Annotated in this window: 41 protein-coding genes and 1 other RNA gene; 25 read left to right on the plus strand and 17 right to left on the minus strand. The window is 44.4% G+C overall.

Annotated elements, in window-relative coordinates; translation table 11 throughout:
- Positions 1-34: 34 nt before the first annotated feature.
- From mlaD to mlaF, 3 genes are read right to left on the minus strand one after another with little or no spacing between them, the layout of a single operon-like run.
- A complete protein-coding gene (gene mlaD, locus CVP04_RS05165) occupies positions 35-538 on the minus strand; it encodes an outer membrane lipid asymmetry maintenance protein MlaD (protein ID WP_100296457.1) in 504 nt (167 codons plus the stop codon).
- A gap of 42 nt (positions 539-580) precedes the next feature.
- Positions 581-1,366 carry a lipid asymmetry maintenance ABC transporter permease subunit MlaE gene (mlaE, locus tag CVP04_RS05170; protein ID WP_100296458.1) on the minus strand — a complete coding sequence of 262 codons (786 nt, stop codon included), beginning with the start codon at positions 1,364-1,366 and terminating at the stop codon, positions 581-583.
- Positions 1,363-2,157 carry a phospholipid ABC transporter ATP-binding protein MlaF gene (gene mlaF / locus CVP04_RS05175; RefSeq protein ID WP_100296459.1) on the minus strand — a complete coding sequence of 265 codons (795 nt, stop codon included), beginning with the start codon at positions 2,155-2,157 and terminating at the stop codon, positions 1,363-1,365. Before mlaF ends, mlaE begins: the two co-directional genes overlap by 4 nt.
- Before the next feature lie 247 nt (positions 2,158-2,404).
- On the opposite strand from mlaF, the gene lptC reads away from it, so the two are divergent.
- From lptC to rapZ, 5 genes are read left to right on the plus strand one after another with little or no spacing between them, the layout of a single operon-like run.
- Positions 2,405-2,983 carry an LPS export ABC transporter periplasmic protein LptC gene (lptC, locus tag CVP04_RS05180; protein ID WP_100296460.1) on the plus strand — a complete coding sequence of 193 codons (579 nt, stop codon included), beginning with the start codon at positions 2,405-2,407 and terminating at the stop codon, positions 2,981-2,983.
- Complete coding sequence (gene lptA / locus CVP04_RS05185) at positions 2,964-3,485, plus strand: lipopolysaccharide transport periplasmic protein LptA (RefSeq protein WP_100296461.1); 522 nt, start codon at positions 2,964-2,966, stop codon at positions 3,483-3,485. Before lptC ends, lptA begins: the two co-directional genes overlap by 20 nt.
- Before the next feature lie 12 nt (positions 3,486-3,497).
- Positions 3,498-4,223, plus strand: coding sequence for an LPS export ABC transporter ATP-binding protein (gene lptB, locus CVP04_RS05190; RefSeq protein WP_100296462.1), 726 nt, complete (start codon positions 3,498-3,500; stop codon positions 4,221-4,223).
- Between the two features lie 7 nt (positions 4,224-4,230).
- Positions 4,231-4,740 carry a PTS IIA-like nitrogen regulatory protein PtsN gene (gene ptsN, locus CVP04_RS05195; RefSeq protein ID WP_423738290.1) on the plus strand — a complete coding sequence of 170 codons (510 nt, stop codon included), beginning with the start codon at positions 4,231-4,233 and terminating at the stop codon, positions 4,738-4,740.
- Between the two features lie 17 nt (positions 4,741-4,757).
- Positions 4,758-5,618 (plus strand): RNase adapter RapZ, encoded by an 861-nt coding sequence (rapZ, locus tag CVP04_RS05200; RefSeq protein WP_100296463.1) that lies wholly within the window; start codon positions 4,758-4,760, stop codon positions 5,616-5,618.
- A gap of 88 nt (positions 5,619-5,706) precedes the next feature.
- Here rapZ and fabB read toward each other — a convergent pair whose 3' ends face one another.
- Complete coding sequence (gene fabB, locus CVP04_RS05205) at positions 5,707-6,927, minus strand: beta-ketoacyl-ACP synthase I (RefSeq protein ID WP_100296464.1); 1,221 nt, start codon at positions 6,925-6,927, stop codon at positions 5,707-5,709.
- A gap of 160 nt (positions 6,928-7,087) precedes the next feature.
- Between fabB and mnmC the strand changes: the two genes are divergently transcribed.
- Positions 7,088-9,100 carry a bifunctional tRNA (5-methylaminomethyl-2-thiouridine)(34)-methyltransferase MnmC2/FAD-dependent 5-carboxymethylaminomethyl-2-thiouridine(34) oxidoreductase MnmC1 gene (gene mnmC, locus CVP04_RS05210; RefSeq protein WP_100296465.1) on the plus strand — a complete coding sequence of 671 codons (2,013 nt, stop codon included), beginning with the start codon at positions 7,088-7,090 and terminating at the stop codon, positions 9,098-9,100.
- Positions 9,101-9,154: 54 nt separating this feature from the next.
- Here the strand turns inward: mnmC and metG are convergent, their stop codons facing one another.
- On the minus strand, positions 9,155-11,212 hold the full coding sequence (gene metG / locus CVP04_RS05215; protein ID WP_100296466.1) for a methionine--tRNA ligase: 2,058 nt from the start codon (positions 11,210-11,212) through the stop codon (positions 9,155-9,157).
- 163 nt (positions 11,213-11,375) lie between these two features.
- On the opposite strand from metG, the gene apbC reads away from it, so the two are divergent.
- Positions 11,376-12,500 carry an iron-sulfur cluster carrier protein ApbC gene (apbC, locus tag CVP04_RS05220; RefSeq protein WP_100296467.1) on the plus strand — a complete coding sequence of 375 codons (1,125 nt, stop codon included), beginning with the start codon at positions 11,376-11,378 and terminating at the stop codon, positions 12,498-12,500.
- A gap of 99 nt (positions 12,501-12,599) precedes the next feature.
- Here apbC and CVP04_RS05225 read toward each other — a convergent pair whose 3' ends face one another.
- Positions 12,600-13,214 (minus strand): hypothetical protein, encoded by a 615-nt coding sequence (locus CVP04_RS05225; RefSeq protein WP_100296468.1) that lies wholly within the window; start codon positions 13,212-13,214, stop codon positions 12,600-12,602.
- A 240-nt stretch (positions 13,215-13,454) separates the two neighbouring features.
- On the opposite strand from CVP04_RS05225, the gene tsaE reads away from it, so the two are divergent.
- From tsaE to hflX, 6 genes are all read left to right on the plus strand, one after another.
- Complete coding sequence (gene tsaE, locus CVP04_RS05230) at positions 13,455-13,943, plus strand: tRNA (adenosine(37)-N6)-threonylcarbamoyltransferase complex ATPase subunit type 1 TsaE (RefSeq protein ID WP_100296469.1); 489 nt, start codon at positions 13,455-13,457, stop codon at positions 13,941-13,943.
- A 12-nt stretch (positions 13,944-13,955) separates the two neighbouring features.
- Positions 13,956-15,416 carry an N-acetylmuramoyl-L-alanine amidase gene (locus tag CVP04_RS05235; RefSeq protein ID WP_100296470.1) on the plus strand — a complete coding sequence of 487 codons (1,461 nt, stop codon included), beginning with the start codon at positions 13,956-13,958 and terminating at the stop codon, positions 15,414-15,416.
- Between the two features lie 6 nt (positions 15,417-15,422).
- Positions 15,423-17,351, plus strand: a complete 1,929-nt coding sequence (gene mutL, locus CVP04_RS05240; RefSeq protein WP_100296471.1) for a DNA mismatch repair endonuclease MutL — start codon at positions 15,423-15,425, stop codon at positions 17,349-17,351.
- Positions 17,348-18,280, plus strand: coding sequence for a tRNA (adenosine(37)-N6)-dimethylallyltransferase MiaA (gene miaA / locus CVP04_RS05245; protein ID WP_100296472.1), 933 nt, complete (start codon positions 17,348-17,350; stop codon positions 18,278-18,280). The genes mutL and miaA overlap by 4 nt, the downstream gene beginning before the upstream one ends.
- Positions 18,281-18,396: 116 nt before the next feature.
- Complete coding sequence (hfq, locus tag CVP04_RS05250) at positions 18,397-18,696, plus strand: RNA chaperone Hfq (protein ID WP_100296473.1); 300 nt, start codon at positions 18,397-18,399, stop codon at positions 18,694-18,696.
- Positions 18,697-18,704: 8 nt separating this feature from the next.
- Positions 18,705-20,060: a ribosome rescue GTPase HflX gene (gene hflX, locus CVP04_RS05255; protein WP_207761617.1), complete on the plus strand. Its 1,356-nt coding sequence runs from the start codon at positions 18,705-18,707 to the stop codon at positions 20,058-20,060.
- Here hflX and pdxR read toward each other — a convergent pair.
- Entirely contained in the window at positions 20,057-21,478 is a 1,422-nt protein-coding gene (gene pdxR, locus CVP04_RS05260; protein ID WP_100296495.1) for a MocR-like pyridoxine biosynthesis transcription factor PdxR, read from the minus strand. The two genes, hflX and pdxR, sit on opposite strands and share 4 nt — an antisense overlap.
- Positions 21,479-21,589: 111 nt before the next feature.
- Here pdxR and pdxS point away from each other — a divergent pair, with 111 nt between their 5' ends.
- Both pdxS and pdxT read left to right on the plus strand, forming a co-directional pair.
- Positions 21,590-22,477 (plus strand): pyridoxal 5'-phosphate synthase lyase subunit PdxS, encoded by an 888-nt coding sequence (gene pdxS, locus CVP04_RS05265; RefSeq protein ID WP_100296475.1) that lies wholly within the window; start codon positions 21,590-21,592, stop codon positions 22,475-22,477.
- A 1-nt stretch (position 22,478) separates the two neighbouring features.
- Positions 22,479-23,060: a pyridoxal 5'-phosphate synthase glutaminase subunit PdxT gene (gene pdxT, locus CVP04_RS05270; protein ID WP_100296476.1), complete on the plus strand. Its 582-nt coding sequence runs from the start codon at positions 22,479-22,481 to the stop codon at positions 23,058-23,060.
- A 45-nt stretch (positions 23,061-23,105) separates the two neighbouring features.
- On the opposite strand, the gene CVP04_RS05275 is transcribed toward pdxT, so the two are convergent.
- From CVP04_RS05275 to CVP04_RS05285, 3 genes are all read right to left on the minus strand, one after another.
- Positions 23,106-24,050: a sigma 54-interacting transcriptional regulator gene (locus CVP04_RS05275; RefSeq protein ID WP_165772776.1), complete on the minus strand. Its 945-nt coding sequence runs from the start codon at positions 24,048-24,050 to the stop codon at positions 23,106-23,108.
- A gap of 102 nt (positions 24,051-24,152) precedes the next feature.
- Complete coding sequence (locus tag CVP04_RS05280; RefSeq protein WP_100296477.1) at positions 24,153-25,250, minus strand: YcjF family protein; 1,098 nt, start codon at positions 25,248-25,250, stop codon at positions 24,153-24,155.
- 24 nt (positions 25,251-25,274) lie between these two features.
- Entirely contained in the window at positions 25,275-26,687 is a 1,413-nt protein-coding gene (locus CVP04_RS05285) for a YcjX family GTP-binding protein (RefSeq protein ID WP_100296478.1), read from the minus strand.
- 114 nt (positions 26,688-26,801) lie between these two features.
- On the opposite strand from CVP04_RS05285, the gene CVP04_RS05290 reads away from it, so the two are divergent.
- Genes CVP04_RS05290 through CVP04_RS05310 form a run of 5 tightly spaced genes read left to right on the plus strand, consistent with a single transcriptional unit; the run spans position 26,802 to position 32,164 of the window.
- Positions 26,802-28,454, plus strand: a complete 1,653-nt coding sequence (locus CVP04_RS05290; RefSeq protein ID WP_243385103.1) for an ABC transporter substrate-binding protein — start codon at positions 26,802-26,804, stop codon at positions 28,452-28,454.
- Positions 28,451-29,416 carry an ABC transporter permease gene (locus CVP04_RS05295; protein WP_100296480.1) on the plus strand — a complete coding sequence of 322 codons (966 nt, stop codon included), beginning with the start codon at positions 28,451-28,453 and terminating at the stop codon, positions 29,414-29,416. The genes CVP04_RS05290 and CVP04_RS05295 overlap by 4 nt, the downstream gene beginning before the upstream one ends.
- Positions 29,406-30,293 (plus strand): ABC transporter permease subunit, encoded by an 888-nt coding sequence (locus CVP04_RS05300; protein WP_100296481.1) that lies wholly within the window; start codon positions 29,406-29,408, stop codon positions 30,291-30,293. Before CVP04_RS05295 ends, CVP04_RS05300 begins: the two co-directional genes overlap by 11 nt.
- Positions 30,294-30,302: 9 nt before the next feature.
- Positions 30,303-31,358: a peptide ABC transporter ATP-binding protein gene (locus tag CVP04_RS05305; protein WP_100296482.1), complete on the plus strand. Its 1,056-nt coding sequence runs from the start codon at positions 30,303-30,305 to the stop codon at positions 31,356-31,358.
- A 2-nt stretch (positions 31,359-31,360) separates the two neighbouring features.
- The gene (locus tag CVP04_RS05310) at positions 31,361-32,164 is read left to right on the plus strand and encodes a peptide ABC transporter ATP-binding protein (RefSeq protein ID WP_100296483.1); all 804 of its coding nucleotides are present in this window, start codon (positions 31,361-31,363) and stop codon (positions 32,162-32,164) included.
- Between the two features lie 39 nt (positions 32,165-32,203).
- On the opposite strand, the gene CVP04_RS05315 is transcribed toward CVP04_RS05310, so the two are convergent.
- The 6 genes from CVP04_RS05315 to CVP04_RS05340 form a co-directional block, all read right to left on the minus strand.
- A complete protein-coding gene (locus CVP04_RS05315) occupies positions 32,204-32,959 on the minus strand; it encodes an amino acid ABC transporter ATP-binding protein (protein ID WP_100296484.1) in 756 nt (251 codons plus the stop codon).
- A gap of 15 nt (positions 32,960-32,974) precedes the next feature.
- On the minus strand, positions 32,975-33,658 hold the full coding sequence (locus tag CVP04_RS05320; RefSeq protein ID WP_423738291.1) for an amino acid ABC transporter permease: 684 nt from the start codon (positions 33,656-33,658) through the stop codon (positions 32,975-32,977).
- A gap of 22 nt (positions 33,659-33,680) precedes the next feature.
- Positions 33,681-34,463 carry an amino acid ABC transporter substrate-binding protein gene (locus CVP04_RS05325; protein WP_100296486.1) on the minus strand — a complete coding sequence of 261 codons (783 nt, stop codon included), beginning with the start codon at positions 34,461-34,463 and terminating at the stop codon, positions 33,681-33,683.
- A 122-nt stretch (positions 34,464-34,585) separates the two neighbouring features.
- A complete protein-coding gene (locus tag CVP04_RS05330) occupies positions 34,586-35,161 on the minus strand; it encodes a 5-formyltetrahydrofolate cyclo-ligase (RefSeq protein ID WP_100296487.1) in 576 nt (191 codons plus the stop codon).
- 19 nt (positions 35,162-35,180) lie between these two features.
- A non-coding RNA gene (gene ssrS, locus CVP04_RS05335) (6S RNA) lies at positions 35,181-35,377 on the minus strand.
- Positions 35,378-35,456: 79 nt separating this feature from the next.
- A complete protein-coding gene (locus tag CVP04_RS05340; protein WP_100296488.1) occupies positions 35,457-35,759 on the minus strand; it encodes a cell division protein ZapA in 303 nt (100 codons plus the stop codon).
- Between the two features lie 305 nt (positions 35,760-36,064).
- Between CVP04_RS05340 and CVP04_RS05345 the strand changes: the two genes are divergently transcribed.
- The 5 genes from CVP04_RS05345 (at position 36,065) to CVP04_RS05365 (ending at position 41,314) form a co-directional block, all read left to right on the plus strand.
- A complete protein-coding gene (locus CVP04_RS05345) occupies positions 36,065-36,622 on the plus strand; it encodes a UPF0149 family protein (RefSeq protein WP_100296489.1) in 558 nt (185 codons plus the stop codon).
- Between the two features lie 19 nt (positions 36,623-36,641).
- Entirely contained in the window at positions 36,642-37,961 is a 1,320-nt protein-coding gene (gene pepP, locus CVP04_RS05350; protein WP_100296490.1) for a Xaa-Pro aminopeptidase, read from the plus strand.
- A 9-nt stretch (positions 37,962-37,970) separates the two neighbouring features.
- On the plus strand, positions 37,971-39,182 hold the full coding sequence (gene ubiH, locus CVP04_RS05355) for a 2-octaprenyl-6-methoxyphenyl hydroxylase (protein ID WP_100296491.1): 1,212 nt from the start codon (positions 37,971-37,973) through the stop codon (positions 39,180-39,182).
- The gene (locus CVP04_RS05360) at positions 39,179-40,348 is read left to right on the plus strand and encodes an FAD-dependent monooxygenase (RefSeq protein ID WP_100296492.1); all 1,170 of its coding nucleotides are present in this window, start codon (positions 39,179-39,181) and stop codon (positions 40,346-40,348) included. The genes ubiH and CVP04_RS05360 overlap by 4 nt, the downstream gene beginning before the upstream one ends.
- 135 nt (positions 40,349-40,483) lie before the next feature.
- Positions 40,484-41,314, plus strand: a complete 831-nt coding sequence (locus CVP04_RS05365) for an FkbM family methyltransferase (protein WP_100296497.1) — start codon at positions 40,484-40,486, stop codon at positions 41,312-41,314.
- Between the two features lie 76 nt (positions 41,315-41,390).
- On the opposite strand, the gene CVP04_RS05370 is transcribed toward CVP04_RS05365, so the two are convergent.
- Positions 41,391-42,614 (minus strand): aromatic amino acid transport family protein, encoded by a 1,224-nt coding sequence (locus CVP04_RS05370; RefSeq protein WP_100296493.1) that lies wholly within the window; start codon positions 42,612-42,614, stop codon positions 41,391-41,393.
- Between the last annotated feature and the right edge of the window lie 232 nt (positions 42,615-42,846).

Consider the following 42,846-nt stretch of genomic DNA (forward strand, 5'->3'; position numbering starts at 1 on the left):
GCTAATCTAATACAGCCCCAAAATATTTTGTTAATTATTGTGCCGCGTCCGAAGCCGGTTCGTCCGCCGCTTTATTTTTATCGCCGTATAGGAATTGTCCGACTAAATCTTCCAAGACCATTGCCGATTTCGTATCAATGATTTTGCTGCCTTCCTTCAACATTTCGGTTTCGCCGTCATCAAAGCCGATGCTTAACGAAATATATTGTTCGCCGAGCAAGCCGGAGGTTTTAATGGACAACGAACTGTTTTCGGGAATCTCGTTATATTCTTGATTAATCGCAATTTTCACTACCGGCAAATAGGTTTTCGGATCCAATTCGATGGCAGAAACCCGCCCGATCACCACGCCGCCGACTTTAAGCGGCGCACGCACTTTTAGACCGCCGATATTGTCAAAGGTTGCACTGACTTGGTAAGACTTCGATTCGCTGAATCCCTGTACATTGGCGACTTTCAATCCGAGAAAGACCAACGCTGCAATGCCGAGCAATAAAAATAAGCCGACCCAAAATTCATATTTAATTGTTTGTCGCATAAAAATATCCTAATTTTTTACCGCACTTTTTACTTTACTCAATTAACCCGCGCCGAACATTAACGCCGTCAGCACGAAATCCAGCCCTAACACCACCAAAGAGGCATTAACCACCGTTGATGTAGTCGCTTTACTGATCCCTTCCGAAGTCGGAATACAATCATAACCGTTAAACAAGGCAATCCAAACGACGGCAACGGCAAAAAACAGGCTTTTAATAAAACCGTTGAGCAAATCATATTGCCAACTGACCGAATTTTGCATTACCGACCAAAAACTGCCCGCGTCCACGCCCTTCCAATCCACGCCGACCAAAGAACCGCCCCAAATACCGATTGCGGTAAAAATCACCGCTAAAATCGGCATTGAAATCATCCCCGCCCAAAAACGCGGTGAAATCACCCGTCTTAAAGGATCCACCGCCATCATTTCCAAACTGGATAACTGTTCGGTGGCTTTCATTAACCCGATTTCCGCCGTCAATGCCGAACCCGCTCGACCGGCAAATAAAAGTGCGGTCACAACCGGGCCTAATTCGCGCAATAGAGAAAGCGCAATCAGTTGACCTAAACTGGTTTCCGCCGAAAAATCGACCAACACTACATAGCCTTGCAATCCTAATACCATTCCGATAAACAAGCCGGATAGCATAATAATTAATAACGATTGCACGCCTAATACATATAACTGTTTGACTAATAAAGGAAAATGCTTTCTAACTTGCGGCTTTCCGATAAGCGCGCCCCAAAGCATAAACCCGCTTCGTCCAAGTGCGCGGCAAAACTCAATGGCACGCCGACCAAGTGAAGCAATCATCTCCGTGATCATTCGAATAACTCCCGTTGATAATCTTGCGCCGGATAATGAAAGCGCACCGGCCCGTCCGCCTCACCGTTAATAAATTGCACGACTTGCGGATCTTGACTTTGCAATAAAGCCTCCGCCGTACCTTCCGCGATTACACGCTTATCGGCAATAATATAAGCATAATCCGCGATACTTAATACTTCCTGCACATCGTGCGATACCACGATCGAGGTCAGTTGTAAAGCTTCGTTTAATCGCTTAATCAAACTGATGATAACCCCCATACTAATGGGATCCTGTCCGGTAAAAGGCTCGTCATACATAATTAAATCCGGATCCAAAGCAATGGTTCTCGCCAACGCCGCCCGCCGCGCCATACCGCCCGACAATTCGGAAGGCATTAAACTTGCCGCACCGCGTAAGCCGACGGATTCCAATTTCATTAATACGATTTTGCGAATCAGTTCTTCCGGCAAATGCGTATGCTCACGGATCGGAAACGCCACATTGTCGAAAGTTGACATATCGGTGAATAACGCGCCCGACTGAAACAACATTCCCATACGCTGACGCACGCGATACAGCTCGGCGCGTGACATTTTACAAATGTTTCGTCCGTCGAATAAGATCTCGCCTTGCTCCGGTTGCAGTTGTCCGCCGATTAATTTTAATAACGTAGTTTTTCCGATACCGGAAGGCCCCATAATCGCCGTAATTTTACCTTGCTCGAATTGCAGGTTGAGATTATTGTAAATGGTTCGTTCACCACGACTGAAAGTGAGATTTTTCACTTCAATTAAGGGTTTAGCCATAAACCGTTTCGCCTGTTTTTTATCCTAAAATTTGAGTGGGTGATATTCTATCAATTCCCCACGAATGTCAAACTTAATTACATTTCTTTAATTTACCGTTTACCCTTTGACCGCAATTTGCGCAAAATGTTCCTCAAGAAATTTTTGTTAAACGCACCGCACTTTCAACGTCATTTCTACTTGTTTTAACAAAATTATGGTATGATTACCTATTCGTAGTTTAATTGATTAACGAGTTGGGAACCTTATGAATATTCGTTGGAATATTATTTTGTCCGTTATCGCCTTGGGTTTGCTTGCGTGGTTTTACACCTTGCAACAAAAAACCGACGATGCGCTGGCGGGTTTAATCAAAACGGATGACAGCCCGGAATATGTCGGTCAAAAAATGGAAACCACGGTTTACTCGCCGACAGGAAAAAAACAATATTTAGCTATCGCCAATAAAGTAGAACATTTCAATAACGACGGTCACACGGATTTCCAAAACGCCGTGGTGTATTTATTTGACGTGCAAGACGAAAAACTCGGCTCTCAAAGCTGGAAAATCAGTGCGGATAAAGCCAAATTAACCAAAGATAATATGTTGTATTTGGACGGAAACGTGCTTGCCGAAAGTTTAATTAAAGATTCCCGTTTACAAAAAGTGGAAACTCAAAGCGCCACGGTGAACCTAAAGACACAAGATATCACCTCTGATACAATGGTGATGATAAACGGACAAAACTTTCATACTACCGGTTCTAAACTGACCGGAAATTTACAACAACAAACCGCCACATTAAAAGAACAGGTAAGAACATATTATGAAATTATCAATCAATAAATTATTGTTTTTAAGCGGATTAATGCTCACCTCCGTTTCCGCTTTCGCTTTAAAGGACGATACGAGCAAGCCGATTAATATTGAATCGGACAATCAATCTTTAGATATGGAAAACAGCGTTGTAACCTTCAGCGACAACGTTGTGATTACGCAAGGTTCCATTTTAATTAAAGCCAATAAAGTGGTCATCACTCGTCCGGCGGAAGATTCGGGCAAAAAAGAAACCGTTGACGCATTCGGCAGTCCGGTGACTTTCCACCAATTATTAGACGACGGCAAACCGGTTGACGGCAAAGCCAATAAAGTGCATTACGATTTAGGCACGGAATTTTTAACCCTAACGGGCAATGCCGAGCTTAAACAGTTGGACAGCAAAATTAATGGTGAGCTCATTACTTATGATGTGAAAAAACAACAACTTAAAGCCAACGGTAATGGTAAATCGCGTGTCAAAACCGTGTTGATTCCGGCGCAATTAAACGATCAAAAAAAGAAAAAATAGGATTTTAGTTTTATGTCGATTCTTTATGCGGAAAATTTAGCCAAAAGTTATAAAAGTCGCCAAGTGGTTTCCGACGTCAGCCTGACCGTTCATTCCAATGAAATCGTCGGTTTGCTCGGGCCGAACGGTGCAGGCAAAACCACCACCTTTTATATGGTGGTCGGATTGGTTCGTCACGACGAAGGTAAAATTCGCATTGACGATGAAGACATCAGTTTGTTGCCGATGCACAACCGCGCGCAACGCGGAATCGGCTATTTACCGCAAGAAGCCTCTATTTTTCGCCGATTAAGCGTTTACGATAATTTAATGGCGGTGCTTGAAATTCGTAAAGACTTGAACGGCAGACAACGCAGCGAGCGCGCCGACGAATTAATCGAAGAATTTAACATCGGACATATTCGCAACAACTTAGGACAATCCCTATCGGGTGGCGAACGTCGTCGTGTAGAAATCGCTCGTGCCTTAGCCGCAAATCCGAAATTCATTTTATTAGATGAACCTTTTGCCGGCGTTGACCCGATTTCGGTTATTGACATCAAAAAAATCATCCAAGATCTGCGCGATCGCGGGCTCGGCGTGTTGATTACCGATCACAACGTGCGGGAAACCTTAGACGTTTGCCAACGAGCTTACATTGTCAGCGAAGGGAAAATGATCGCCACCGGCAGTCCGACGGAGGTGATGAATAACGAACACGTTAAACGCGTTTATTTGGGCGAACAATTCAAGCTTTAAGATTATTATGATCAAGTTTACCGAAATATTACCGCTCGAACATATTCGTCAAGGCTTGGTGTGTTCCAGCAAAAAACGCGTATTCGAAACCATTGATCGCATTATGGCACCCATTTTGCAAGCCCAAGGGCAAGAAGGCGAACATTATTGCTTCGATTGTTTATTTAACCGTGAAAAACTCGGCAATTCCGGTCTGGGCAACGGCGTGGCAATGCCGAAAGGTCGCTTGCCTTTCGGTGATAAACCCATTGCGGTTTTCTTGCAGTTGGAAACACCGGTCGATTACGAAACCTCGGATCATCGTGATGTGGATTTGATTTTGGCGTTATTAATTCCCGCTGGAATTTGTGCGGATTTTTCACAAAGTATCTTGCCGGAATTAGCGGAACGCTTAACGGATAAAAATCTTTGCAAACAATTACGATCGGCGCAAAGTGCGGAAGAAATTCAACAAATTTTTGAATATGCCGATCATCTTGTCACGGAAAACTCTGAGTCGGATGACGCCCAAGATTAAGTAAGAGACATAACGTTATGGAAATTATCATCATCAGCGGACGCTCTGGCGCCGGTAAATCCGTTGCCCTACGCGCCTTAGAAGACATCGGTTATTATTGCGTTGATAATTTACCGATTGATTTATTACCACAACTTGCCGAAATTTTAGCGCCCAACCATCCTGCCGTCGCGATCAGCATCGATATTCGCAATTTACCGGTTTCTCACGCTGATTTGGAGCGCGTATTAACGCAGTTACAAACTCAGTATCAAGTAAAAATTATTTTCTTGGATACGGACAGCAGCACGTTAGTTCGCCGCTACAGCGATTCGCGCCGTTTACATCCGCTATCCGTTCAAGATCTTCCCTTAGAAGCGGCGATTACTGCCGAACGCGATTATTTAGAACCTTTGGTGCAACAAGCGAATTTAATTATCGACACGGCGAGTTTATCCACCCACGAGCTCGCCGAGCGGCTGCGCGAATTTTTACGCGGGCATCGGGAAAAAGAACTCAAAATTATCGTCGAATCCTTCGGTTTTAAATATGGCATTCCCTTAGATGCCGATTATGTTTTTGACGTGCGTTTTCTGCCGAATCCGCACTGGAATCCGGAACTTCGTCCGATGACGGGCTTAGAAAAACCGGTGGCGGATTTTTTAAATAAACATACGGAAGTGAATAAATTTATTTATCTTACGCGCAATTATATCGAGACTTGGTTGCCAATGTTGGAACAAAACAATCGCAGTTATTTAACCATTGCTATCGGTTGCACCGGCGGAAAACACCGCTCCGTTTATATTGCCCAACAAATCGGCGAATACTTTCAAGCCAAAGGAAAAGACGTGCGTATTCAGCATAAATCCCTTGAAAAACACAAAAAAACCGCTTAACCCATATTGGATAAATAGCGGATTGATTCCTTCAAAAACAAAAAGAGCGGTCAAAATCGACCGCTCTTTTGTACTTTTCAGCTGAATATTATTTGGTGTAACGTCTGAATACTAAGGTTGCATTCGTACCGCCGAAACCGAAACTGTTGGACATTACGGTTTGTAATCCCGCATTTTCTTTAGTTTCGGTGACGATATTCATTCCGACCGCTTGTTCGTCCAAGGTTTCGATATTAATGCTCGGTGCGATAAAATCGTGTTCCAACATTAATAAGGTATAAATGGCTTCGTGCGCGCCTGCCGCTCCCAAAGAGTGGCCGGTCATTGATTTGGTGGAAGAAATCGCCGGTTTTTGTTCGCCGAATACGTTTTTAATCGCACCCAATTCTTTTACATCACCGACCGGTGTGGATGTGCCGTGTACGTTAATGTAGTCAATCGGCGTGTCAACAGTCGCCATTGCTTGTTTCATACAACGCTCCGCGCCTTCACCGCTCGGTGCAACCATATCGTAACCGTCGGAAGTCGCACCGTAGCCGACGATTTCCGCATAAATTTTCGCACCGCGCGCCAAAGCGTGTTCCAATTCTTCGACAACAACCACAGCACCGCCACCGGCAATTACGAAACCGTCGCGATTAGCGTCATATGCGCGTGAAGCTTTGCTCGGCGTATCGTTATATTTTGTGGAAACCGCGCCCATTGCGTCAAATTCCGTCGCGCATTCCCAAGATAATTCTTCCGCGCCGCCGGCAAATACTACATCTTGTTTGCCTAATTGAATTAATTCCAACGCGTGTCCGATACAATGCGCGGAAGTCGCACAAGCGGAACTGATACTGTAGTTTACGCCGCGAATTTTGTAAGGCGTAGCTAAACAAGCGGAAACGCTTGACGCCATTGTTTTCGTCACGGCATAAGGCCCGACCGCTTTCACGCCGCGCGGACCGCGCACTGCGTCACAAGCAACTAATTGATTATGCGCCGAACCCGTGCCCGCGCCGATAACCAAACCGGTGCGATCATTTGAAACTTGATCTTCGGTTAAACCCGCATCTTCAATCGCTTCTTTCATAGAAAGATACGCATAAGCCGCCGCATCGCCCATAAAACGGAAAACCTTACGTTCAATCAATTCGGCAGGATTCAATTTAATCGTACCGGCAACGTGGCTACGCATTCCGGCTTCCACGAAATCAGGCACAACCTCAATCCCCGATTTACCCGCTTTTAATGATTCCAAAACCTCTTGTTTGTTGTTACCAATACTGGAAATTACACCGAAACCGGTAATAACGGCTCTTTTCATAGATTATTCCTTATGCGTTGAAAGAGTAAAACATAATAACTTGGTCGCTAACTTACTATGAAATGAAAATATTGCAAGTATTTCTTTGAAGGTTCGACCAATACGGCAATTTCGGCTATTATAGCAAAATTAACTCAAGCAACAAACTGATAAGCCGATTATGCTCAAAACAACTCACGCCGATATTCACTTTAATGACCAACATACGCCGATTTCCGCTCAATTCGACGACGTTTATTTTTCTAATCAAGACGGTTTGGCGGAAAGCCGTTACGTTTTCCAACAAGGTAATCGTCTGTGGGAACGCTGGCTCACCCATTCCTCCTCTCATTTTGTGATCGCCGAAACCGGCTTCGGCACAGGGCTGAATTTCTTCGCGGTGACCGCACTCTTTCGCCAATTCCGCCAAACGCATCCGCAATCACCGTTAACCCGACTTTATTTTCTTTCTTTTGAAAAATACCCGATGACACTGGAACAGCTGTACGCGGCACACCAAGCCTTTGAGGAATTTGCCGAACTTTCCGCACAATTACGTCAAATGTGGCTAGAACCGATTGTCGGCTGTTACCGCTTCCATTTTGCCGAAACGACGTTAGATCTTTGGTTCGGCGATATTCACGAAAACTTACCGCAGCTCGGCGATTATATGCAAAACCGCATTGACGCGTGGTTTTTAGACGGCTTTTCACCGGCGAAAAATCCGCAAATGTGGACGGATGAACTCTATCAAAATATGTATCGCTATACCAAACCGCAAGGCTCCTTCGCTACATTTACTGCCGCAAGTGCGGTCAGAAAAGGGCTGGAAAATGCGGGCTTTCAGGTGGAAAAACGGCAAGGTTACGGACAAAAAAGAGAATGTTTATGCGGGGTAAAATCGGCTGACTCACCTCCTCACGCTGTGACACCTTGGTATTTACCGCAAGCTGCGGAATTTAACGGCTGCGCGGACGTCGCCGTTATCGGCGGCGGAATCGCCTCATTATTCACCGCACTTTCGCTGTTAAAACGCGGCGCGAATGTCACGGTTTATTGCGGAGACGAACAACCGGCGCTCAACGCCTCCGGCAATAAACAAGGCGCATTTTATCCGCAACTGAGCGATGACGATATACGCAACATCCGTTTTTATATTTACGCCTTCGCCTACGGCAAACAACAACTGCACGCCGCCGAAGCGCTGGGCATTGAATTCGAACATCAATTCTGCGGCGTGGCGCTTTGCGCTTATAACGAAAAAAGTGCGGCGAAATTAGATAAAATCGCCGCTTACGATTGGCACGAAAGTTTATATCAAACGCAGAATCAACAACAATTAAGCGACATTGTCGGTTTACCATTGCCTTGCGGCGGCGGGTTTATTCCGCAGGGCGCGTGGCTTGCACCGCGTCAATTCGTGCAAAATCTTTTCATTTATTTGCAAAAGTGCGGTGTAAAACTGAAAACTTTACAAAAAATCACCGCACTTCATCAAACGGAACGGCACTGGCAATTAATTAACGCGCAAGGCGATTCTTTTTCACATCAAGTTGTGGTGCTGGCGAACGGACATCAACTCAACCGTTTTACACAAACGGAAGCCTTACCTTTGTACGCCGTGCGCGGACAAGTCAGCCAAATTCCGACTACGGAAAATCTGCGTAAACTGAAAACCGTGTTATGTTACGACGGTTATCTCACGCCGGTTGACGAAGCGAAAACTAGTCATTGCATCGGCGCCAGCCATTTGCGCGATAATGAGACGCGCCATTTCAGTTCGCAAGAACAAGCGGAAAATCAACAAAAAATTCAGTCTAATCTCGCGGCGGTCGATTGGGTTAAAGAGGTGGATACTTCCGGTAATCTGGCGCGAATCGGCGTTCGTTGCGCGGTGCGCGATCGTATTCCGTTGGTCGGTAATGTGCCGAATTTTACTCAACAACGCGAAGATTATCGTAATTTGTTTAACTTGCGCCGACGCAAACAAACCATACCGACGGCGGCAAATTACCGCAATTTGTATTTAATCGGCGCGCTCGGTTCACGCGGATTAACCTCCGCGCCCTTGTTAGGCGAAACTCTTGCGTCATTAATTTACGGCGAACCCTTGCCTTTAAGCGAAGATCTCATTCATCAACTTGCCCCGAACCGCAGTTGGCTCAGAAAACAACTCAAAGGTACGAAAGTATAATGTAAAAACGGCGGGATAATTCCCGCCGTCAGCTTTACTTCAATCAATGCAACCTTATTTCACGCGGCTACCCGCTTTCGCGCCCTGATCCACATCCAATAAGAACAAATCGCTGCCGCCGGTGCCCGCAGAGAGAATCATTCCTTCCGACACGCCGAATTTCATTTTGCGCGGCGCAAGGTTCGCCACCATAATCACGAAACGACCGACCAATTCTTCCGGTTTGTCGTATGCCGCTTTGATACCGGAAAAGACTTGGCGGGTTTCGCAACCTAAATCCAATTCGAAACGTAACAATTTGTTACTTTCCGGCACGGCTTCGCATTTCAGCACTTTCGCCACGCGTAAATCCAATTTGGCGAAATCATCAATGCCGATAGTCGGTTCAAAAGGTTCGAAATCCGTATTCGGCGCAGTTTTCACCGCACTTTTCACTGCATTTGGCGTCGAATTCACTTGCGCATTTTCCGCTTTGGAAGCTTCAATCATCGTGTCGATTTGTTTCATTTCCAAACGCGAGAATAAGGCTTTAAATGGTGCGATTTGATGACCTAACAATGGCGAAGCCAAATTCTGCCACGTTAATTCGCATTGTAAAAAGGCTTCCGCGCGTTCCGCCAATTTCGGCAATACCGGTTTTAAATAGCCCATTAATACGCGGAATAATTGAATCCCCATAGAACAAACCTGTTGCAATTCTGCTTCACGATTTTCATCTTTAGCAATCACCCAAGGTGCTTTGTCATCCACATATTTATTCGCTTTATCGGTTAATGCCATAATTTCGCGCACGGCTTTACCGAATTCACGGTTTTCATAAAATTGTGCAATTTGCTCCGATTGGGCGATAAATTCGTCGAACAAGCCTTGATCTTCCAATTTATCCGCCAACTGACCGGCAAAACGTTTTTGAATAAAACCGGCATTTCGCGAAGCCAAATTTACTAATTTATTGACTAAATCCGTGTTGACGCGTTGCACGAAATCTTCCAAACTAAGATCCAAATCATCAATTCGATTGCTTAATTTCGCCGCATAATAATAGCGTAAACATTCCGGATCCAAATGTTTCAAATAGGTCGCCGCTTGAATAAACGTACCGCGTGATTTAGACATTTTCTCGCCGTTCACCGTCACATAACCGTGAACGAAAATGTTATTCGGTTTGCGCAAGCCCGCGCCGTCCAACATTGCCGGCCAAAATAGCGAATGGAAATACATAATATCTTTACCGATAAAATGATACAGCTCCGCTTGGCTGTCTTTATGCCAAAAATCGTCGAAATTCAGACCGCTCTTTTTGCCACATAAGTTTTTAAATGACGCCATATAACCAATCGGTGCATCCAACCAAACGTAGAAATATTTATCTTCCGTGTTCGGAATTTTAAAGCCGAAATACGGCGCATCGCGTGAAATATCCCATTGTTGCAAGCCGGCTTCAAACCATTCTTGCATTTTATTCGCCACTTCTTGTTGTAACGTGCCGGAGCAAATCCATTCTTTCAACATTGCCTCGAAACTCGGCAAATCAAAGAAAAAGTGTTCGCTTTCTTTTAACACGGGAGTCGCACCGGAAACTGTCGAACGCGGATCAATCAACTCGGTCGGGCTATATGTTGCCGAGCAAACTTCGCAATTATCGCCGTATTGATCCGGTGATTTACATTTCGGACAAGTACCTTTCACAAAACGATCGGGCAAAAACATTCCTTTTTCCGGATCGAATAATTGAGAAATCGTTCGACTTTTAATAAAGCCGTTCTCTTTCAAACGGTTATAAATCATTTCGGACAATTCACGGTTTTCTTCGCTGTGCGTGGAATGATAATTGTCAAAACTGATATTAAATCCGGCAAAATCCGCCGCGTGTTTTTGTTGTACGTCGGCAATCAACTGTTCCGGCGTAATGCCCATTTGATCCGCTTTCAGCATAATCGGCGTGCCGTGCGCATCATCCGCACACACAAAATGAATTTCATTACCGCGCATACGTTGGAAACGCACCCAAATATCCGCTTGAATATGTTCTAACATATGACCTAAATGAATCGGACCATTGGCATAAGGTAATGCACAGGTCACTAAAATTTTACGAGCCGAATTTGCCATTATTTATATACCTTTTTAATCAAAAAATCGGCGCAAATTTTACCTTATTAACGGTATTTTTTCCAGTTCAACCGCACTTTTCACAATTTTGACTTAACACGGCGGGTTTCGCGTGTTTAAATATAACCGCGAATTTACTTAACGACTTAAAGGAATATTAGTTATGGCTACTTTCTTTTCCGACAATTTCAGCGACGCGCAAAAACAACAAATTTTGTCGCTGTTTCAACAATTTGAACATCCGTCGCTAAAACGCGATCTTGTCTCACTCAATGCGGTGAAAAAAATTGAACTCGGCGGACAAACTTTACGCATCGAGATTCGGATGCCGTTTGCGTGGAATCAAGGATTCGCGCAATTAAAGACCGCACTTTCCGACACGCTAAAACAACTGACTGCGGCAACCGAAGTGAAATGGGCGCTGGATTATCAAATCGCCACCTTAAAACGCGCCAATAATCACCCTGCAGTAAAAGGCGTAAAAAATATCATTGCCGTCACCTCCGGCAAAGGCGGCGTAGGAAAATCCACCGTATCGGTCAATTTGGCTTTAGCCTTGCAAGCACAAGGTGCGCACGTCGGTATTTTAGACGCAGATATTTATGGGCCTTCCGTACCGCATATGTTGGGCGCAGCGGATCAACGCCCGACATCACCGGATAATAAACATATCAACCCGATTCACGCACACGGCCTAGTGGCGAACTCTATCGGATTCCTAATGGATGCCGATAGCGCGACCATTTGGCGCGGCCCGATGGCAAGCAGCGCATTAAGCCAATTATTACAAGAAACATTATGGGCGCAAAACGATCAAGAACTGGATTATTTAGTCATCGATATGCCGCCGGGTACCGGAGACATTCAATTAACCTTGTCGCAACAAATTCCGGTAACCGGCGCGATTGTCGTCACCACACCGCAAGATATCGCCTTAATTGACGCAATTAAAGGCGTATCGATGTTCCAACGCGTTTCCGTACCGGTGTTGGGTATTGTGGAAAATATGTCAGTACATATTTGCAGCCATTGCGGACACCACGAAGCTATTTTCGGCACCGGCGGCGCAGCAAAAATGGCGGAAAAATATAACGTGAAAGTGCTGGCTCAACAACCGCTACACATTCGCTTACGCGAAGATATGGACAAAGGCATACCGACCGTAATTGCCACCCCGGACAGCAAAATCGCCCAATCCTTCTTACAACTGGCAGAAAAAGTCGCCGCCGAACTCTATTGGCAAGGCGAAGTCATCCCAAGCGAAATTTTATTTAAAGAAATTAAGTGATTGGAAAAGTGCGGTTGTTTTTTTATAAGAATCGCAGGCTTTTTGAAATTTCACAAAACCAAACGGCTGAATTTCTTCAGCCGTTTTTTGTTGTATAAATTATTGTTGGGAGTATTTTTGTGCAAAGGCTTTGTCTAAACCATCGATTTCCATTGCCATTTTTTGCAGGGTTTCGACGTGTTGTTGCAATGCTTTTTGCGCTTCGTCGCTTGGTTTTAGCATTGTGTTGATTGTCATTGCCAAACCTTCGGAGCTTAGACGGTAATAGTCTTTTTTCTTCGCGGCGAGGTTTTTAATTTCGTCGGATTGAAAATTTAAACCGTCGAATTCTTTAATTACACCATCTAATTGAGCGGAATAGTCGTTTAAGGTTTTTTCCAATAATGCCGGATCGTTTTTTTGCAATGCAGTTTGTAAATCCGCTTGAACTTGCGCAGCCAAACCTTCCAGTTTTTGACCTTGAACCACTTCCCAATCTACTAGTTTTTTATATTCTGCCGCCGCGTTAACATCTTGTGCGGTGTTGTCTGCTTTCGGTTCTTCCGCTTTTGGTTCTTCCGCTTTCACGGTATCTTGTTTCACTTCTGCCGCTGGTGCTTCTTGTTTGACTTCAGCAACAGGTTTGTCGGTTTTCGGCGCTTCCGCCGCTTTGTCACAACCGGTTAAGGCTAAAGCTAAAAGTGCCGCAGCACTTAATGTTGTTAATTTGTTCATTACAAATTCCTTATGAGTTTTAGGAGAAATAAATAATTGCCTTTAACTGAAAGGCGTGTTTATTTTAATATAACTCCAAATGAAAGCATAATTTTTTCATCATTTCGCGGAAATACCAATTCAAAGCAATGCTTAGAGCCCGATTCTTATCAGACTCCAAATGCTGAAACCTCTATATAATTCCCGAAAAGTGCGGTACAATTTCCGCAAATTTTTAACGATAGACAATCAATCAAGAGAATGACGACAACTTCCTACAGCTTATTCGCCGCCGATGAAAACGCAATGTGCCGTTTCGGTAAAACCTTTGCCGAAGCGATATTTCACACACATCCGACACAAGGCATTACGGTTTATTTAAACGGTGAATTGGGTGCGGGGAAAACGACGTTAAGTCGCGGGATGATCCAAGGTTTGGGACATAAGGGTAATGTGAAAAGCCCGACTTATACTTTGGTGGAAGAATATCGTTTAAACGAAAAAATTATTTATCATTTTGATCTTTATCGCCTAAGTGATCCCGAAGAACTGGAATTTATGGGCATCCGTGATTATTTTGCGCCGAATACGCTTTGCTTAATCGAATGGGCGGAAAAAGGTCAGGGATGGTTACCTGAGCCTGATTTATCCGTCAATATTCATTATGCGGAAAACGGACGCCGAATCGATCTATTCCCGACCACACAAGCGGGCGAACTTATTATTCAACAATTAAAATCAGCCGTTTAGTTATTTAAGACAATGAAGAAAACAGCCCTTTTTATTACGCGTATTTTAACCCTTTTTCTCACTTTTATTCCGGCAACTTTCGCCAATGTTTGGACTATTGCCATCGATCCCGGTCACGGCGGGAAAGATCCCGGTGCCATCAGTCGAAATTTGAAGATTTATGAAAAAAACGTCACGCTGTCCGTCGCCAATGAACTGAAAGCTTTATTGGATCGCGATCCGAACTTTCGTGCCGTATTGACGCGTCGCGGCGATTATTATATTTCCGTGCCGGAACGTTCCGAAATCGCGCGTAAGCACAAAGCCAATTATTTAGTTTCCATTCACGCCGATTCTTCCGAATCACCGTCCTTGCGCGGCGCGTCGGTTTGGGTGTTATCGAATCGTCGTGCCAATGATGAAATGGGGCAATGGCTGGAAGATCACGAAAAACGCTCGGAACTGTTGGGCGGTGCGGGTTCCGTGTTAGCCACGCATAAAGAAAAATATTTGGATCAAACCGTATTAGATCTGCAATTCGGGCACAGCCAACGCGTCGGCTATGAACTGGGTAGCATTGTATTACGCCGTTTTGCGCAAATCACCACGCTCAGCCGCAGCACCCCGCAGCACGCCAGTTTAGGTGTTTTGCGCTCGCCGGATATTCCGTCCATTTTGGTGGAAACCGGATTTTTATCCAATGACGATGAAGAAAAAAAATTAAATTCGCCGGCTTATCGCAAGCAAATCGCTCGAATTATTTACGAAAGTTTGGTGTATTATCGCCGTCACAATCTAAAAACCGACGTGAATATGCCGAAACAAGCTGCGGCAAATGTGAAAGAAAATGCAACGAAAGAAAATACCGCTAAAGATAACTCGGTAAAAGACAGCGGCATACGTCATACCGTAAAATCCGGCGAGAGTTTAGGCGGTTTAGCGGCGAAATATAATGTGAAAACCAACGATATTATCCGTTTAAACAACTTGAAACGACGCGATTTATGGATCGGTGAAAGCATTAAAATTCCGGATAACGGTAAAAATGCATTAAAAAATGAAAAACCGCAACAAGACAAAAAAGCGGCGAATGAAAAAGCCGTTCAAGATAAAAAAGCAGCGAACGATAAATCCGCCAAAACGGAAAAAACCGCGCAAACCGCCGGTAAAGACAAAAATCAAAAAGATAAAAGTGCGGTGAATAATGCGACAAAATCCGCACGATCAAGCAAAGATAAAACTAAATCGGATAAAACCGAGCCAAAAAATAAAGTGGATAAGGACAATAAAACCACGCAAAACGATAAAGATAAAAAAACCAAAGATGATAAAACGGTAAAAGAAATACCGAAATATCATACGATTCAAAAAGATCAAACGCTGTATGCAGTGGCGCGGGAATATAATATTCCGGTGAATAAGTTATTGAAATTAAACCCGAAATTAAAAGACGGTAAAGTCATCACGGGTCAAAAAATTCAATTAAAGGAATAAACGATTATGCCGATTCAAATTTTATCGCCGCAACTTGCCAATCAAATCGCCGCCGGTGAAGTGGTCGAACGACCGGCTTCGGTGGTGAAGGAATTGGTAGAAAACAGCTTGGACGCCGGCGCGAATCGGATTCAAATCGATATTGAAAACGGTGGTGCGTCGCTGATTCGCGTGAGAGATAACGGCTTTGGTATTCCGAAAGCGGAATTAGCGCTCGCTTTGGCGCGTCACGCCACCAGCAAAATTAGTCATATTGACGATTTGGATGCGATTCTGAGTCTCGGTTTTCGCGGCGAAGCCTTGGCAAGTATCAGCTCCGTTTCGCGTTTAACCCTCACATCACGCACGCAAGAACAAAGTGAAGCTTGGCAGGTTTATGCTCAAGGTTTGGAAATGGAAACCACCGTCAAACCGGCGTCACATCCCGTCGGCACGACGGTAGAAGTGGAAAACCTATTTTTTAACACGCCCGCCAGACGCAAATTTTTACGCTCCGATAAAACGGAATTCGCGCACATTGACGAAGTGATTCGCCGCATTGCCTTGGCGAAATCCGCGATTGCTTTCACGCTTACGCACAATGGCAAAGTCGTTCGGCAATATCGCAGTGCCTTAGACGACGCGCAAAAATTAAAGCGCGTTGCGGCGATTTGCGGAGATGATTTCATTCGCCACGCGCTACAAATTCAATGGAAACACGAGGATTTGCATTTGTCCGGTTGGGTGGCGTCGCCGACATTTTATCGTGCGCAAAATGATCTGAATTATAGCTATGTCAACGGCAGAATGGTGCGCGATAAAGTGATTAATCACACCATTCGACAAGCTTATGCCGAATATCTCGGCAACGAGCAATATCCTGCGTTTGTACTATTTCTTGATTTAAATCCGAACGAAGTGGATGTTAACGTGCACCCGACTAAACACGAAGTGCGCTTTCATCAATCGCGTTTAATCCACGATTTTATCTGCCAAGGTATTATCAACGCCCTTTCGTCGGAACAAGCGGAATTATTCGCTGCGCAAACAGCGGAAAATGTTGTTGATAACAGTGTGTCGGAAAACAAAAGTGCGGTAGAAAAAAACACGATTATGCCACCGTCCGTTGATTCAATATTCGAGGAAACTCATCGCGTCACACATCAAGTCAACGAGCCTACGCCACAATGGACGACAAAAAGCGCCGTGAAACCGAATCGCGCCGCTGCGGGACAAAATATTTTTGCCGACAGCGGAAAAAACGCTTCGAATTTTAACCGCACTTTTGCTTCATCCTTTAGTCATTCCGACGTGCCGAGCAAAACCGAACGGCAGGTTTATCGTGATCTATTGCAAGTCGAACCGCAGCAAAAAACCGAAATGCCGACGGCACAATCCACCGTTCAATCAATGCCGCCAGCCTCCGCCACAATGCTTTGTGCCTTGGCAATCGCGGATGATCGCGCCTTATTATTGCAGCAAGGTAAGCAATTTTATTTATTGCCGCTAAACCGGTTACAACAAGTTAAAATCGAATTATCCTTGCAACAATCGCCCGTCACGCAGCATCCGTTATTGATTCCGCTAATGTTTCGCTTAAATGACGAGCAATGGCAAGTTTGGTTACGGCAAAAAACGTTTTTTGCGCAAGCCGGTTTTGAATTTAACGAAAACGAGGCACAACAGCGCATTACGCTTAACCGTTTACCGCTTTGTTTACGCCGACAAAATTTACAAAAATGCGTGATTGCTTTATTAGACCGCACGATCGACACATTTTCGGCATTTTTAACCGCACTTTGCGCAGAATTAAGCTATGAGGATGTGAATATTTTCGCCGATGCGGTGAATTTATTAACGGAAACCGAACAATTACTCGCCCGACAATCCGACATACAGCTGACTTCCCTGCTGATTCCGATTGATTGGCGAATTTATTTAGATAAGACGAAATGACGACATCATCTCTGCCTCACGCAATTTTTTTAATGGGCCCGACCGCTTCCGGCAAAACGGATTTGGCGATTCGCCTGCGCCAAGCCTTGCCGGTTGAAGTGATCAGTGTGGATTCCGCATTGATCTATAAAGGAATGGATATCGGCACGGCGAAACCGAGCGCGGAAGAATTAGCGCTCGCACCTCATCGTTTAATTGATATTAAAGATCCGGCGCAAAGCTACTCGGCAGCGGAATTTCGTACCGATGCCTTGCGAGAAATGCAAGATATTACCGAACAAGGAAAGATTCCGCTTTTGGTCGGTGGCACAATGCTTTATTACAAAGCCTTGTTAGACGGGCTTTCACCTTTGCCTTCCGCCGATGAAAATATTCGCGCCGAAATTGAAGAAAAGGCGCGCCGTCTAGGTTGGAACGCATTACACGCAGAATTGCAAAAAATCGATCCTATCGCCGCACAACGTATTAATCCGAATGACAGTCAACGCATTAACCGCGCGTTGGAAGTGTATTATGTCAGTGGAAAATCCTTAACGGAATTGACCGCACTTAAAGGCGAAAGTTTGCCTTATCAAATCAGTCAATTTGCCATTGCGCCGCAAGATCGCGCCTTGCTACATCAACGCATCGAACAACGTTTTCATAAAATGATTGCGCAAGGTTTTCAACAAGAAGTAGAAAAACTTTATCAACGCGCAGATTTGCATCCCGATTTACCTTCGATCCGTTGCGTGGGTTATCGACAAATGTGGGAATATTTGCGCGGCGATTATGATCAGGAGGAAATGATTTTTCGCGGTATTTGTGCGACGCGCCAGTTGGCGAAACGGCAAATTACTTGGTTAAGAGGTTGGAAATATCCGCTGCAATGGCTGGACAGCTTGGAAATCGACAACGCCGCCCAGCAAATCGCGCAAACGTTAAAATAATTTAACGTCGATGATGACATTAAGAGAGATTATTGTTATATTGGCGTATCGGAGGCAAGGGAAATCCCTATTTTTGTTTAACATCATACTTGATTAATATAAGAAGGAAATAAAAAATGGCAAAAGGACAATCTTTACAAGATCCTTATTTAAATGCATTACGTCGCGAGCGTATCCCCGTATCGATTTATTTAGTCAACGGCATTAAACTTCAAGGACAAATTGAATCCTTCGACCAATTTGTTATCTTACTCAAGAATACCGTAAATCAAATGGTTTACAAACACGCGATTTCTACCGTTGTTCCGGCGCGCTCCGTTGCTCATCACAACAATCAAGGGCAAGGACAGCAACAACATCATAATCATATTCAAGAGGCACAAGCGGAATTAAATCCGGAAGGTCAAGCCGAATAATTTTGAATATTAAAACCCGCGATATTACGCAAAGTGCGGTGATTTCCGAGGAAATTTCCACTGCACTTTATTGTTCCTCGAATTTATCTGCAAACGCAAGCGATTATGATAATGCGATTGTGGTTCACGTCTTTTTTTCGCAAGTCAAAAATACGGATGATTTGCTGGAATTTCAAAATTTGGCAAAAGCGGCGAAAGTAAATATTCTTTCCACCATCACAACAACGCGCTCGACGCCGCAAGCAAAATATTTCGTCGGTCAAGGCAAAGCGCAAGAAATCGCCGATGAAGTTAAGCGCCTTGACGCCGATATCGTATTGGTGAATCACAGCCTGACGCCTGCGCAAACACGCAATTTAGAAAGTTTATGCGACTGTCGCGTGGTGGATCGAAGCGGATTGATTTTAGATATTTTCGCTCAACGCGCACGTTCTCACGAAGGCAAATTACAAGTGGAATTAGCGCAATTAAAACATTTATCCACGCGCTTGGTACGGCGAAAAACCGGACTCGATCAACAAAAAGGCGCGGTGGGTTTGCGCGGTCCCGGCGAAACTCAACTGGAAACGGATCGCCGATTAATTAAAGTTCGTATCGCTCAGCTGCAAAATCGTTTGGAAAAAGTCGAGAAACAACGTAATCAAAATCGCCGAACGCGGCAAAAATCCGATATTCCGACGGTTTCCTTGGTCGGCTACACTAATGCGGGAAAATCCACATTATTCAATGCTTTAACGCAAGCGAACGTGTATGCTGCCGATCAACTGTTCGCCACTTTGGATCCGACTTTGCGTCGATTGTGGATACAAGACGTCGGCGCAACAATCTTAGCCGACACCGTGGGTTTTATCCGCGATTTGCCGCACGATTTGATTTCCGCCTTTAAATCCACCTTACAAGAAACCGTGGAAGCCAGCTTGTTGTTGCACGTTATTGATTGCGCCGACAGTAGAAAATTAGAGAATATTCAAGCAGTTAATCAAGTTTTGGAAGAAATCCGCGCGCAAGACGTACCCGTTTTATTGATTTATAATAAAATCGATCAATTAGAAAATACGCTGCCGCACATTGAATATGACGATCAAAACAAGCCGCAAGCGGTTTATCTTTCCGCCCACGACGGACAAGGGCTGGATTTATTAATCGAAGCAATTCGCCAGCGTCTCAGCAATGAAATTTTAACCTTTGATCTTAAATTAGCGCCGCAGGAAAGTAAAATTCGTCATCGGCTTTATCAATTAAATTGCATCTTACAAGAACAAATTTCCGAGCAAGGGGAATTTCTACTCGCGGTGCGTATCGATAAAACCGAATGGCTGAAGTTGCTTAAACAATTTCCGCATTTGGCACCAATGCAAGCTTAAGCCGCTTTTTCTTGCGATTTTAAACGCCAAAGATCTGCCAAAATAATCACCGCACTTTCTAGTTGTGTTTCTGTTAAATCGCCGAATCCCATTGAAAATAACACTTTTCCCGCATAATCGATCGGATAAAGCCGAATACCCTTTTGTCGCGCCAATTCGCATAATTCGGCGGATGAACGCTTTTCTTCAAGCAATTCCACCAGCAAATAAAATCCGCAATGTTCGCCGTAATAACGCAGTTGATGTTTATAGGGCGCCAATAATTCGCACAACAGCTCCATTTTTTTCCGATAAATTTTACGCATTCGATGTAAATGTTTTTCAAATTCGCCTTGCTGCATAAAATTTGCCAAACGCTGCTGTTCAAAACGCGAAACGGAAGAATGAAAAAAATCAAAATTACGACGATAATGCGCAAGCAAAGTTTTCGGCAACACCATAAAACTCAAACGCAACGACGGCATTAATAATTTGGAAAAAGATCCCAAATAAATCACTTTCTGATTAAAATCAAGGCTTTGCAATGAAGGAATCGGCTTGCCTTTATAACGAAATTCGCTGTCGTAATCGTCTTCGATGATATAACGTTGTTCGGAACCACTCGCCCATTCCAATAGACGTTGGCGCTGAGTAATCGGCATCACTTGCCCGAAAGGATACAAATGCGACGGCGTTAAAAACGCGACATTCACATTTTGTTGTGCCAGAAACGACAAATCCACTCCGTCATCTTGCGGGTGAATCGGCATTTTTATCACCTTTTTGTCGTATAAATTCAACAATCGCTCCACTTTCGCATAACCGTAATTTTCCATTGCGTAAGTAAAATTTTGTTGCGGATAACATTGATCGAATAACAAAATCAGCTGTTGTAAACAACTTTCCACTCCAGCCGCGATAACAATTTGTTCCGCGTCGCAATGCACGCCGCGCGAGGCGAAAAGGTACGCGGCAATTTCATTGCGCAGCGTCCAATCGCCTTGATTATCGCCCAAACCGAGCAATTCGCGGCGATGAAAACCAAAACAATTTCGACCGCACTTTTTCCAGCGTTGCAAAGGAAAATTCGCCGTGTCGATTTGGTTCGGATTAAAATCAAACGTCACCTTTTCCGCACGCAAAAAGTGCGGTGTTTTTTGATGATATTTTTCGCCTTCAAATTCCAGCTCCGCCTGAAAGCACACAAAAAAACCTTGTCTGGCTTGGGATTGCACATAGCCTTCCGCCGAAAGTTGATGATAAGCGCTTTCCACCGTATTTTGGCTGATTTGCAAATATTCGCATAAGCGCCGTTTCGAAGGCAAACGCTCGCCGAGCTTTAATTCCTGCCGACAAATCGCCTGCTTAATTTGCTGATAAAGTTGCAAATAAAGCGGAATATCTAGATTTTTATCCAAACGATAATTCAATTTTTCCATTCTGACCTCATTAATTTGATCGATTCTGACACTTTTAATCATATCTGAACTTTATCAAAATGACGACCGATTTATTTTTTAACCATAACATTTATGAATAAGGATGCAAAAATGACAACAATTTTAGGTTCTGAAACCGTTAAACGCGGTATGGCGCAAATGCAAAAAGGCGGCGTGATTATGGATGTGGTTAACGCGGAGCAAGCGCGTATTGCCGAGGCTGCCGGCGCGGTCGCCGTAATGGCGTTGGAACGCGTTCCCTCCGATATTCGCGCGGCGGGCGGTGTCGCCAGAATGGCGAATCCCAAAATCGTCAAAGAAGTAATGACTGCGGTGAGCATTCCCGTAATGGCGAAAGCGCGTATCGGGCACATTACGGAAGCGCGCGTATTGGAAGCGATGGGCGTCGATTATATTGACGAAAGCGAAGTGTTGACGCCTGCTGATGAAGAATTTCACTTACGCAAAAGCGATTTTACCGTGCCTTTCGTGTGCGGCTGTCGCGATTTGGGCGAAGCCTTGCGCCGCATCGGTGAAGGTGCTTCAATGTTGCGTACCAAAGGCGAACCCGGCACCGGCAACATTGTGGAAGCGGTGCGTCATATGCGCAAAGTCAACGCGCAGGTGCGTAAAATCGTGGCAATGAGCGCGGACGAATTAATGACCGAAGCGAAAAATCTCGGCGCGCCTTTCGAATTATTATTGCAAATCAAATCCTTAGGTAAACTTCCCGTCGTCAACTTTGCTGCAGGCGGCGTCGCCACACCGGCGGATGCAGCGTTAATGATGGAATTGGGCGCGGACGGCGTGTTCGTCGGTTCCGGCATTTTTAAAGCGGAAAATCCGGAAAAATTCGCCAAAGCGATCGTCCAAGCGACAACCCATTATCAAGATTACGATTTGATCGCCCGCTTGTCCGAAAAATTGGGCGAACCGATGAAAGGCTTGGAAATCAGTCGCCTAAGCCCGGCGGAAAGAATGCAAGAACGCGGTTGGTAAAATGAAAGATTATTCTTCTTATCGAATCGGCGTGCTTGCTTTGCAAGGCGCGGTGTCAGAACATTTGCGCCAAATCGAAGCCTTAGGCGCGCAAGCCGTGGCGGTGAAAAAAGTCGAACAACTGGACGAATTGGATGCGTTAATTCTCCCCGGCGGCGAAAGCACGACCATCGGCAGATTAATGCGACTTTATGGTTTTATCGATGCTATTCGCCGCTTTTCAGCGCAAAATAAACCCATTTTCGGTACTTGCGCCGGAATGATTTTATTAGCTAAATCACTGGAAAACGACGAAACCGTGCATTTGGGCTTAATGGATATTTGCGTGCAACGCAATGCGTTCGGGCGACAAACCGAGAGTTTTCAAACGGATTTGTCGGTCACGGGATTGGCAAAACCGGTGCCTGCGGTATTTATCCGCGCGCCCTTTATTCGCGCGACGACCTCAAGTGCGGTAGAAATTTTGGCAGAATTCGAAGGACACCCCGTGTTGGCAAAACAAAATCATTTGCTCGCCTGCGCCTTTCATCCGGAATTAACCGATGATCCGAGCATTCTGCGCCTGTTTTTAGAGATGATTTAGAAAAAAATTCGTCGGCATTTGCGCTGACGAATTCTTTTTGCTTGACTATTTTCCGATACCGTATTGCTTTAATTTGTTCGCAATCGCCGTATGCGATACGCCTAAACGTGTGGCGAGTTTGCGCGTGCTGGGATATTGTTCGTAAAATTTACGCAACACCATCGCTTCAAACTTATTCATAATTTCTTCCAAAGTCTCATTGGCAAATTGTTCCACGTTGACCGGCAAAATTTCTTGTTCGATTAAATTTAAATCGGCGATGGATAATTGATTATTTTGTGCCAACGAACAGGCACGGTATAGCGTATTGTACAGCTCGCGCACATTGCCCGCCCAAGGATAACAACGCAAATAGGCGATAAATTTTTCATCAAAGTGCGGTGCTAAAATGCCGAGTTCTTGACTGATTTGCGCAATAAAAATACGGGTCAGTTCTTCAATATCTTCTTGGCGCTCGCGCAACGGCGGGATATTCAAATTCAATACATTTAAACGATGAAACAAATCGCCGCGCATTTTGCCTTCTTCCACATAATGCTGCAACGGTACTTGCGAGGTACAAATCACCCGGACATTGGCGTAATGTTCTTTTTCTTCACCGACACGGCGGAAAGTGCCGTCGTTAAGAAAGCGCAATAATTTCGCTTGTAAAGGCAGAGGTAATTCGGCAACACTATCCAACAGCACCGTGCCGCCGTCGGCATATTCAAAAAAGCCGATGGCGGGATTATCTTTATCCGCGCGACCGAACATTTCGCTTTCGGCGTCTTCGCTCGGCAAACCGGCGCAGTTTACGGCGATAAATTTATTGTCTTTACGCGCACCGAACCGGTGGCAGGCTCTGGCGATAAGATCCTTTCCCGTGCCGGTTTCACCTTGTATTAACAACGGTGCGTCAAGCACGGCGAATTTTTTGGCATTTTCCACCAAAGTGCGCATTTTATCGCTTTGCGTGACAATATCGTTAAAGGAAAGAATTTTTGCCAACATTTGCTGATCCTTACTTAAATTAATTGTCTTTATTGTAAACTTTTTACACAAAATGTAAAGTTTATTTTACAGATTAAAATAATGCCAAAAAACAACCGCACTTTAAGATGACACATTCGATTTTTGTTTGATCTTCTCTCCGCCCAAAATCGTTTGTTTTAAGGTGGTTAACAGTTCTTTTTGGATCACCGACAAACGCGGTTTTTCATCGGCTTCGAATAATAGCGGGCGGCAGAATTCCATCGCTTTAATACCTAAACGCGCGGTTAATAAACCGACACCGATACCTTGTGCCGCGCGCGCCGAGAGTTTTGCGGTCAGATCTTGCGACAGCCAATCCATTCCGATATCTTGCACGATTTCCGTGGCACCAGCGAACGCCATATTTAGCAACACCATTCGTAATAAGCGAATACGGCTGAAATAACCTAGCTCGACGCCGTAAATTTTCGCCAATCGATTAACCAAACGAATGTTGCGCCAAGCAATAAAAAACATATCCACCAGCGCTAACGGGCTGACCGCAACAATAACGGCAGATTCCACCGCACTTTTGCTAATGAGTTTTTTCGCTTGTTGATCCAAGGGCGCCAACACCGTGCGACCGAACAGCTGCGCTACTTCTTGTGCGGAATAAGCATCGTTGAAATGCTTTTGCCATTGCTGCATTTCCGCTGTTTGCGGGTCTATGTTCATTGTCTCGGCAATCGCCAAACATAACGTTTTACCCTGTTCTGCACCTTGCTCGACAGAATCTTGCTTAAAATCCACCGCACTTTGACGCAATAATCGAGCGCTTTTTTCCTGCAAAATCATTCGGCGTTTCAGTTTCACCAAACGTCGCCATTCTTTCACAATCGCGCCGATGCCCAATACCACGACGGAAAACGCCACCAACGCAAAAGCAAAATAAATCCACTGATGTTGCATCCAAGTATCCACCAGCCATTGCACGGATTGCGCCACCGTCGCGACGCCGAATAAAACTGCTGTACCGGCTAAGATTTTTTTCCACCAACGCGGTTGAGGACGTAGGATCCGTGCCATATTTTCTTCGGTTTCTTGGTTTGCCGACGGCTCCGTTTGCAGTATATCCGGCTCGATATGCACTTGCGTCTGATCGAATTCTTGCTTGGCGATAAATTCGTCGTCCGCCGGTTCTTGCGACAAATGATCGACATCAAAAATTTGTTTTTGCATATTCTTTCCTAAATAACTCGCTTGTTAATCCAACTTATCCGCCAGCAAAAATTGCAGCACGGCATCCATTCTTAAATGAGGGATCGGTTCACCAACTTCCAGTGTTTGCGGTTCAAATTGATCAAAATCGAATGTTTGTCGCTGCCAGAAATCATTATTCGGCAATTTGCTCGGCACAGAACCGGGATACAGCGTGACTTTTTGCTTATCTTTCGAACGCACGCCTTGGATCGCTTTAAAGGTTTTGCCATTTTGATTCACTGTAACTTGTTGCGTGGCGCGAATCGCGGCGATTGCCGTATATTCCGTGCGAATGCCTTCATATTCCGCATAACGCCCGCCTTCTTGCACTAATTGGCGCATTAAGCTGATTAAATTCGGTAGTTGATCGTTGGTGATATGATCCGCTTTGGTGGCGATAAACATTAATTTGTCGATCTTCGGCGAAAACAAGCGATTAAGCAAAGTGCGTTTTCCATAATGAAAATTGCCGAATAATTGGTGCAAACCTTCTTGCATATCGTGAAACGCTTGTCGGCTGTGATTTAACGGGGTAAGACAATCCGCCAAAATCACTTGGCGATCGAAGGTGGAAAAATAATCCCGATAGAATCCGTTGACGATATGCCGACGATAATAATCGTATCGTTTGTTCAACACGCCGAAATAACTGTCCGCTTTCGCCGTGGTTTTAAGCTGTTGCCATTGGGTCGGCGTTAAATGTATTAACGGGAAAAATTGAAGCGCCGGCGCGCCTTCCAACTCGCCCGGTAAGACGAATCGTCCCGGTTGAATAAAATGTAACCCGCGCGCTTTGCAATCCGCCAAAAACGCGGTGTAATCTTTGGCAATTTGCGCCAAAATATCTTCATCGGCAACGGCATTCAAATCGCATTTTTGCAGTTTTTCCGTCCAAATTTTCGCCGATTCGGCGCGTTGTTCGTGGTTCATTAAGACTTGTTGCTGTAATGACCACTGCATATAATCCAGTTCCAACAACGGTAAATCCAGCAGCCATTCACCGGGATAATCGAAAATATCCAAATATAAAGTGCCTTTTTCCTTCAAATGACGCATTAACCCGTTACGACGTTGATAACGAATCGCTAAGCGAGTTTCACTGACGCCGCGCGTCGATTGCGGCCAAACGGCAGGCGTTTGCATTAAATCTTTGATATTGGCTTCATAATCGAATCGCGGAATATTCAAATTCAGTTGCGCAATGCGTTTTACGCCGCTAATGGAATGATTGCGTGCTGCTTCGAAAAGCGCCAAATGGCTGTTATCCGTTTGATTGACGGATAACAGTTGGTTGATAAAACTGGTGATAAAGGCGGTTTTACCGCTGCGACTTAATCCCGTCACGGCAATGCGCAAAGTGCGGTCGAAACCGCGGTTGATTATATCGTCCAGTTCTTTTTGAATATAATTAAACATTTTTATTTCTATATTTTGTGAATATATCTTACAATCTTTCTATAATTTATCACAAATATAGGTTGTATGTTTACTAGAAAAATCCTTGTTTTCGTTCTCGCCGCCCTCTTATCGATGCTGATGAATCAAGCAATCGCGGCGCCGAAAATTCCGGAAATTTTAACCCGTAACGGACTGATTTATTGCACCCACGCCGGTGGTTTTTCCTTTAATCCGCAAACCGCCGATGCGGGAACCAGTATGAATGTGGTGACGGAACAAATCTATAATAAATTATTCGAAATTAAAAATAACAGTGCGGTGCTTGAGCCCGTGCTGGCGCAATCCTATCAAATTTCGGAAGACGGTAAAACCATTACCATTTATTTGCGCAAAGGCGTGAAGTTTCACCACACCGATTGGTTTACTCCGACGCGGGATTTTAACGCCGATGATGTGGTGTTTTCGCTCAATCGCGTGCTTGGTCATAATATGGCATTGCCGACTTTGGACACGAATCCGACCACCTATAAAAATCCGCAATATCAAGTTTTTCACGAACAAGCGAAAAAAGTGCGTTTTCCTTATTTCGAAAGCATTAAACTCAATGAAAAAATCGAATCGGTTAAAGCGGTTAATCCTTATCAAGTGCAAATCACTTTATTCGAACCCGATGCATCGATTTTGTCCCATTTAGCCAGTCAATATGCGATTATTTTCTCGCAAGAATACGCGTTGCAATTAAACGCTGATGATAATTTGGTACAGTTGGATATTCTGCCGGTCGGCACCGGGCCTTATCAGGTGAAAAATTATTTCCGCAATCAATATGTCAGATTAGTTAAAAATGAAGATTATTGGAAAAAAGAAGCCAAAATCGAAAATATTATTATCGATCTTTCCACCGATAAAACCGGACGATTAGTTAAATTTTTAAACGGCGAATGTCATATTGCCTCTTATCCGGAAGTCAGTCAGTTGGGTTTGTTGAAAAAATACAACGAAAGATATTACATCAAATCGACGGAAGGAATGAATTTATCTTATTTAGCGTTTAATTTCGAAAAACCGCAAATCAGAGACGTAGATTTGCGTCGGGCGATTTCGCAAGCCATTGATCGCAATCGAATTATTAGTGCGATTTATCATAACACGGCGACGGTCGCCAATAATATCATTCCGAATATTTCTTGGGCGGCGACCATCAATACGCCGGATTTCGCCTATGATTATAATCTTGATAAAGCGCGAAAATATCTGCAAGAGAAAAAGTTAACCCTAAATATGTGGGTATTGAATGAAGAACAGGTTTATAATCCGTCGCCGATCAAAATGGCGGAATTAATCAAATCGGATTTAGCCGAAGCAGGTGTAAAAGTGAAAATTCGCGCTGTCACGCGCACCTATTTAATTCAACAATTACGTAATCGTAGCGAAGATTACGATATGATTTTAACCGGTTGGTTGGCGGGAAATTTGGATCCGGATAGTTTTATGCGACCGATTTTAAGCTGCGGCACGGTAAACGATATCACTAATTTATCGAATTGGTGCTACGCGCCTTTTGAACACGCAATGAACAAAGCGCTAAGCACCTCGAACCTACGCGCGCGCGCCAATGCGTATAATATCGCACAAGAATTGATTTTGGCGGAAGTGCCGATTATTCCGTTGGCGAACGTGAAACGGGTGTTGGTTGCCGGCGCCCGCGTGCAAGGCATTGAAATGACGCCGTTCGGCAGTATTAATTTCGCCACTTTATCTTATCGAAAGGAGAATAAAAAATGATCTTTTCGTTCTTTCGTCACCTTTTGCTACTTTGCATTACCTTGCTAATCATTTCGTTGATCAGTTATGTTATTTTAATGCGTGATCCGCTTAATAGCGTGTTGGCGACACCGCACTTTTATTCCGGTTATCTGTTTTATGTGCGCAGTTTATTGCAGGGAGATTTCGGCATCAGTTATAACGGCGGCGAATCGCTCAAAGATTTAATTCTTACCGTGCTCCCGCCGACATTGGAACTTTGTTTCAGTGCGATTTTATTGGCAATTTTATTCGGTATTCCGCTCGGGTTACTCGGTGCGACGCACAGCAAACATTTTATCGGCAAAACGATTCGAACCGCCTCCGTATTAGGTTTGTCTATGCCGGTTTTTTGGCTGGCGCCGATTTTGCTATATTTTTCTGCGACGCAAGGCTGGGAAATTTCGGCAATCGGGCAATATAATTTACTTTACGAAATCAAACCGATCACCGGTTTTCCGATTATTGACGTGTGGTTTATTAATGAACCCTATCGCATTAAAATTATTCAAAATGTGTTACAACATTTAGTGTTGCCGACCTTGGTGTTGATGATTTTACCGACAATGGAGATCATCCGTATCGTGCAACAACGCGCCGAATTTTTGTTCGAACAAAATTATATTAAAGTCGCCGCAACCAAAGGTTGGTCGCAGTGGAAAGTATTACGCAAGCATATTTTAAGAAATACGCTACCGCTCATTATTCCGCAAATGACTCGTCTCTTCACTTTAGTGATCGCGCAATGTATGTTGGTTGAAGGCACATTCGGCTGGCCGGGTATCGGACGTTGGCTGATTGACGCAGTGGGAGTGCAAGATTACAACAGTATTTCCGCCGGTATTATCGTCATCGGTTTGTGCATTATTATCGTCAACCTGTGCGTTGAAATTATCACCTTTATTTTAGATCCGTTGAATAAGAAGGGTTGGTATGCAAGATAGAGAACCGGAAGATTTTCGCGAAACCGCCGTATTACGCAATATTTGGGCGATATTTCGCCAAGATAAAGTGGCGCTTGCCAGCTTTTATTTATTTATTTTGCTGATTTTGACCGCACTTTTTAGCCCGCTTATCGCGCCTTATTCGGCTAACCAACAATTCGTCGGTTTCGAATTAATGCCGCCCTCTTGGGTGGAAGGCGGAAAAATCGGCTTCTTTTTCGGCACGGACGACATCGGGCGCGATTTGCTCAGCCGTTTAATTATCGGCACGGCTTACACCTTGGGTTCGGCGCTGATCGTCGTGATTTTTACCGCGATAACAGGCGGCATTCTCGGCATTTGGGCAGGAATGTCGCAAGGCATTAAATCGCGCATATTAGGTCACTTTTTCGATGCCTTTTTATCAATTCCGATCTTGCTCATCGCCATTATTATCGCGACATTAATGGAAGCCAGTTTAATGAACGCAATGCTGGCAATTACCTTGGCGTTATTGCCGTATTTCATTCACGAAATTTATCAAGCGGTGCAACAGGAGTTAAAGAAAGAATATATTCTAATGCTTCGTCTTGAAGGCGCATCGGATTGGACGTTGCTACGCGAGACCATTTTGCCGAATATTTATGTGCAATATATTCGAGAGATCGCACGTGCTTTTACTATCGCCATTTTAGACATCAGTGCGTTAAGTTTTATTTCTTTGGGTGCGCAACGTCCGACACCGGAATGGGGCGCAATGATCAAAGATTCGTTGGAACTTATTTACCTTGCGCCTTGGACGGTCATCCTGCCCGGTATTGCGATTATTATGACGATTTTAGTCGGGCTGATTCTAAGTAACGGGCTGTGTAAAGCCGTCGAAAAATATTATGAATAGGAAATAGCAATGGCTTTACTGGATATTCGCAATCTTTGCATCGACATTAAAACGCCTTCGGGAAAAATTCGCATTGTTGACAATGTGAATTTGACCCTGAACGAAGGTGAAATTTGCGGTTTGGTCGGCGAATCCGGCTCAGGGAAAAGCTTAATTGCCAAAGTGATCTGTAATGCGGTCAAAGATTCTTGGATCGTCACCGCCGATCGTTTTCGATTTCACGATGTGGAATTATTGAAATTAAGCCCGAATAAACGTAAAAAATTAGTCGGCAAAGAAATCTCAATGATATTCCAAGAACCAATCGCCTGCTTGGATCCCAGCCAAAAAATCGGCAAACAAATCATTCAAAATATCCCCGCGTGGACGTTTAAGGGTCGCTGGTGGCATTGGTTCGGTTGGAAAAAACGTCGTGCGATCGAATTGCTGCATCGCGTCGGGATCAAAGATCATAAAGATATAATGGGTAGTTATCCGAATGAAATTACCGAAGGCGAAGCACAAAAAGTGATGATTGCAATGGCGGTCGCTAATCAACCGCGCCTGTTAATTGCCGACGAACCGACAAATTCCTTGGAATCCATTACCAAAGTGCAAATTTTTCGTCTGTTATTAAGTATGAACCAAAACCAAGGCACCTCGATTTTGTTGGCAAGCAATGATATTCACAGTATCAGCGATTGGTGCGATTCCTTTACCGTGCTGTATTGCGGGCAAAATGCGGAATCCGGCCCGAAAGACAGCATAATGGAAACGCCGCATCATCCTTATACGAATGCGCTACTTCATTCGATTCCGGATTTTAAACAACCTTTGGCGCTAAAAAGCCGATTAGGTACATTGAAAGGCACGGTGCCACTGTTGGAACAAATGCCGATCGGTTGTCGTCTTGGACCGCGTTGCCCTTTTGCGCAAAAAAAATGCGTGGTTAAACCCTTGACCCGACGAATAAAACAGCACGAATTTGCTTGCCACTATCCGCTGAATTTAAAAGAAAAGCAACGTTTGGAAAAAGACGACGCGGCCGCGCCGCTTGTAGTTAATAAAAACGATGATAAGGAATAAAAATGACAACAGTTCCTCTATTACAAGTTTCGGATCTTTCCAAATCCTTTGATGATAACGTCGGCATTTTCGGTACGACGCAATTTGCCGTCGTAGAAAAAATCAGTTTTAATTTAGAACACAAACAAACCCTCGCCATTATCGGTAAAAACGGTTCCGGCAAATCCACCTTAGCCAAAATGATTGTCGGTATTCTTAAGCCGACGGAAGGCGAAATTTTATTTAACGGCAATCGGCTGACTTTCGGCGATTATCAATACCGCGCCAAACATATCAGAATGGTGTTTCAAGATCCCAATACGGCGTTCAATCCGAAATTAAATATCGGACAGATTCTTGATGCGCCCTTGCGTTTAGCCACTCGATTAGACGAACACGAGCGCAATCAAAAGATTTTTAATACGCTGCGTTTGGTCGGGCTTTATCCGGATCACGCCAATGTAAAAATTAATACGCTGTCCATCAGCCAAAAACAGCGGGTTGCCCTTGCCGGCGCCTTAATTTTGGAACCGGAAATTATTATTGCCGATGATGCGCTCGGCGCGTTAGATGCGACGGTCAAAACGCAGTTGATGAATTTAATGCTAGAAATTCAGGAAAGATTAGGCATTTCATATATTTATGTCGGGCAACATCTCGGTATTATCAAGCATATCGCCGATAATCTATTGGTGATGGATAATGGTCAAATGATCGAATACGGCGAGACTCGCTCGATTTTCACTTCACCGCAAAACGAAATTACCAAACGTTTAGTGGAAAGCCATTTCGGCAGCGTACTTGATGATTCATCGTGGCGGGAATAATGCGAAAGTGCGGTCAAAAATGACCGCACTTTTGCTTAACTAAGGTTCATCAACTCGAAGTTGATGTAAAAAGGCTTTGGTTCGTTCGTGTTTAGGATGAGCAAACAACGACTGAGGCGAGCCTTGCTCCACAATCACACCGCCGTCCATTACCACCACCAAATCCGCCACTTCTAAGGCAAACTTAATTTCGTGCGTCACCACAACCATCGTCCAGCCTTCATTCGCCAACGCTTTCATTGTGTTTAGCACATCTTGCACTAATTCCGGATCCAGCGCAGAAGTCGGTTCGTCAAACAACATTAATTCCGGCTGAATCGCCAAGGCTCTGGCAATGCCGACACGTTGCTGCTGACCGCCGGAAAGTTGGTAAGGATACAAATCGACTTTATCCGCTAAACCGACTTTTCGTAGCAATGCCAAAGCTTCTTCGCGTACTTGCTTCGGATCACGCTTTTGCACTTGTATCGGGCCTTCCATTACGTTTTCCAACGCCGTTTTGTGCGGAAACAAATTATATTGCTGAAAAACCATACCGGATTTACGGCGAAGCGGTAAAATGGATTTACGCACGGATCTATCGGAAAAATCCACTTTTATCGGATTATCACGATGAAATTCGATCGTACCTTGTTCCGGTAATTCTAACGCATTTAAACAGCGCAAAAACGTGGTTTTCCCTGAGCCGGACGGCCCCAAAATTACCACGACCTGACCTTTTTCAATGTCTAAATCAATCCCGCGTAAGACTGGATTTTCGCCGAAGGTTTTATGAATATTGCGTACTTTAATCATTTTCTTCCTTGCGAATTAACGTGCAACATAACGATCCAAACGTTTTTCTACGCGCGCTTGAATAACAAATAACACAAAACAAAAACACCAATAAATCAAACCGGCTTCAATATAGACCGGTAAAAAATCGTAAGAGGAATTGGCGATTTGCTGCGCCACGCGAAACATTTCCGTCACGGTAACAACGGATGCCAACGAAGTATCTTTAAACAAACCGATAAAACTGTTACTCAACGGCGGTACGGCGACACGAAAAGCTTGCGGCGCAATAATTCGGCGGAATGTCTGCATATAGCTCATTCCAATGGTATAGCCCGCTTCCCATTGCCCTTTTGGCACGGATTGAATAGCCGCACGCACCGTTTCCGAACCGTAAGCGCCCACATTCAACGAAAAACCGATAATCGCAGCGGGAATCGGATCAATAAATACGCCAATCGCCGGTAATCCGTAAAACACCACCGAAATCTGTACCAACATCGGCGTGCCGCGAATAATCGAAATATAGACTTTAGCAACGGCTAAAAAAAAGCGATGAACAAGCCCTTCCGTCGGCGTCACGCGCAATAATGCGACCGCGACAGCAATAATCATTCCAAAGAAAAAAGAAACCACAGCAAGCGGTATTGAAACCAATACCGCCGCTTGAACCATCGGCCAAAAACCGTTTATCACCAATTCCGCACGAGCGTCGGTCATAAAGGGTAAGGAGGTTAATAAACTATTTAACACTGATATCTTTACCGAAGAACTGTTCGCCTAAACGTTTTAACGTGCCGTCATTGCGTAATTCAACAATAGCTTCGCTGATTTTAGCCAATGCGGCGCCATTGCCTTTGTTTGCGATTAAACCGGCACCGACTTTATCATCGGATTCCCAAAACGGTTTTAAACCTGAATTCGGGTTTTTCTTCAAATAATCCAACAAGGCTAAAGAATCGTTGAACGTCACGTCCGCGCGTTTTTGTTGGATTAATAATAAGCCTTGCGCCATTCCGTCGATAGGCACGATTTTCGCACCGTAATGCACCGCTAATTCGCCGTAATTCGAGCTTAAGGTTTGTGCCGCTTTCAGATCTTTCACGTCCTCAACTTTTGTAACACGCGTTTCATCATTGCGCGCAACCAACATCGCCCCGCTCCAACTATAAGGCTCGGATTTATCAAACGTCGCTTGACGTTCCGGTGTGGTCAAACCCACTTGATTCGCCACCAAATCAAAACGCCCGCCTTTTAATCCGGCTAACATTGCATCCCATTGGGTTTCTTTAAATTCAATGGTAACACCTAATTTTTCTGCGACGGCGCGTGTGACTTCCACATCATAACCGGTTAATTTACCCGCAGCATCGTGATAAGTAAAAGGCGCATAAGTGCCTTCCGTGCCGACCGTAATAACGCCTTTATTATTAATTCGATCCAATAAACTGTCTTGAGCAATCGCTTGAGTTGCCGTGCCGACGGCAAAAATAGATGCAGCTAAAAATGCTAATTTTTTAAACATAATCGTTCCCTTTTAAAAATAAAAAATGAATACAATAATCAAAAAAATATTGCCAAGGCATTGTAAAAGAAAACAAGCTTTTTACAAATAACTTTCAGGAATATGTTATAAAAAAGTAAAACCTAACCGATTAAGATACGTTCTAACGGAATGTCCCAATTTTCCGTCGGCAAGGATTCTACTTGTTGGCATTGATGTGCCAGCCCGACCGGAATAAAGGATTTTTCGCGCCAACCGCATAAAGTGCGGTCATAAAATCCACCGCCCATTCCCAGACGGTTGCCGTTTGCGTCGAAAGCTACCAAGGGTGTAAAAATAATATCCAACTGCGTTATCGGCACCACTTTTCTCACATCAAGCACAGGTTCGATAATGCCGAATTTATTTTTTTTCATCAATGTTTCCGGTTCATAATGTAAAAAAAGCAAATTCCCGGCGGAAAAAGGGTGTAACACAGGCAAACATACTTGAATGTTCTGCCGCCACAGTTGTTGAATAAGCGGCTCGGTGGAAATTTCACCGTCAAAAGACAAATAAACCGCCACACATTGCGCCTGCCGCCGTTCAATTAAGCGAAAGGCTTGTTCGGCAACACGATGCGCAGCGCCGATTTGTTCAAGTGCGGTTAAATTACGGCGTTTTTTACGAATTTCATCGCGAATTGCGCGACGTTGTTGTGAAGATAAAAGTGCGGTCATTATTTCTGAAATAAATGAGAAAGGACCCGAGATGCCGCTGCGGATGGTCGGTCCTTGAACCCTACGGTTCAAGGGAATCGGTTGTAATCGTTTTTAGGCTTCTTACATCAGGACCGGAGTCAAGTTAAGCGTGCACACCAACAATAGGAAACCAATTCATAAAGTTTTAAGTATCGGCTCAGGGACGTAATCCGCGGGCAAACACCTCAGGTAATCTTTAAATTAATACTAACTTAATTTGATCTTCTTGACTAGCTTAATTTCTCCAATTCTTAGTCAAAATCACATTATTTAATCAAAGGGTCGTTTTTTGACTTAAAACGCTTTCCAACGAACTGTCCAATTGCTGAATTCTCGTCATCACCACATTTTCAATCAGCTGACTTTTTTGCTGTTCTTGAATAAGCTCATAGCTTAAATTCAATGCAACAATGGACAACACCTTCTCCACCTGCAAAATCCCTGTCCGCTCCTTCATCTCCGATACCCGCTGATCCAACACCCTTGCTGCTTGACGCAACGCTTCGTGCTGCTCCTCCGGACAATTCAACCGCAAAACCTGCCCTAATACCGGTAATTCAATGCTTTTAGACGACATAAGTTCCTCTACTTAAACAAATTAATTCGCCGCTTATTATGCCATAGCAAATGTTTTTCGTCATAAAAATGAGAGAAAACTTGATGACGATACTCTCCATAACAACCTATAATTGCGCGACACAGAGCAAACATAATAAATCTATTATTATATGTTTTCTTAATATGATGATAATTCTGCTCCTGCTAACGTTTCGTTAAAACGAATAGAATAAATGAAATAACATATTGATATTAAAATAAATTTAATAATTCTATTCAGAAAAATGATAAACTGTTTTGACTTTTACGCAAGGAAAGGGTGAAATGAAGAAACAAACTATTTTATATACAGAATTAAAGAAGAAACTTAACGATGCGGGGGTTTTCGCGTCACCGTCGGAATTGCACGGTTTTTTAGCCGGTACGATTTGCAGCGGGGTCAATGAAAACAACTGGAGGCAGTTGGTTTATCAGTTGACTAACGATTATCAAGCCTATCCGACGAGCTTGCTTAAAGATGTGGAACAGATGTATCAACATATTAAGCAAACTTTGTCCGATGCGAATAATTTCGACTTCGAGCTTTGTTTAAGCGATGAAGACGATGTATTTTCGCGGGCGGACAGTTTGGCGGAGTGGGTGAATAACTTCTTGCTTGGTTTGGCGCTCAATCGTCCGGATTGGGAGCACGAACACGGCGAGCTCGGCGAGGCGGTGAGCGATTTGCAAGCCATTGCGCAGCTGGGTTATGACGAAGATGATGATCCGCAGGAACTGGAAACGTCTTTAGAAGCGTTAATTGAGTATGTGCGAACAGTAACCACCGTACTTTATACGTTCTACCGTTCAAACCAAATGACTTCAAAACCTGTTTTACATTAGTTTTTGACGGAGAAATAAAATGGATCTCGCTTATAAAGCGAACATTCCGGCGCAAGAGTTTATTTTGCGCCGGCAGGCGGTGTTCGCGCAAATAAAAGATAATTCCGCCGTATTAATTTTTTCCGCGCAGGAAAAAATTCGCAGTAACGACTGTGCTTATCCTTTTCGCCAAGACAGCTATTTTTGGTATTTAACCGGTTTTAACGAACCGGATTCGGCGTTATTACTGATTAAGCGTCAAGGCGAATTACAAACGCATCTTTTTTTACGTCCGTCCGATCCGTTAATGGAAACTTGGAACGGTCGCCGATTGGGCGTGGAAAAAGCGCCGACTAAGTTGACGGTGGATTTCGCCTATCCGATTGAAACGTTCGGTGAGAAATTGGCAGAATTAAGCGAAAATTTGACCGCACTTTATTACAAGCGCGAGCAGCAACAATGGGGCGATGCGCTACTGGAACAAAGTGCGGTGCATTTTTCGCAATCTTTTTGCTGGGCGCCGATTTTGGATGAAATGCGTTTATTTAAGTCACCGAACGAAATCGCTTTAATGCAACAAGCCGGACAAATTTCGGCGCTGGCGCATATTCGCGCGATGCGTGAAACGCGTCCGAATCGTGCGGAATATGAAATCGAAAACGAGCTGTTATACGAATTTAATCGTTTCGGTGCGCGATATGCGGCGTATAATAGCATTGTTGCGGGGGGCGAAAATGCCTGTATTTTGCATTACACGGAAAATGATCAGGTGTTAAAAGACGGGGATTTGGTGCTAATTGATGCCGGTTGCGAATTTGCGATGTATGCCGGCGATATTACCCGCACTTTTCCGGTGAACGGAAAATTTACCCAAGCGCAAAAAGAAATTTATCAGCTTGTGCTGCAAGCGCAAAAACACGCGATTTCTCGCCTTGTGCCCGGTGCGAATATCCAGCAAGTGAGCGATGAAATCATTCGGATCAAAACGGAAGGTTTGGTGCGTTTAGGCATTTTAACCGGCGAGGTGGACGAATTAATCGCGCAACAAGCCTATCGCCGCTTTTATATGCACGGTTTAGGGCATTGGCTGGGGCTGGATGTTCACGATGTCGGCAGTTACACGAAAGATGCTCAAGACGGCGATCGCAACGGCAAGCGGCGCGATCGTCCGTTGCAAGTCGGAATGGTGTTGACCGTCGAGCCGGGCTTATATATTTCCTCGGACGCCGACTTGCCGGAACAATACAAAGGGATCGGCATTCGTATTGAGGATAATATTTTAATCACCGAATACGGCAATAAAATTTTAACCTCGGCGGTGCCGAAAGAAATCGAAGACATAGAACGCTTAATGGCTTAGAGTACGCTTATGCAATATGATGTTATCATTGTCGGCGGCGCAATGGCGGGGGCAACCTTAGCGCTCGCGCTCAGCGCCGAAACGCAAGGCGCAATGCGCATTGCCGTGTTGGAAAAGCAAACGCCGGCGCAACATAATCAAAGCGGGTTCGATGCGCGTTGTATTGCGCTGTCGGACGGCAGTTGTCGTTTGTTTGATGAAATTCGTTTGCCGGATCAGCGCAGCTTATGGCAAACGTTGCAAACCGTTGCAACGCCGATTCGCAATATTCACGTTTCCGATAAAGGACATTCGGGCATTGTGGAATTCGATGCGCAAGAATTTCATTTACCTCAATTAGGCGCCGTGATTGCGTTGAGTGCAAGTGGCGACATTTTGCTTGAGGCGATTCGCTGTTATCCGAATATTGATTATTTGGCGCCGGTGGAAATTGAAAATATCCAAATCACGGACAATCACGTCGATATTGCGTTAAAAAACCACCGCACTTTGCAGGCGTCGTTGTTGGTCGGTGCGGACGGTACGCGTTCGCAGGTCGCTTCGGCGGTCGGCATTGCGCAAGAATGTGTGCGCCAATATGAGCAAACGGCGATTATTGCTAACATTGCCGTGCAGCAAGCGCATCAAAACCGCGCCTTCGAACGCTTTACCGCGGAAGGGCCGTTGGCATTATTACCTTTCGAGGGAAATTTAATGACCTTGGTTTGGTGCGTTAAAAATTCCGAAGAATTACTCGAAGCGGATGATGCAGCATTTCTCCAGCGTTTACAACAACGCTTCGGTTGGCGTTTGGGAAAATTACGGCAATGCGGGCGACGTTCGGCATATCCGTTAAATTTATACCGTGCCGAGCGGCATATTCACACGCGTACCGCACTTATCGGCAACGCGGCGCAAACATTACATCCGATTGCCGGTCAAGGTTTTAATTTAGGAATTCGCGATGTAATGACCTTATCCAAACTCATTGCAAATGCTTATAAGACCGGCGATGACATCGGCGCTTACGCGCATTTGCAGCAATACGAACGAATTCGGCGTGCGGATCAGCAACAAATTATCGGCTTAACCGACGGTTTGGTTTCTATTTTCGCCAACGATTTATTACCGTTGCAAATCGGACGAAATCTCGGTTTAGCGGCGTTAAGTTTGTGCTCACCGTTGAAACGGCATTTTGCCAAACCAACTTTAGGTCGAATATCCATTAAGGAGAACCAATGAAAACCTTTGATCTTGTTATTATCGGCGGCGGGATGGTCGGTCTGGCGCTGGCGGCGAGTTTGGCGCAGCAACCGTTAACTATTGCCGTTGTGGAATCTTTTCCGCCAACTATTCCTACGGAACGGCTAACCAATCGCGTGAGCGCATTAAACTTAGCCAGCCAAGAATTTTTAACCGAATTAGAGGTTTGGCAGGCGATCTGCGCATTGCGTGCGACGGCATATGATCAAATGCAAGTTTGGGAAAAAGACAGTTTCGCTCAGATTCAATTCGACACGGCGGGATTGGGGGTCGCGCAGTTGGGACATATCGTCGAAAATCATTTGATTCGATATGCGTTATGGCAAAAGGTGGCGGAACAAAAAAACGTCGAATTTATCACCGCACTTCCGCAAAACATCGGAATTACCGAAAGTAATGCGGTTTTATCCTTAAATAACGGACAAATGCTTTCGGCGAAATTGGTGGTCGGCGCGGACGGGGCAAATTCGTGGCTACGCAAACAGGCGGATATGCCGTTAATTTTCCGCGATTACGGACATTCCGCCTTGGTGTGCAACGTTGAAACCGCCGAACCGCACACGCATTGCGCGCGACAAATTTTTGCCGCAGACAGTATTTTGGCATTTTTACCGTTACATCAAGAAAATTTATGTTCGATCGTATGGTCGCTACCGCCGGAACAAGCGGACGAGTTGCAACATTGTGACGAAGATGAATTTAATAAGCGTTTAAGCGTGGCATTTGATAATAAATTAGGCTTTTGCCGCCTTGTCGGTGAACGTAATGTGGTCAAACTCACGGCACGTTATGCGCGCGATTTCGCCCGACCGCGCATTGCACTTATCGGCGATGCCGCGCACACCATTCATCCGCTTGCAGGCTTAGGGGTAAATTTAGGTTTTCAAGATGCCCGTTGCCTTTCGCAAGAAATCAGTAAGAATTTAGCGCAAGGCGTTGATCTCGGCGAATACCGTTATTTGCGGTATTACGAACGTTCGCGCAAAACCGAAGCGGTTAAAATGTTTATCGCGATGCAGGGGTTAAAAGATCTGTTTAACGGTGCAAATCCGCTGAAAAAACTGATTCGCGGTATAGGACTCAGCGCAACGAATAAGATGACATTAATTAAAGAACAACTCATTAAACAGGCAATGGGAATTTAACTGATAAAACGCCGCTAACACGGCGTTTTTTTATGCAAAATACACTCGAAATAGTGTGCAAAATTGAAACGAATTGCTCAAAAAAAAAAACAAATGTATAATCCCGCCGTTCTTTTGTTTTTTTTAGGTCTTTTTATGCGCACATCTATTCACAAGCTCAAATGGGGATTATTCAATTTAATTGAAGGCGATTTTATCGGTCAATATGCCCGCACTTACGGCGAATGGTCGGAAGTGGAGGTGCAATTCTTCCTGAGTCGATTGTCCGAAACCGATAATGTGATTGAAGTCGGTTCCAATATCGGTATGCACGCCGTTCCTATCGCGCAAAAAATATCGCAAGGCAAGCTGTTTTGCTTTGAGCCGCAACGGGTGATTTTCCAAAACTTATGCTGCAATTTATCATTGAATCAATTAACCAACGTTTATACTTATAACGAAGGTGTCGGCGCACAAGAAAATTACATTGAAATCGCTACGTCCAATTATGAAACGGCGTGGAATTACGGTAGCTTTTCATTGGATAAAGGATTTAATACCGAAGGAGAATTCGGCGGCGTCATTGATAAACAAGTGATTCGGGTCAATAGTCTTGATCGCCATCCTGAAATTCAAAAATTAAATTCGCTCGCCTTATTAAAAATTGATGCCGAAGGATTTGAATTAAATGTGCTGGACGGCGCTAAAGAAACTATCGGACGCCATAAACCGATCATTTTCTTGGAAGCGCATCCGGATAAAGCGGCGGGTTTGGTTAACTATTTAAGCGAGTTAGATTACCGTTGTTACTGGTTTATTTCGGATCGTTATCAACCGAATAATTATTTTCGACAAGAAAAAAGTATTTCCGGTTTAGATTTTAATTTAGCTTGTTTCCCGCGCACTTCCGAAGACGGGTTGGCGGACGAATTACGCGCAGATAGCCATTTTTCTCTCGAAAACATTCCGCTCGTTACTTATTCTTAATAAAAAATACCGCACTTATATTGATTCGATAAGTGCGGTATTTTTTTCGATGATTTTACACCGAACCCATTTTTTGCTATCCGGCAACGCTCGGTAAGAAACCCCATTGAATGAAAAACGGAATAATCATAATGATCACACCGGTAATCAATGAGATAACCAAAGCAAGATTGCCGCCGGCAACGCGGTAAGGCAAATTAGGATGCAAACGACGCGCGCGCCAAGCCAGTCCGATCGGCAAAATTAATCCGTAAAAAGCAAACAACAACCCTGCATAACTCAATGCGGCAATAAATCCTTCCGGATAAAATAATGCGAAAATTAGCGGCGGAATGAAGGTTAAAGGAGCAAGCGACATTCTGTTCGCCGGAAGATTTAAGCGTTTTAATAAATCGCCGATGCCTTCAAAAATACCCATCGCCACACCTAAGAAAGAAGTGATTAGAGCTAAGGCAGAGAAAATTCGTACCACCTCGCCTAAAATTTCACTTCCCGTAATTTGTCTGGTTGCTTTAACCAAGCCGTTCAGCGAGGGATCTGCTTGCAAAATCGCGGTAAATTCATTTTGGCTGAGTACTCCGTGCGTAGAAAGCTGCCATAATACATAGGCGACGAGCGGAATTAATGTGCCTAATAATATCGCCGTGCGAATTTTGCGAATGTCAGCTTCTAAATAAGTATTAATGCTTGCCATAATGACGTGGAAACCGAATGAGGTGAAGAAAATCGGTACGGCGGAAATAATTAATGCGTTATCTAAAGGAATCGCCAGTAAATTATCCACTTTGACCTTTGGCAACATCATCAGTAAGACGAGCATAAATGCAATAATTTTTCCGGAAAAAAGTACGCGGGTTAGCCCGTCAACGCCTTTAATGCCAATCACGACAAAAGCGCCCAATAATAATGTAAATAGGATAATGCCTGTTTGTAAGGTAAAATCTTGTTCGCCGATATTAATTGTCGGTAATAAGCCTGCCAATAATGAACCACCGCCGGTTACATACGCCGATAACAAAGCATAAAGTAGCACTAGCAAGCTGAATGTCGCTAAGATACGCCCCGTCATTCCGAAATATTGTTCCGCAAGACTGGCCACACCAACATCGGTTCGCGGAGCGGTTTGATAAACCTCCATAAATAACAAGCCCGTGTAAGTCAACAACAGCCATAAACCGAGTAATAAGGCGAATGTCGCACCAAATCCCATTCCCGCCGAAGTGAGCGGCATTGCTAGCATTCCTGCGCCGATTGTCGTACCGGCGATCATTAATGCACTACCTAAAATTTTATTTTTCATAAATGAGAGTAACTCCTTAATTCTCATCAATATTAATTAACCCTGTGATTAAAATAATCTGCGTTTTTATACCAAATACAGCCGCAAATAGCCAGTTCAAGACTAAGAAAGTGCGGTGATTTTTGCTCAAGTTTTCTTTTTCTAAACCCGCAGTTCCACCTTTCCATTTTCCTCAAAAACAAAAAAACCGTCAGTCTCTCAACTCACGGTTTCTCTAAATGTTTTATTAAAC

Source organism: Caviibacterium pharyngocola (genome assembly GCF_002795405.1).
Classification (GTDB): domain Bacteria; phylum Pseudomonadota; class Gammaproteobacteria; order Enterobacterales; family Pasteurellaceae; genus Caviibacterium; species Caviibacterium pharyngocola.

What these genes read in the sequence shown, in the direction of transcription:
- pdxT (WP_100296476.1), top strand. Translation starts at nt 22,479, where the DNA reads ATGAAAGATTATTCTTCTTATCGAATCGGCGTGCTTGCTTTGCAAGGC.
- CVP04_RS05225 (WP_100296468.1), bottom strand. Translation starts at nt 13,214, where the DNA reads ATGAACAAATTAACAACATTAAGTGCTGCGGCACTTTTAGCTTTAGCC.
- apbC (WP_100296467.1), top strand. Translation starts at nt 11,376, where the DNA reads ATGGCTACTTTCTTTTCCGACAATTTCAGCGACGCGCAAAAACAACAA.
- miaA (WP_100296472.1), top strand. Translation starts at nt 17,348, where the DNA reads ATGACGACATCATCTCTGCCTCACGCAATTTTTTTAATGGGCCCGACC.
- lptA (WP_100296461.1), top strand. Translation starts at nt 2,964, where the DNA reads ATGAAATTATCAATCAATAAATTATTGTTTTTAAGCGGATTAATGCTC.
- CVP04_RS05370 (WP_100296493.1), bottom strand. Translation starts at nt 42,614, where the DNA reads ATGAAAAATAAAATTTTAGGTAGTGCATTAATGATCGCCGGTACGACA.
- mlaD (WP_100296457.1), bottom strand. Translation starts at nt 538, where the DNA reads ATGCGACAAACAATTAAATATGAATTTTGGGTCGGCTTATTTTTATTG.
- CVP04_RS05320 (WP_423738291.1), bottom strand. Translation starts at nt 33,658, where the DNA reads ATGACCGACGCTCGTGCGGAATTGGTGATAAACGGTTTTTGGCCGATG.
- CVP04_RS05345 (WP_100296489.1), top strand. Translation starts at nt 36,065, where the DNA reads ATGAAGAAACAAACTATTTTATATACAGAATTAAAGAAGAAACTTAAC.
- CVP04_RS05275 (WP_165772776.1), bottom strand. Translation starts at nt 24,050, where the DNA reads ATGTTGGCAAAAATTCTTTCCTTTAACGATATTGTCACGCAAAGCGAT.
- CVP04_RS05365 (WP_100296497.1), top strand. Translation starts at nt 40,484, where the DNA reads ATGCGCACATCTATTCACAAGCTCAAATGGGGATTATTCAATTTAATT.
- CVP04_RS05310 (WP_100296483.1), top strand. Translation starts at nt 31,361, where the DNA reads ATGACAACAGTTCCTCTATTACAAGTTTCGGATCTTTCCAAATCCTTT.
- lptB (WP_100296462.1), top strand. Translation starts at nt 3,498, where the DNA reads ATGTCGATTCTTTATGCGGAAAATTTAGCCAAAAGTTATAAAAGTCGC.
- metG (WP_100296466.1), bottom strand. Translation starts at nt 11,212, where the DNA reads ATGGCAAATTCGGCTCGTAAAATTTTAGTGACCTGTGCATTACCTTAT.
- pdxR (WP_100296495.1), bottom strand. Translation starts at nt 21,478, where the DNA reads ATGGAAAAATTGAATTATCGTTTGGATAAAAATCTAGATATTCCGCTT.
- CVP04_RS05330 (WP_100296487.1), bottom strand. Translation starts at nt 35,161, where the DNA reads ATGACCGCACTTTTATCTTCACAACAACGTCGCGCAATTCGCGATGAA.
- hfq (WP_100296473.1), top strand. Translation starts at nt 18,397, where the DNA reads ATGGCAAAAGGACAATCTTTACAAGATCCTTATTTAAATGCATTACGT.
- CVP04_RS05300 (WP_100296481.1), top strand. Translation starts at nt 29,406, where the DNA reads ATGCAAGATAGAGAACCGGAAGATTTTCGCGAAACCGCCGTATTACGC.
- CVP04_RS05325 (WP_100296486.1), bottom strand. Translation starts at nt 34,463, where the DNA reads ATGTTTAAAAAATTAGCATTTTTAGCTGCATCTATTTTTGCCGTCGGC.
- ubiH (WP_100296491.1), top strand. Translation starts at nt 37,971, where the DNA reads ATGCAATATGATGTTATCATTGTCGGCGGCGCAATGGCGGGGGCAACC.
- mlaF (WP_100296459.1), bottom strand. Translation starts at nt 2,157, where the DNA reads ATGGCTAAACCCTTAATTGAAGTGAAAAATCTCACTTTCAGTCGTGGT.
- ptsN (WP_423738290.1), top strand. Translation starts at nt 4,231, where the DNA reads ATGATCAAGTTTACCGAAATATTACCGCTCGAACATATTCGTCAAGGC.
- CVP04_RS05315 (WP_100296484.1), bottom strand. Translation starts at nt 32,959, where the DNA reads ATGATTAAAGTACGCAATATTCATAAAACCTTCGGCGAAAATCCAGTC.
- CVP04_RS05235 (WP_100296470.1), top strand. Translation starts at nt 13,956, where the DNA reads ATGAAGAAAACAGCCCTTTTTATTACGCGTATTTTAACCCTTTTTCTC.
- rapZ (WP_100296463.1), top strand. Translation starts at nt 4,758, where the DNA reads ATGGAAATTATCATCATCAGCGGACGCTCTGGCGCCGGTAAATCCGTT.
- CVP04_RS05360 (WP_100296492.1), top strand. Translation starts at nt 39,179, where the DNA reads ATGAAAACCTTTGATCTTGTTATTATCGGCGGCGGGATGGTCGGTCTG.
- mutL (WP_100296471.1), top strand. Translation starts at nt 15,423, where the DNA reads ATGCCGATTCAAATTTTATCGCCGCAACTTGCCAATCAAATCGCCGCC.
- CVP04_RS05340 (WP_100296488.1), bottom strand. Translation starts at nt 35,759, where the DNA reads ATGTCGTCTAAAAGCATTGAATTACCGGTATTAGGGCAGGTTTTGCGG.
- mlaE (WP_100296458.1), bottom strand. Translation starts at nt 1,366, where the DNA reads ATGATCACGGAGATGATTGCTTCACTTGGTCGGCGTGCCATTGAGTTT.
- lptC (WP_100296460.1), top strand. Translation starts at nt 2,405, where the DNA reads ATGAATATTCGTTGGAATATTATTTTGTCCGTTATCGCCTTGGGTTTG.
- CVP04_RS05285 (WP_100296478.1), bottom strand. Translation starts at nt 26,687, where the DNA reads ATGTTTAATTATATTCAAAAAGAACTGGACGATATAATCAACCGCGGT.
- pepP (WP_100296490.1), top strand. Translation starts at nt 36,642, where the DNA reads ATGGATCTCGCTTATAAAGCGAACATTCCGGCGCAAGAGTTTATTTTG.
- pdxS (WP_100296475.1), top strand. Translation starts at nt 21,590, where the DNA reads ATGACAACAATTTTAGGTTCTGAAACCGTTAAACGCGGTATGGCGCAA.
- fabB (WP_100296464.1), bottom strand. Translation starts at nt 6,927, where the DNA reads ATGAAAAGAGCCGTTATTACCGGTTTCGGTGTAATTTCCAGTATTGGT.
- CVP04_RS05305 (WP_100296482.1), top strand. Translation starts at nt 30,303, where the DNA reads ATGGCTTTACTGGATATTCGCAATCTTTGCATCGACATTAAAACGCCT.
- CVP04_RS05295 (WP_100296480.1), top strand. Translation starts at nt 28,451, where the DNA reads ATGATCTTTTCGTTCTTTCGTCACCTTTTGCTACTTTGCATTACCTTG.
- tsaE (WP_100296469.1), top strand. Translation starts at nt 13,455, where the DNA reads ATGACGACAACTTCCTACAGCTTATTCGCCGCCGATGAAAACGCAATG.
- CVP04_RS05290 (WP_243385103.1), top strand. Translation starts at nt 26,802, where the DNA reads ATGCTGATGAATCAAGCAATCGCGGCGCCGAAAATTCCGGAAATTTTA.
- CVP04_RS05280 (WP_100296477.1), bottom strand. Translation starts at nt 25,250, where the DNA reads ATGCAAAAACAAATTTTTGATGTCGATCATTTGTCGCAAGAACCGGCG.
- mnmC (WP_100296465.1), top strand. Translation starts at nt 7,088, where the DNA reads ATGCTCAAAACAACTCACGCCGATATTCACTTTAATGACCAACATACG.